Annotated in this window: 41 protein-coding genes, 1 tRNA gene, 1 pseudogene and 1 CRISPR repeat array; of the genes and pseudogenes, 34 read left to right on the forward strand and 9 right to left on the reverse strand. The window is 39.1% G+C overall.

Annotation, left to right across the window (positions count from 1 at the left end; genetic code table 11):
* Window positions 1–1299, forward strand: a 1299-nt coding sequence (locus CTN01_RS21190; protein WP_211317087.1) for an Lcl domain-containing protein, incomplete at its 5' end; no start/stop codon positions are given.
* A 1072-nt stretch (window positions 1300–2371) separates the two neighbouring features.
* Here the strand turns inward: CTN01_RS21190 and CTN01_RS21195 are convergent.
* The gene (locus CTN01_RS21195; protein ID WP_045150558.1) at window positions 2372–3280 is read right to left on the reverse strand and encodes a helix-turn-helix domain-containing protein; all 909 of its coding nucleotides are present in this window, start codon (window positions 3278–3280) and stop codon (window positions 2372–2374) included.
* A gap of 818 nt (window positions 3281–4098) precedes the next feature.
* On the opposite strand from CTN01_RS21195, the gene CTN01_RS21200 reads away from it, so the two are divergent.
* The 5 genes from CTN01_RS21200 to CTN01_RS21220 all read left to right on the forward strand — a co-directional run bounded on the left by CTN01_RS21200 (window position 4099) and on the right by CTN01_RS21220 (window position 9739).
* Window positions 4099–4632, forward strand: coding sequence for a hypothetical protein (locus CTN01_RS21200; protein ID WP_045130504.1), 534 nt, complete (start codon window positions 4099–4101; stop codon window positions 4630–4632).
* Between the two features lie 80 nt (window positions 4633–4712).
* Window positions 4713–5204 (forward strand): hypothetical protein, encoded by a 492-nt coding sequence (locus tag CTN01_RS21205; protein ID WP_146150438.1) that lies wholly within the window; start codon window positions 4713–4715, stop codon window positions 5202–5204.
* Window positions 5201–7924: a TcfC E-set like domain-containing protein gene (locus CTN01_RS21210; RefSeq protein WP_052666737.1), complete on the forward strand. Its 2724-nt coding sequence runs from the start codon at window positions 5201–5203 to the stop codon at window positions 7922–7924. Before CTN01_RS21205 ends, CTN01_RS21210 begins: the two co-directional genes overlap by 4 nt.
* A 3-nt stretch (window positions 7925–7927) precedes the next feature.
* Entirely contained in the window at window positions 7928–8665 is a 738-nt protein-coding gene (locus CTN01_RS21215) for a fimbrial biogenesis chaperone (protein WP_045083567.1), read from the forward strand.
* 9 nt (window positions 8666–8674) lie between these two features.
* Complete coding sequence (locus CTN01_RS21220; protein ID WP_045130502.1) at window positions 8675–9739, forward strand: hypothetical protein; 1065 nt, start codon at window positions 8675–8677, stop codon at window positions 9737–9739.
* Between the two features lie 875 nt (window positions 9740–10614).
* Here the strand turns inward: CTN01_RS21220 and CTN01_RS21225 are convergent.
* Window positions 10615–10866 (reverse strand): hypothetical protein, encoded by a 252-nt coding sequence (locus tag CTN01_RS21225; RefSeq protein ID WP_045130501.1) that lies wholly within the window; start codon window positions 10864–10866, stop codon window positions 10615–10617.
* Window positions 10867–11558: 692 nt separating this feature from the next.
* Here CTN01_RS21225 and CTN01_RS21230 point away from each other — a divergent pair.
* The 12 genes from CTN01_RS21230 (at window position 11559) to CTN01_RS21280 (ending at window position 27567) form a co-directional block, all read left to right on the forward strand.
* Window positions 11559–11789 carry a hypothetical protein gene (locus tag CTN01_RS21230; RefSeq protein ID WP_045130500.1) on the forward strand — a complete coding sequence of 77 codons (231 nt, stop codon included), beginning with the start codon at window positions 11559–11561 and terminating at the stop codon, window positions 11787–11789.
* Between the two features lie 598 nt (window positions 11790–12387).
* The gene (locus CTN01_RS23145; RefSeq protein WP_258179910.1) at window positions 12388–12513 is read left to right on the forward strand and encodes a hypothetical protein; all 126 of its coding nucleotides are present in this window, start codon (window positions 12388–12390) and stop codon (window positions 12511–12513) included.
* Between the two features lie 229 nt (window positions 12514–12742).
* Window positions 12743–13198 carry a hypothetical protein gene (locus CTN01_RS21235; protein WP_045130499.1) on the forward strand — a complete coding sequence of 152 codons (456 nt, stop codon included), beginning with the start codon at window positions 12743–12745 and terminating at the stop codon, window positions 13196–13198.
* Window positions 13199–13401: 203 nt separating this feature from the next.
* Complete coding sequence (locus tag CTN01_RS21240) at window positions 13402–16104, forward strand: CRISPR-associated helicase/endonuclease Cas3 (protein ID WP_045150557.1); 2703 nt, start codon at window positions 13402–13404, stop codon at window positions 16102–16104.
* A gap of 10 nt (window positions 16105–16114) precedes the next feature.
* Window positions 16115–17719 (forward strand): type I-E CRISPR-associated protein Cse1/CasA, encoded by a 1605-nt coding sequence (casA, locus tag CTN01_RS21245; RefSeq protein WP_045130498.1) that lies wholly within the window; start codon window positions 16115–16117, stop codon window positions 17717–17719.
* Window positions 17709–18260 carry a type I-E CRISPR-associated protein Cse2/CasB gene (gene casB / locus CTN01_RS21250; protein WP_045137455.1) on the forward strand — a complete coding sequence of 184 codons (552 nt, stop codon included), beginning with the start codon at window positions 17709–17711 and terminating at the stop codon, window positions 18258–18260. The genes casA and casB overlap by 11 nt, the downstream gene beginning before the upstream one ends.
* Window positions 18261–18293: 33 nt before the next feature.
* A complete protein-coding gene (gene cas7e, locus CTN01_RS21255) occupies window positions 18294–19328 on the forward strand; it encodes a type I-E CRISPR-associated protein Cas7/Cse4/CasC (RefSeq protein WP_045150556.1) in 1035 nt (344 codons plus the stop codon).
* Between the two features lie 9 nt (window positions 19329–19337).
* Window positions 19338–20096, forward strand: coding sequence for a type I-E CRISPR-associated protein Cas5/CasD (gene cas5e / locus CTN01_RS21260; RefSeq protein WP_045150555.1), 759 nt, complete (start codon window positions 19338–19340; stop codon window positions 20094–20096).
* A 4-nt stretch (window positions 20097–20100) separates the two neighbouring features.
* The gene (cas6e, locus tag CTN01_RS21265) at window positions 20101–20763 is read left to right on the forward strand and encodes a type I-E CRISPR-associated protein Cas6/Cse3/CasE (RefSeq protein ID WP_045150559.1); all 663 of its coding nucleotides are present in this window, start codon (window positions 20101–20103) and stop codon (window positions 20761–20763) included.
* Window positions 20763–21683 carry a type I-E CRISPR-associated endonuclease Cas1e gene (gene cas1e, locus CTN01_RS21270; protein ID WP_045150554.1) on the forward strand — a complete coding sequence of 307 codons (921 nt, stop codon included), beginning with the start codon at window positions 20763–20765 and terminating at the stop codon, window positions 21681–21683. The genes cas6e and cas1e overlap by 1 nt, the downstream gene beginning before the upstream one ends.
* A gap of 3 nt (window positions 21684–21686) precedes the next feature.
* Window positions 21687–21986 carry a type I-E CRISPR-associated endoribonuclease Cas2e gene (gene cas2e, locus CTN01_RS21275; RefSeq protein WP_045083576.1) on the forward strand — a complete coding sequence of 100 codons (300 nt, stop codon included), beginning with the start codon at window positions 21687–21689 and terminating at the stop codon, window positions 21984–21986.
* A 75-nt stretch (window positions 21987–22061) separates the two neighbouring features.
* Window positions 22062–26123: a CRISPR direct-repeat array (repeat unit 29 nt; unit sequence GTGTTCCCCGCACCCTCGGGGATAAACCG).
* A 628-nt stretch (window positions 26124–26751) separates the two neighbouring features.
* Window positions 26752–27567, forward strand: a complete 816-nt coding sequence (locus CTN01_RS21280) for a GIY-YIG nuclease family protein (protein ID WP_045149194.1) — start codon at window positions 26752–26754, stop codon at window positions 27565–27567.
* 708 nt (window positions 27568–28275) lie between these two features.
* On the opposite strand, the gene CTN01_RS21285 is transcribed toward CTN01_RS21280, so the two are convergent.
* Window positions 28276–28707, reverse strand: coding sequence for a hypothetical protein (locus CTN01_RS21285; protein ID WP_045083578.1), 432 nt, complete (start codon window positions 28705–28707; stop codon window positions 28276–28278).
* 317 nt (window positions 28708–29024) lie between these two features.
* Here CTN01_RS21285 and CTN01_RS21290 point away from each other — a divergent pair, with 317 nt between their 5' ends.
* From CTN01_RS21290 to CTN01_RS21315, 6 genes and pseudogenes are all read left to right on the forward strand, one after another.
* Window positions 29025–29738: a hypothetical protein gene (locus tag CTN01_RS21290; RefSeq protein ID WP_146150439.1), complete on the forward strand. Its 714-nt coding sequence runs from the start codon at window positions 29025–29027 to the stop codon at window positions 29736–29738.
* A gap of 24 nt (window positions 29739–29762) precedes the next feature.
* Entirely contained in the window at window positions 29763–30044 is a 282-nt protein-coding gene (locus CTN01_RS22930; RefSeq protein WP_208598941.1) for a hypothetical protein, read from the forward strand.
* 26 nt (window positions 30045–30070) lie between these two features.
* Window positions 30071–30340 (forward strand): hypothetical protein, encoded by a 270-nt coding sequence (locus CTN01_RS22935; protein WP_211317088.1) that lies wholly within the window; start codon window positions 30071–30073, stop codon window positions 30338–30340.
* Between the two features lie 146 nt (window positions 30341–30486).
* Window positions 30487–31029 carry a chorismate mutase gene (locus CTN01_RS21300; protein ID WP_052666647.1) on the forward strand — a complete coding sequence of 181 codons (543 nt, stop codon included), beginning with the start codon at window positions 30487–30489 and terminating at the stop codon, window positions 31027–31029.
* 1030 nt (window positions 31030–32059) lie between these two features.
* Window positions 32060–32968, forward strand: coding sequence for a helix-turn-helix transcriptional regulator (locus tag CTN01_RS21305; RefSeq protein WP_107342209.1), 909 nt, complete (start codon window positions 32060–32062; stop codon window positions 32966–32968).
* A 196-nt stretch (window positions 32969–33164) separates the two neighbouring features.
* Window positions 33165–33600: pseudogene (locus tag CTN01_RS21315) on the forward strand (DDE-type integrase/transposase/recombinase).
* Between the two features lie 847 nt (window positions 33601–34447).
* On the opposite strand, the gene CTN01_RS23275 reads toward CTN01_RS21315, so the two are convergent.
* Complete coding sequence (locus tag CTN01_RS23275) at window positions 34448–34621, reverse strand: DUF6444 domain-containing protein (protein WP_155395455.1); 174 nt, start codon at window positions 34619–34621, stop codon at window positions 34448–34450.
* Window positions 34622–34797: 176 nt separating this feature from the next.
* Between CTN01_RS23275 and CTN01_RS21325 the strand changes: the two genes are divergently transcribed.
* Both CTN01_RS21325 and CTN01_RS22845 read left to right on the forward strand, forming a co-directional pair.
* The gene (locus CTN01_RS21325; RefSeq protein WP_107342211.1) at window positions 34798–38415 is read left to right on the forward strand and encodes an Ig-like domain-containing protein; all 3618 of its coding nucleotides are present in this window, start codon (window positions 34798–34800) and stop codon (window positions 38413–38415) included.
* Between the two features lie 815 nt (window positions 38416–39230).
* Window positions 39231–39377, forward strand: coding sequence for a hypothetical protein (locus CTN01_RS22845; RefSeq protein ID WP_155395456.1), 147 nt, complete (start codon window positions 39231–39233; stop codon window positions 39375–39377).
* 218 nt (window positions 39378–39595) lie between these two features.
* Here CTN01_RS22845 and CTN01_RS21330 read toward each other — a convergent pair whose 3' ends face one another.
* The 4 genes from CTN01_RS21330 to CTN01_RS21345 all read right to left on the reverse strand — a co-directional run bounded on the left by CTN01_RS21330 (window position 39596) and on the right by CTN01_RS21345 (window position 43706).
* Window positions 39596–40252: an HNH endonuclease family protein gene (locus tag CTN01_RS21330; protein ID WP_045149200.1), complete on the reverse strand. Its 657-nt coding sequence runs from the start codon at window positions 40250–40252 to the stop codon at window positions 39596–39598.
* 2 nt (window positions 40253–40254) lie between these two features.
* Complete coding sequence (locus tag CTN01_RS21335) at window positions 40255–41499, reverse strand: AAA family ATPase (RefSeq protein WP_170096480.1); 1245 nt, start codon at window positions 41497–41499, stop codon at window positions 40255–40257.
* A 435-nt stretch (window positions 41500–41934) separates the two neighbouring features.
* Window positions 41935–42837: an S-4TM family putative pore-forming effector gene (locus CTN01_RS21340; protein WP_045149202.1), complete on the reverse strand. Its 903-nt coding sequence runs from the start codon at window positions 42835–42837 to the stop codon at window positions 41935–41937.
* A 2-nt stretch (window positions 42838–42839) separates the two neighbouring features.
* Window positions 42840–43706: an SMODS domain-containing nucleotidyltransferase gene (locus CTN01_RS21345; RefSeq protein WP_045149203.1), complete on the reverse strand. Its 867-nt coding sequence runs from the start codon at window positions 43704–43706 to the stop codon at window positions 42840–42842.
* A gap of 873 nt (window positions 43707–44579) precedes the next feature.
* Here CTN01_RS21345 and CTN01_RS21355 point away from each other — a divergent pair.
* Window positions 44580–44655: transfer RNA gene (locus CTN01_RS21355), tRNA-Asn, on the forward strand.
* Between the two features lie 155 nt (window positions 44656–44810).
* Here CTN01_RS21355 and CTN01_RS21360 read toward each other — a convergent pair.
* Window positions 44811–45026: a helix-turn-helix domain-containing protein gene (locus CTN01_RS21360; protein ID WP_045132339.1), complete on the reverse strand. Its 216-nt coding sequence runs from the start codon at window positions 45024–45026 to the stop codon at window positions 44811–44813.
* Window positions 45027–45159: 133 nt separating this feature from the next.
* On the opposite strand from CTN01_RS21360, the gene CTN01_RS21365 reads away from it, so the two are divergent.
* The 7 genes from CTN01_RS21365 to CTN01_RS21395 all read left to right on the forward strand — a co-directional run.
* On the forward strand, window positions 45160–45372 hold the full coding sequence (locus CTN01_RS21365) for a hypothetical protein (protein ID WP_045132338.1): 213 nt from the start codon (window positions 45160–45162) through the stop codon (window positions 45370–45372).
* Window positions 45373–45381: 9 nt separating this feature from the next.
* The gene (locus tag CTN01_RS21370) at window positions 45382–46557 is read left to right on the forward strand and encodes a site-specific integrase (RefSeq protein WP_045149204.1); all 1176 of its coding nucleotides are present in this window, start codon (window positions 45382–45384) and stop codon (window positions 46555–46557) included.
* A gap of 1 nt (window position 46558) precedes the next feature.
* Entirely contained in the window at window positions 46559–46882 is a 324-nt protein-coding gene (locus tag CTN01_RS21375) for a hypothetical protein (RefSeq protein ID WP_045149205.1), read from the forward strand.
* Between the two features lie 527 nt (window positions 46883–47409).
* The gene (dptF, locus tag CTN01_RS21380; RefSeq protein WP_045149206.1) at window positions 47410–49008 is read left to right on the forward strand and encodes a DNA phosphorothioation-dependent restriction protein DptF; all 1599 of its coding nucleotides are present in this window, start codon (window positions 47410–47412) and stop codon (window positions 49006–49008) included.
* Window positions 49008–50357, forward strand: coding sequence for a DNA phosphorothioation-dependent restriction protein DptG (gene dptG, locus CTN01_RS21385; RefSeq protein WP_045149207.1), 1350 nt, complete (start codon window positions 49008–49010; stop codon window positions 50355–50357). Before dptF ends, dptG begins: the two co-directional genes overlap by 1 nt.
* Window positions 50338–55413: a DNA phosphorothioation-dependent restriction protein DptH gene (gene dptH / locus CTN01_RS21390; protein WP_045149208.1), complete on the forward strand. Its 5076-nt coding sequence runs from the start codon at window positions 50338–50340 to the stop codon at window positions 55411–55413. The genes dptG and dptH overlap by 20 nt, the downstream gene beginning before the upstream one ends.
* A 67-nt stretch (window positions 55414–55480) precedes the next feature.
* A partial coding sequence (locus CTN01_RS21395; RefSeq protein ID WP_211317089.1) for a hypothetical protein occupies window positions 55481–55770 on the forward strand: 290 nt, incomplete at its 3' end.

A 55770-nucleotide genomic window follows, 5' to 3' on the forward strand; every position in this document is an offset into this window, starting at 1 on the left:
TACCTCATTAAAGATAATGCATCTTATTTTTCATATGACATTTCGTCAGGTCTAAAAGGAGAGAAAGTGACGGCTTCGAGTGGAGCTTATTATGTCACTTGTATTCAAAATGAAAATATTTCACTGACCCCAGTCGGCAATATCGTAATTAACCCTGATGATAAAGGCGAACGTGTACTACTTGGAACTATCACCAAGCACCCAGACATGAAAGTCGGAATAGTGAGAGTAGATGAAAGTAGTTCTTTAACAGCTAATGAGGTGGAGATACTTGTAAGTGGAAGTGGTTCCGAATTATCGATAACGACATTAAATAATAAAGTAGGCACTTATGTCCTTAAAATTTATGATCAAGCTAACCCAGATAACTATATAATCAGTCCGGCTATTGAATACATTGAACCCACCTTAGCTCATGCAGTAATTGATATCGTCAAAACAAGTAATGGTAAATTGTTTACCAATTCACCATCAGTGGCCTACCTAAAAAAAATTAATGGTCAAAGTATAGCAGACGCTATTCAGAAAGAAGGAGAAAAAGGGAAAGACGCTCAAGGCCCTGCCGGTGATTTTTACAAATTCAACTTTGAACACGCAGAGAACCTGTGCGATCACTACAATACCCTGAGTATAGGTGATCGAGATGACTGGCGCTTACCATCAAAAGATGAATTAAAAGATCAACTATACAAAGAGTTCGATAATATGTTTACAGCGCGCGGTTGGCCGACCGCTATCCGCTATTGGACGAAAACATCTACTGATCCTAATACATATAATACCGTGCGTCTTAGCAATGGTGCAGTCGGCAGTAATCCTAATGAAGAGAATAATAACTATTACGTATCCTGCGTCAGTGGTCCTGTAATACCGGATTTAGCTGGAGAGGAAATTGGATTTGTTTATGATAAAAATGGTAATTTGTTTACCAGTTCACCATCAGTGGCCTACCTAGACAACATTGGTGAGGTTGTTGAGGAAAATGGAACTCATGGCCCAAGTGGTTATTTCCACGCATTCACCTGGGATGATGCATGGCAATTATGTGCTCACTACAACGATGTACGTCTCGCCGGACGAGAAAACTGGTCTTTACCTAGTTTAAAAGAGTTACAAGGCCTATATCCCGTCTTTGGGAATATGTTTTTATCGGAAAATTGGCCGACCAGAAAACAATATTGGTCGGAGACTCATTATAATGGTGACATGTATTTCATGGCGGAACTCAAGGATGGCAATTGGGCCGCCACCAACAAGTCTGCTAGGAAATACGTATCCTGCCGCTCAGTAACTGAGTAACTGAGTAACTGAGTAACTGAAATTGAGCGTTGAGACTTTAACGCTTTAATTTTTAATTTTTGAAGTGCCAGAGTTGTATCTGGCACTTTCTTGATAAATATCAACGAATATTGAAACTAAATTAACATTGGTTGATTGCTGTCAACGTATTATTGGCATAAAGGTGTGAGTTTGAGTAAATAACCGACGAGCTTTCTTAGCTATTATCCAGTTACCACTTTCTGTGGGCTTTTATTTAATTACTTTAACCTAACCGAAGTCTCTGTTTTGCATGGGGTTCACGTATCTCTAATTATGGGGTGTCTTATGTACATTTCAAAACGGTTATTATTTGTCTAAACTCTCTAGCACCAAGAAATCTCCAATTTTCCCATTAGGTATGAATAAAAAACATTCAATTGAGCGTAGATTTATAGCTCGCCTAGAACATACTAAGTCCATATTCGGTTACATATCTTTGGAAACGATTGTTAATGGCCAATTAAAAAAACAATCTAATTTCAGATTATTAACTTTAAAAAAGGTAGATAAAATAGTGAATGCTCAAAGGAAGCCATCATCGATTCCAGAGTGCTTCAAAGAGCATAATAGGAACAAATCAACTCAAATTAAAAACCACTGAGACCGATGATATTATTTAATAGCGGCGTACAGTGTTGAACCAAAACATCACAACTTGAACAGTTATTCTAATCCAATGCTATTTAATGCCATAATAACGATATGTGCTTTGTAATTTGCGATATAAGCTTTTGAGCTCTAGGCTACGAAAACGCTAAGAGTTCGTCACACTCATGCCATGTTAACGAACATGCCCAGTTTGATAACAAAATAGAAAATTAAATTGAATGGCAGCGATAAGAAATTTTTTTGTTGAAGAGCTATCATTATAACTTTAATGACTACAGATTAGGTACTTTATAATAGGGAAACGAAACCTGAATTCTGCAGATTATTTCATCGAAAATCCCCCTCTTAACTTCCTTATAAATGAGGCCGAGTAAGGCCTCACTACTTAATTGTTTGGAAACGTATTAGCTCATTACCATATGACCCTTAAAACAAAGCTGTCTTAATTATTTTTTATATGTTCATGAGTAAATGGTACCAAAGAAGAAACTACTTTATATGCTAGAACGCTTTCTGCGCTAAGTTTTAGCCGAATATAGCGATAGTTATTTCCAAACACTTTGATACCACCAAACGCAGTAGATGGACCCTTAAATAAGAATTCGCACTCTGGGTTTCGTTCATGAATAGAATATGCTTCTTGATTATGGCAGTTAGTTTCTAAAAACTTTATTTTTTTGTTTTGTCTTATAATATCTAAAGTCTTTGAAATAATAGCTTTCCTGGGTGAAGATAACAGACTAAATCCTGAGATAACATATAAAGTTAAACTTTTATCATTATGTGTTTGAGGCTGAATAAATTCACAATTAGATAGTTTTTTGGATGCATGTCCTGAAGTGAGTGTTGACGTATCTAAAAAACCGTAAAGAAGGTGACCAATCATTTCTCCATGCTTATCAAAAAAAATATCCAGTTTTAGGTTAGCTTTTTGAAAATCAGACAAACTTGTATCAAGCCCTAAATAATCATTGTGGAATGCCATCAAGTTATGACAAAGATCTAGTTGGTTAGTCAAAGAATTATAGTGCTTTGTTGTAAAATCAGTTTTTTGGTAATTATACGGGTTGTGGTTTCTTTGAATAGATAATTCAAAATCCTTTTTCTCCTTTGAAGGTACTTTTGTTTTTTGATCTATCAAGGATGCGACATCTTGTCCTAAAGCTCGAGCAATGACTATCTGTTTTGATAGTATAGGCTTCGTAGTTCCACGCTCCCAGCGACTATATGTCGTTAAATCGAGTCTTGATAGCTTGCTCTCTGAATTTATAAGTATATTAACAGCTTCCTGCTGTGTTATTTGTAGTTTGCTTCTTGTGTTTTTTAAAAAAAGTGAAAATTCTTTTTTCATAAAAAGTTTTATCTGCTTTAAAAATGTTAATAATACTTAATAAGTTTATATTTTGTTAAGTATGAACTGTTGTATTCCATATGGGAATTTAATGCTTAACAGTATTGATTGCAAGTATTTTTTCGCTCCTTGGTGTGATTAAGATGATTAATTATTTCAATTATACCCAATTGAATAGTCACATCAAAAAATTGTCCTATTACTATATTGAAATTCAAATTTAATAGAGTAATAGAGTAATAGAGTAATAGAGTAATAGAGTAATAGGGCTATATAGATGCGTTAAATTTAACTTGATAAGTTTTTATTGAATAATGAATGTAGCTTGTGGGCATTGGTTGGTATCTTTATCTTTGTATGCCTATTTTATTGGTTGGGAGTTAATGTAAAATTGTTTGCAGAAATAAGCCAGTTACTAAATAAAATAAATTATCGGGGTCATATCAATATGGATAGGCATATACGGAACTTGCAGTGTTTTTCTTTAACCCAAAAGGTTGAAGGTCACGTCGCATATTGGTCTGATGATGTTATTGAAATACTTTTAATTAATAAGCATAAGTCATCAGTTATTTATCATAATACATTGAAAATAAATCGCTGAATCTCTTTTTATGACTAAAAAAGAGCCTAAATATAAGCTCTTAGATATTATGGTTTCATTGGTTTTATCTCTTTTATTTTAAAAGTATTGCCACATTATATTTAGCGTGGTTATTAAAGTGTTCATATTTATATGAGGGCTTTCATAACTTTGCTGGATGCGTAGTTAATCATCATAAATATGGATATAAATAATATATTAAAGGTTATATATAATGAAAAAAACAATTCTTTCTTTAGTTGCTCTTTCTGTTCTAGGTATGTCATCTACAGTAACGGCAGGAGATTACGAAACTGGTCAAGCGTCATTTCAATGGATTGGTACAGTTCCAGCTAAAACCGAAGCTTCAACTGGATACCAGATTGTTCAATCAGGTAGTGTTGGTTTTAATGAAGGTGTTATGACATTCGTTAACGATACTAGTGGTGTAAAGCTTACTAATGCTAACACGATTGGATTTAAAGTCATGGACGATGATACTGGTACGAACGCGCTAAAATATAAAGCAGAACTAACAAGTATCAAAGTAGGTGCTAATGATTTTGCAACTGAGCAAGAAGACGATGGATACTTTGCGGTACTGGCTGACGGTGAAAAACTTGAAATAGGTGCGGAAATTACTAAAGAAGCTAATGCTAATGTAACAATGCTTACGATAGCTGCAAAATCTGAAGATGCGACTGCTGACCTTGAAGCAAATGAAAGTGTTGTTGTTCAAGCGTTGCTTGCTGTTACACCAGAAGCCTAATCTCAACTAACTGAAAAATTATTAACTCCCTCTATATTGAGGGAGTTTATAAGGCAGATAAAATGCAATGGTACATGGTCATGGCTTGCTTAATTTTCGTATTTAGCTCTTTTTCTAAGGCCAGTAGCTTACAATATACGTTTATTCCCAAAGTCACTATTTTTAAGAAATCGCATTCAGATGCTATCGAGATTGACGCAAAAAAAGTCAATTTTTCTATACCTTATAATTCTGAGAAAGAAGCATTTCATCCTCTTGATATTCCTTTTGTGGTACGGGCGGTAGAAGGAAAACCGATTGATTATAATCTGTCACTGCAAGTTTCTGAACACTACTGTATTGATAATGGCAATAATAAATCTTTAAATCACTCAGTTTCTACCTTATTAGATGGAAAATCGTTCCCTCATGTTAATTCCGGTGAAGATGGAAGTAATGGCCTTCTTCTTGAAAATAAGGTGGAACAATCTCACAAGTTATCGCTGATATTTGATAATGGTAGTCTGCCTCAGTTGTCCAAAGAGCAAAACTGTTATGGCTTATTAGGTATCACCGCAGGAATAGAATTGTGAAGAACTTATTTATCCTATTGTTTTTTTCAGTTATGCCAGGAAAGGCTTTACTTGCTTCTAATCAGTACCCACTTGAGTTTGCAGACTTTTTCGAAGAGAGAAGGGAAACTGTTGAAGTTATAATTGCTGGCGAAGGGCTCAGTCAAAAAATTACTGCTGATGTCAGCTATGAGTCCTTTCGACTTAATGGTGAAGTGGACAATGCGATTTTCTTGTTGAGTCGTTATTTAGATGAGAGAAAAGTTACAGCAAGTGCGATTGAGAAAATCATTAAACAGCTATCGTCAGGTATTAAAGCTAATCCTGGGTGTGAAGGTATATTGCCTCGTTGTGTGCCTGAAAGTATTCCAGGGGAGGCTGGTTATGTTTATGATTTTGATAATAAATTATTGAAAATATTTATCTCACCTGAAATGTTGGATTCAAGCGGCACGAGTAAAGAATATTATTCATCGTTACGAACGAATAATGCGTTAATTAACTGGTCAGATCTGTATGCTTATTTCGGTGATGATGGAGATGCCCAGTTTAATTGGAGAAATAATACACTGTTGGGCTTACCCGCAGGTGTCCTTTCTCTTGATACGCAATATTATGACTCTAAGAATGAGCTCAACGTTTATAGAGCATTATATGATGTTGAAATAGGCGCACATCGAGGGTGGATAGGCTATCAAGACCGAGATAGTGAATCGTTGAATACTACTGATTTCTTAAGTTTTGGTGCGAATTACTCAGGTCTCGGACTTTCTCTTGGTTCATCATCGAATCTATTAAAAGGTAACAAACAAGCCCAACAGCGGATTTATTTTTATGCGGCTCAAACGGCTCAATTGGAAGTTTATAAAGGTGAGCGTTTATTGTTGAGTAGAGTTGTTCCCGCTGGACAACAATCAATTGGTTACGACGAGCTGCCACCGGGCGTTTACACGTTACGATTAGTATTAAAGCAAGGCTCAAGTGAAATATTTAATGATTTACGCCAAGTTGTTAATACAAAACAGTTTTCCCTCGCATTGAATGATTGGGACTATCGTATTGATTCTGGATATTTAAAAAATATTAATTACAGCGATGATAAATTAGATGAAATTTCTAACGCCGAGCGTATATATGCTCGAGGGGCTTTCTCTTATCGGCCTATTGAAGTATTACTAGGGGCGGGCAGTTTTACCCAAGGTGGAGACGACAGCTTAATACAACTTGGTGGTTTTTGGATGTTAGACGATAAGTTTAATATGCAATATACCGCAGGACTTTTTACCTCTGGGGACTCCTACCAGTACGGGAAATTGACTTATTCTTCTTTTTCTGCGTCTGTTCGACATGTTAAAGCGAATGAATACTCAAGCGCTCTTGTACGGTTATTGTATGGTGATGTGGATACAAAAGAGATTGGTGTAGGTTTTTTCGGGAATTTTTTCGGGGGGACTTCTTACCTAAGTTACTTTAATTATCAAACAGACGATGGTAATAGCAATGACAAAAGTGACAATATTTCTTTAACGTGGTCACGAGATCTGTTTGGTGGGCAATTTAGTTTTAACACGACGTACAACCATTATGGTCGTACTAAAGACACTTTAAACAGCAGCCTTACTTGGTCATATAACTTTGGTAACTCGCTAACTGGTCGTATCGGAATATATGCTGATAATGATGGTTTCTCTAATAATTTAAATAATTTAACGTATCAATATTCCGGTGATGATTATTTGGCATCTACCACAGCTGGCATAAAGTTAGGACGAGAGGGTAACGATGAATCCGAATGGTCTGGCAGTGTAAGTGGACATAACAGGTATCTTCAGCATAGTACAAACGCTTACGTTAACAGTAATGGCCAACGCTCGCTATCAACTACACTATCGGGCTCACAAATTCTTTCTAGTGATGGCGGTGCGCTAACTTATCAAAAAGGCAGTGCTTTTGTAGCGATAGAACCTGAATTTACCGAGCCATCAAAGCAAAAAGAGATCAAGTTAAAATATGACATTATTCGTGACGGTCAGTATTGGTATCGCGATTCCGTATCGGCATTACAAGGACAAATGATAGATTTATCACCTTATACTGAAGTGGCTTTCGAGCTAAATGCTGAGGCCGATAATGTTGATATCGAAAATAATAATTATCGACATTTTGTTCATCCTGGTACGTATTATCAGTTAGACAGCAAGGTAACACCATTAGAGAGTCAAACGTTCATTCTTAATGATATGTTTGGCAAGCCTATACCAGCTGTCCGTTGTATTGGTGAAGGATGTAAAAGTGTTGAGCCATTATCGGATGATGGTGTATATCGCGTTAACTTCCGTAAGAATTCGCCATTTAAATTGATATCTGAAAAAAGATTGTGTGTTTATGACTCTGATTTAATGGGTGAGCAGTATATTTACGCATATTGTCTTCCTGGATTGGATGATATTAATGACCAAATTGTATGGTCAGACATCCCTAATCTTATTAAGGATAATGATGTTGAACGAGCATTACTCTATATCGGTAAGTATGAATCGACAGAACAAGCTAAACACTTTTTAACTTTATTAAAAGAAGTGGGCTTGGAGTCAAAAGCGATTGAAGTCGCTAATGCGCAGTATGTATATGTGCGTTACTTAGAGCAATATACGACGGCTCAGCGTTCGTTATTAGAAAGTTTAGATGCTTATGTAATTTTAGATACCATCAGCATCGATCAATTATTTAGTGTGAGATAAAGAATGAATGAATTTTTAAAGTGTGGCCTTTTTCTATCTTTACTAGCCCCTACGGTTTCGCAGGCGATTGGCATTAATTCTATGATTGAGTTTGCTGAGCGAGGGGAAGGTAAATTTACCATTAACAATAACGATGGTTATCGTCAATTCATCCATGTTGCGATATCCTCTTTGGATGTTGAAAACGGTAAAATATTAAAAAAGCCGTATACCCGAGATAATATTGATCAATGGGATTTAACTTTGCGCCCCGCTAAAACCGTCATTGATTCCGGTTTACAAAAAGACTTTAAAGTGCAGTATGAGCCTAAGAATACGGATAATAAAGAAAGTGATAAATATTACCAACTGACGTTTGCGCCAACGCCGTATTTTTCTGGAAAAGAAAAGGTTAAACAAGTGATGCAGGTTGCTGTTGGGTTTGCTTCTATATTTGTTGTTCCTGCTGAAAAAGACCAACCTCTCAACTATAACGTTACTTATAATCAAGATCATATTCAGCTTAAGAATAATGGTGACAGTTATGTTCGTGCGTACTTTAACGCCTGTGAAGATACTGTAAAAGGTGAAGAGCGAAAGCAGTGCTCCAAAGTTGTATACGCCCTAGCTGGACGTGACTTACGGGTCTCTTTACCACCAGAAATGACTAAGCAAGGTAAGATAAACGCAGAGTTTTCAACGCATTATTCTACCTACGAAAAAACGGTTACGTTGACAAAAGGTCAAACTATCCGAAGCTAGGAGTAGGTGATGAAACGTTTGTTATTGATGTGGTTAGCCATTGGGGCTATGTATGCTTTCAGTCCGTTAAGTGCAAATGCAGCTGAAATCGAGGGCAGAATTAAAGGAGAAAATTTGGAGTGGATAAATGCATCCACGATATCTTCAAATCTCGCGCCGAGCATTTGGTATACCCCAATAAATTTACCCTATGCTGATCAATTCGTGCCTGGCGGTCCAAATACTATTACCGAGCAGATAATCACGTTGCAAAGTGGAGGAGGTATGCAGATAAATCTCCCAATTGAATTAGCAGGGATGCAATATGAAGTCTCAGGTAATACTAATGTGGAAGATATAAGTGGCGGGTCGTCAACATCAGACGCACAGACGGGAAATAAACGAGTCACAGTCATAGGTGAAGGGGTAGCTAATAAGCGTATAACTCTAAATCAATTCGAAATACCATTTACTCATTATCGTCCACTGATTAAAAACATTGATAAACGTATATGGTTAAATGCATTTCAGGAGGCAAATGCACCTACAGGAAGATATATGGGTACTCTTAACGTGAGAGTACCTTATGACTATTACCGAAATAGTACCCGTATCCGTAATACATTGGATTTTCGAATTGATGTGGTTTTGGAGTATTCCCCTGCGTTACTAACTAGTGTAGATGTATTTGGAGCGGATGTTATTGAACCTCGTTACTACGGTTATCCAGAAACTTTAGTGAGTGGCAGTACTGAATACACTATTACAGCAAAAGGAATATTCCCCAATGGGGTACTCGTTGGGTTAAGACCAATATCAGAATTTTATCAATTAAAGCCGATGAAAGACAGCGAAGTCGATATTGGTATTCCTTATAGCGTTAAATGCACTTCAGGGTGTGATAAAAATGATTTTATTACTGATGGGTTTCCGGATATAGACAATATCAATAATAGAGCTCGCATAACAACAAACAGTGGGGGTACCAAGGCTGAAGCTCGCTTAAATGTGAGCTTTAAAGATAAAAAGTTATCAGAGCTCAATAACGATACCTATGTAGGGCGATTTGTACTGATTTTTGAAGCTGGTATTTAGATTTGAATTAAATTACACATCTACGAAAGTTATTGTAGTTCTTATAGGCGGACCTTTGCGGCAGTGCAGAGGGCACTGCTTTAGGGTTGGGAAAGGGCTTTAACCTACGTTTAAATATATGAGCGTTCAGTATTTAATATTTTTTAGTTTCGATATGCCAGAGTTGTATCTGGCACTTTTTAGGGGAAGATCAGCGAATATCGAAACTAAATTAGCGTTGATTGAAAGCTGTTAACGTATTGTTGGCATATTAATGAGAGCGGAATTTTTCGTTTTTATGAACAATCGCCTTTAATGGTATTGAGTATCTCATTACGAGAGCTGTCTGGTGAGCTGTTTGGGGCCTTACCTGGCAGCTTTTTTTATTGACGTGATTTTCAATTTTCTGACTTTCCATCATCAATATTTACAAGCTCCTTGCGTGTTCTTATTGAATGCTGCTTAATCTAATTAGATTTTGTTCCAATATTTTCTTCCTCTTGAGAGTCGACTCTTTCCGAAAAAGTAAAAACACCAATGTGAAATACTAGTTGACTATTGTATTTCGAATCGTTCAACTCAGCTTGGGATATCCAATCGTTTCTACTACGTCTTATCGTATAAAATATGTAGCTTTAGTGTTGCAACAAAGCCGCTACGAATTAAACAAGCTAGGCATTGGTGATAACTATATAATCGCTAAAATTTTGAGCCGTACAGTGATTTGGATGGCTAAGAAGTTAGCAAATAGATATTTAGCGGGATAGAAAGCTTAGAATATTCTTCGTTCTATCGGGTTGTATTTTATGCCGTTGATAACAAATATAAATGTGAGTTGGAGAAGATAACGAACGAATAAATTTTCGGCTATCTAGTTCCCGCTTTAAATATGTATTTTATATGTTATTTATTTCAACTATTTTAACTTGACCGAAATTATTACTGTATTTTATAGAGAGTGCATTGTTTTCTTTTAGCCATGGTTTTTTTCGTAGTTCACTATCGATATCATCGACTCCTAATGAAATAGGGATATTAATCTGAGCCGATATATTAGGAACGGTACCTTTCCACGAAAAAGATGATTCGGTATCAGACCATACAGGACAACTAAATAATACAGAACATAACATTAATAAATATCGCATAAATCAATCCTTAATTTGTGATATCTAGTCTTAATATAAACAAAAAAATAGAAATATGAATTATTATTTTAAAAAAATAGTGGTTATTATTAGACTGGTTTGCTGAGAAAGTGGTTTTTATTGGTGTTATATGCTGCTCTGATGGTATTGTTTAGTTGGCATTATTGCCTTGTGGGGTTGAAATTAGTTTTTTATAGTAAATTATACATACGCCTGTTAACAATATTCTCAAGTTTTGTTCTATTATTTTTATTTAGTGATCGAAAACTTACATATTACGCTTAAAAGCGTATGTTTTTATTAATGCATGCTAAACATCGATAAGTTCCGTTTTCCAATAATGGCGCTGGGTTTGAATATCAATTAGTTAAAGTCTAATTACTTCAATCAATTGATTTAAAATAGAGAAATGGTCATGTGCGACTAGCGAAGAATCTTAAATAGAACGGATGGTAAATTGAGGCGAATTTTTTTTATTACAGCATGATGAAAGTGAAAATAGGAATAAGAAAACTCCACCGTAATAAATAGCATCTTTAATATTAACATTAAAATCTATTAATAATGTTAAACATTTTTTATTTTTCACACTCTAAGGTTGGGCAATTTTGTTTTGTCTTTTTTGTCTATGCCTATTACTTTCTCTGTCTGTATTTGGGATTATTAAATGACTTTCTATCTGGGTGAGTATTATGAACAACAGAGAGTTACTAATTTTAAAGGCTGAGCTAGAGCAGTGCTTAAAAAAGACCAGAGAAGCGATTTTATTAAGAGATGTTGATAAGCTCAGTATTATTTTGTATGAATTAGAAGTGGCTCAAAAAAAATTTGAGATTTCATATGCGAAGATATATAGCAACCGCTTTTCTAAAAATGATGCTCTTTGTTCTCTGACTCCCGAGGGTAGTTATGTATCAGTATGACGTGCATAAATACGTCTACGAACCCCAAAAGCTCACAGTATAATTATTGCAATTAACGAAACATGCCAGAATGCGTTTGTTGCTATAATATTACTCTATAGTATATTTTTAGCAAAATATCAGAAATACACTAGTGTTGGAAAGTATTAATTGGAATAATGACATAGCATATGAATATCCAGGTGGCATCATAAGAATGAAAAATCTAATCAAGATTTTAGCCTACTCGACCTTCCGAACATGTTGAAGAAATACAGCAAGGTTTAGTTGTCGAGAATAAATGTTTCGATAAATTTGAAGTTCACTATGTAACAGTAATGATGTTTAAAGAAAATGTTTTAAATTGTATTTGTTAAGACGGTAGGGATACATTGAAACGCTCTTAAGACAGTGGATTTTAACTCGATAGAAGAAAGGATGATTGAATAATTTGAATTTCATTCCTAACTTAATGGATTATCCGGTATTTGTAAAGCTGTATAACGATATTCGATTTAATATTTGTGTGAATAAAAACACGTACTGCTACTTTGCCGCATTACTTCTGTAATAATCATCGCTATATTTTTAATATTATATTTTAAAAGAGGGTTAATTTATGGCTTCAAAAAAAACTTTTTTATTAAATAATGAGCAGAGACAACGTACATTAGCTTTAAAAGCATCAAATAAGACAAAAAATAAATTTATTATAGAGTATCGTAAGAAAAATGGCATCGCATAAGATTATTAATATATTATCTTTATTCATTGGAGTGTACGAGTATCAGATGGATGTAGATATATGCTTCTTGAAATGTTGTTATCTAAACTTTTATTGTCGCATTAATGAGTTAAATTCTATATTTCATAGGCATATTTAAGGTTATACACAACCTTTATTAAATGAGTATTTAATACTTGCGATAATATTAAAAATAAAAGTTATATATTAATACTGCGTGGAATTCCAAATGTCAAAGTCAACACTAAAATTAATACACTTTTTTTCTGCAATAACAAGCTTTATATTAGTTTTATCTTTTTTTATGAGTTCAATTATGATCGAACTGTTTGGGGACATATCAAGTGTAGTTATAGTTAAAACGGCTATCTTGTTTGGTGCTTTTTTACTCATTCCTTTAATGGCCATAACAGGGATTACAGGTGCAAAAATGGCAGGGAATGTAAATAAAGGCCCTATAGGTAGAAAGAAAAAACGTATGCCATTGATCGCTTTTAACGGGGTGTTTGTTTTATTACCCTGTGCTTTATATCTTTATTACTTATCTAGCAATCATCAGTTTTCCTATACTTTTTATATTGTCCAAATCATTGAGTTCATTGCTGGAGTAACTAACCTTTCCTTGATGGCTTTAAATATTTTCGATACTAAAAAATTGCGCAGTAATAAAGCTCAATCTGCATAGTTGTATAAATTTATTGAGTTATCTTCTTTTTTATTTCAGGTAACTCGTTGTTCTTTATTTAAAATAATACTTTTCTGCTAGTTAGAGAAATAAATTATTACTGATACCATGATTTATAAGTATATAAATATTTTTTATATACTTATCATTCTTTCATTATGATTCTGTGGCTAGATTATCTGACTAACTTGATAGGTATTTTCATGAGCTATTTCGATTATTGGGGAAAAACTAATAAATCAGATCCATCTAATTATCATTTATTACCTTATCACTGTTTAGATGTTGCAGCTATTGGACAACAACTGCTTTCGACTGATGCGATTTTGATACGTGAATTATCTCAATTACTTGATATTGATGAAAAACAGCTTTCTAACTTAGTTGTGTTTTTTATCGCTCTGCATGATTTAGGGAAATTTGCATCTGCTTTTCAAGCTATTTCTTCAAACAATGTAGGTTTTTCGGCTAAACAATATGATGCATCAAAAGCTAAGCATGATCGTTTAGGTGTGTATTTTTGGGACCAAATTTGTGATGAAGTTATTTTATTTTTAGCTGCTGATTGCGATGAAGATGAAGAGGATATTCTTGATAATCTCAATATATTAATGAATGTAGTCCTAGGGCACCATGGTGCGCCTGTTGAAATGGTTAAGCCTCGAGAGTTAAAGCCATTTACGGAGTCAAGAAATATCGATGATGTTCGTAATTATGTTCATGCGCTATATGACTTATTGCAGCCTTGCTTACCAAAATTAATTGATAATCAGCGTTTAGAACAATCAAGTTGGCATTTAGCGGGTATCACTGTTTTGGCTGATTGGCTTGGCTCAAACACAGATTATTTTCCGTATAACTCAACAAAGATGCCTTTATCTGACTATTGGAAACAAGCTCAGAAACAAGCGTCTATTGCTTTAATAAAAACAGGTTTTTCTTTACGTGCTAAGCCGTCTGAGTTTGTTTCCATCCAACACCACTTTGGTTTTGAACCGACGCCACTACAACAATGGGCTCAAACTGTTCAGCTTTCTGACTCTCCTCAATTATTTATATTAGAAGATGTCACAGGAGCAGGTAAAACGGAAGCTGCTCTTGCATTAACTCATAGACTAATGGCTCTGGGTGTGGCTGATGGGTTTTATTTTGGTTTACCGACAATGGCAACGTCAAATGCCATGTTTAATCGTGTAACCGAACACTATTCTAATATGTTTGAGAATGAACGTGATCGAATTATGCCCAGTATTGTACTGGCTCAAAGTAGCAGTGCTCTTAATGATCGTTTTCAAACGGTCAAATTGACATCAGGTAAGTTAGATGATGATTATTATCAACACGATCAAACCGCAACTGCATTATGCAATGCTTGGTTAGCTGATTCACGCAAGAAAGCCTTGCTTGCCACCGTTGGTGTAGGGACTATCGATCAAGCATTGTTAGCGGTGTTACCAAGAAAACATCAATCTCTTCGATTATTAGGGCTACATCGTAAGGTACTGATTTTTGATGAGGTTCATGCGGCTGATGAGTATATGTTTACGCTATTAGAATCCTTATTAGAACAACATCTACGCCATGGTGGCTCAGCTATTTTATTAACGGCGACACTCTCAATAGAGCAACGCCAAAAACTCGCGAATATTTGGTTAAAAGCTGGGCACTTACCACTTAAAAGTCTGACTTGTACCACTGCTAATGATTTTCCTCTGGCAACACAGGTATGTTTGGATCCTTTTAATTCTTTAATTGAAACGCCGCTTAAAAGTCGGGCTGATGTGTGTCGCGAAGTAACCGTTACCCAACTTCATACCGAAACAGCTTGTATCGAGAAGATTGTTCAGGCCGTTCTTGCGGGGCAGTGTGTCGCTTGGATTCGAAACTCAGTAGATGATGCACGTGCTGCATATGATCTTGTCACTCAAGCGTTAGCAGCGGCAGAGTGTGATTTATCATCTAATAAAGTCATGCTTTTTCATAGTCGATTTACGTTAGTTGATAGAAAACGTATTGAGCAACAAGTCTTAAATTGCCTCAGCAAAAAAACAGCTGATGGTGAGCTTATTACAGGTGAACAACGTCAGGGTACTGTACTAATTGCAACCCAAGTTTTCCAAGAAAGCTTAGATGCTGATGTCGATGTAATGATTTCTGATATTTGTCCAATAGATGACTTGATCCAACGTGCCGGTCGATTGCACCGTCATACGCGAGATATTAATGGGCAATATTATAATGGTGTTGATCAACGTTCGGCGCCTGTTTTGTATCTCCATGCGCCGAAGTGGGAAGAAGAACCGCAGGTTGATTGGCTCAGTCAAGATTTCCGTAATACCGAATATGTGTATCGCTCTCCCGGTCGATTATGGCTTGCTCAACGTAAACTCATTGAGCTCGGTGCTATTCGTATGCCAAGCGAAGCCCGTACTCTTATTGAGGCCGTTTATAGTGAAAAATCGCAAGCTCAGATCCCTACTGCATTAATTACGAAAGAAGATGAATTAATTGCAGAACAAAGCTTAAAAACAGCCTCCGCAAAATCACAACTGATTGATTTCCAATATGGGTATTGTTATAGCAGTCAAAAACACTGGTCAGAAGATCAGTATGACATTAGTACTCGTTTTTGTGATAGAGAAACGGCTCAAATTTTAGTACTTAAATGCAATGAGAACGGGGAGTTAGTACCTTGGCAAGAAGATCTTTGTCATGCGATTACCCTTAGTACTTTGTCAGTAGCAAAACTTAAATATGCCGATCATTTGCAACCATTAACAGAACAGCAAACATTATTGTTAGCAAAGCGTTATCCCAACATCAAATACATACAACCTTGGTACCCCGAACAAGACCCTATGTCTGGTTATAGTGCGACGAGTGGTTTTTATCAGCGTAATCAATAAGAGGAAAACAATGAATTTACTTCATGCGTCATGGTTACCCTTTCGACTTCGTAATGGTGATCAAGAATGGCGATCATTAATGGCGATTACAGATCCGGATATTGTTGATTTTGCGTTACCTCGAGCTGATTTTCAGGGGGCAGCTTATCAATTGGTGATAGGGATATTACAAACGGCTTTTGCACCTAAAGATAAAAAGCAATGGCGCCAGTATTACGCACAACCACCAACAATAAATGAGCTAAAAACCGCTTTTGATACGATTGAACATGCGTTTGAGTTAACAGGTGATGGTCCCTTGTTTATGCAAGATCATGATCCATTATCTCAGCAAGAAATGAGCCCAATAAGCGGCTTATTAATTGATGCGCCGGGCGCGAATGGTATTAAAAACAATACCGATTTTTTTGTTAAACGTGGCATAGGTGAAGTGATGTCACCAGCAATGGCGGCACTGGCATTGTTTACGTTACAAATTAATGCACCTGCTGGCGGTTCTGGCCATCGTGTCGGTTTACGTGGCGGTGGTCCATTAACTACCTTGATTATGCCGAGTGATAAACAAAGTTCTTTATGGAATAAGTTGTGGCTCAATGTCATTAACCGCAACACATGGCGTTATGACGATCCTAACTTCCATGACGGAAGTGTTTTTCCTTGGCTAGCACCGACAATTGAAAGCATAAAAAAAAGCGGCGAAATTTACCCATCAACAGAAGGGGTCCATCCTTTACAGGTTTATTGGGCGATGCCACGACGAATTCGCCTAGTGATTGCTGATGAGCCTCTGCAATGTTTGATAAGTGGTAAAAATAATAAGCAATGTGTACGCCATTATCGCACTAAGAATTACGGTAATAATTATGTTGGTAATTGGGATCCGCATCCGTTTACACCCTATAAATGGAATCCCAAAAAGCCGAATGAAGATCATCTCTCCCAAAAAGGGCAACCCGGTGGTATTAGCTATAAAAACTGGGATCTAATGGCATTATCTTGTGACGGTAATGGTCATATTTGTGCGCGTGTTGTTGATCATTATAGCGATGTTGCTAAACGAAACTGGCATGAACAACCCCAATTATGGGTATTTGGCTATGACATGGACAACATGAAACCACGTGGATGGTATAGCACCATGATGCCTTTATTTAATGTGGAAGCAGAAAGTCATGATGACATTATTAATGCGACGAAAGAATTACAAGAATTGGCTAATAACGCACTCTATCAAACCCGTAGCCAGATAAAAGCGGCATGGTTTGAAAAGCCGAGTGATGCCAAAGGTGATACCAGTTTTATTGATCTGGATTTTTGGCAAAAAACAGAAGAAGCGTTTTATTTAACGGTTTCTCATATCGCTCATAATATCAACCAACAGCAAACTGCTTTGAGTTCAGAACAAGCAAAATACTGGCGCAATACTATTCAATCCGTAAGTGAGCAGTTATTTGATAATTATGCCTTAGATGACTTAGGCGATGTACGTTCAATGGCAAAACGTATGGATGCGAGAGGAAAATTAATGGGGTGGCTATATGGCAGTAAAAATATAAAAGCATTTAACGATAATCATAACCTTATAGCAGCTAAGGATACTAAACATGCTAAGTAACACAGAAGAAAAAGTACTTAGGGGGTGGTGGCAAAGTTTAGTGCTTTCTGATGCCGAATTAAAAGAAAAGCATCTACTGTCTGCGCCAAGTGGTCATAAAGCAAAGTTAAAGCGGGCTGAATCAGTCGATGCGGTATTAATGCAAGATGCTTTTTGCACATTATGGCTAAGTCTTCAAGAGCAAGAGAATTATTCTGCTAATGATATGGAGTGTTGGGCTGTCATCGCTGCATCCTTAATTCACGTATCTCCAGGTTATCAAGATGGGATAGCTATCGCTGCCGGTAAAAAAATTAAAAAAAGTGATAAATCATTAGTCAGTGAAATGCGATTTTCTCAGCTTCAAGCAGCAAAAACGCCTGATGAATTATTGCGTACTTCGCGCCGTTTGCTGAAGTTAATGAAAGGGAAGGTAGATCCACTGACTTTAGCGGAAGATATCAAACAATGGTTTAGTGAACACCATCATTCAGAGTTTGTTCGAGCTAAAAATCGTATTTGCGTGAAATGGGCAATGGACTATTACCGCGCAGCAAAATAAGAATTTCATTTTATTTATATGAGAACATCAATAATGAGCCAATTTATTCAGCTTCATACACTGACCTCTTACGCACCATCTAACTTAAACCGTGATGATTTAGGTCGTCCAAAAACTGCAAAAATGGGTGGCTTTGATCGTTTACGAGTCAGCTCACAAAGTCAAAAACGTCACTGGCGCACTTCTGACTTATTTGAACAATCGATAGCTGGCAATCTAGGTATTCGTACTAAACGTTTTGGACAAACTGTATTTGATGCATTGATAACTCTAAATGTTAAAGAGAATAGTGCGACAGAATGGGCGAGATTAATTGCAGGTCAGTTTGGAAAATTGAAAAAAGATAGCTTAGACATTGAGCAATTAGCACATATTAGCCCTGTAGAGAAAGATTTAGCGTTATCGTTAGTTGCTGTTATTGCAAAAGAAGATAGGGTACCAACTAAGGATGAATTAAAAGCATTAAAATCACAACAAACCGCCGTTGATATTGCTTTATTTGGTCGAATGTTGGCCTCTGAACCAGAGTTTAATGTTGATGCTGCTTGTCAGGTGGCACATGCTCTCAGTGTCCATCAAGTGACTATTGAGGATGATTATTTTACTGCTGTTGATGATCTTAACGACGGTAAAACAGATTCAGGCTCGGCGCATATTGGCGAAGCAGGGTTTGCATCTGCATTGTTTTATAACTATATCTGCATCAATAAAACTCAGTTAGTTGAAAACCTTAGTGGTGATGAAGCTCTTGCTAACGCTGCGATTGCCGCTCTAACTGAAGCGGTAGTGAAAGTTTCACCAACGGGTAAGCAAAATAGTTTTGCGTCACGCGCTTATGCTAGTTACGTCATGGCAGAAAAAGGTCAGCAACAACCACGTTCATTATCAGTAGCATTTTTAAAACCAATTAATGATCAAGATATGGCAACGGCAGCGATTGATGCTATTTCAAAGCAAGCTATTAATTTTGATAAAGTTTATGGTGCTTGTGCTGAGAGTCGTTATGAAGTTAATGCAATGATTGGTAAAGGATCATTTGCTGAGCTTTGTCAGTTTGTAACTGAGTAAGGAGCAAATATGCAACCTTATTTAGTCTTTCGACTTTATGGTGCAATGGCGAGTTGGGGCCAACCGGCTGTTGGCGGTGATCGTCATACCGGAGTTATTCCATCGCGCTCAGCATTATTAGGGTTATTAGGTGCTGCGCTTGGTATTAAACGTGATGATCAATCATCACTGACGATGCTGCAAAAAAGTGTACAGTTTTCGATCAAACAATGGGTATCAAGTTCATTATTACGAGATTACCACACGACGCAAGTAGCTGCGAACAATAATAAAGTACACTATCACACTCGTAAGCAAGAGCTTGATATGGGCAAATTAGCGACAGTGTTATCAAATCGTGATTATCGCTGTGATGGTATTTGGGTTGTTGCTGTATCACTGACAAATGATGCTATGTTTTCATTTAAACAACTACAGCAAGCGTTATTAACGCCAACTTACCCGTTGTGCCTTGGTCGTAAATCGTGTCCGCCAGCGGTACCGTTAATGCCAACTATTTTAGAACCATGTTCATTAAAACAAGCGTTAGATGCGCCATTTCCTGCTATTACGGGAAGTGGAAAAAGCGATCGTTATTGGTTTGGCTGTGTTAGTCAACATCGTGTTGCGACTTACTATTGGTCGGGTGATAAAGCAGCAATGGGTGACATTGACGATAATGTAGTGATCACAACTCAACCATGGGATGAGCCTATCAATCGTCAGCGGTGGCAGTTTACCCAGCGTACTATGCATCAAGTAACGCTGCCGGTTTTAGAGGATGAATAACAGCATGTATTTATCAAAAATAACACTTGCACCGTCGGCAACGTTAGCAGAAACATTGCTAATGCTACAACGTAATGATGCCTATGCAGCACACCAGTTATTATGGCAATTATTTCATCAACAGTCAGAACGCCAATTTATTTATCGACAAGAGCTAATGCCAAATGGATTACCAGTTTTTTGGGTATTATCGCGAGTTGCTCCTGATGAAACGAATGCGCAATGGCAAAAACATACTAAACGGTTTACTCCACAATTAAAAGTAGGGCAACGCTTAGCGTTTAAATTACGTGCAAATCCAACCGTTTGGAATAATACGACTAAAAAGCGTCATGATGTGATGATGCATGCTAAGTATCAAGCTAAACAACAAGACGTTGGTGCAGAAATGTTATCGCATTATATGCAGCAAGCAGCTCAACAATGGCTTTGTGATCCGAAACGTTCAGAGCGATGGGGGATTAGCTTTGATACTGTACCTGATATTGAAGCGTATACCCAGCATCAAAGTGAAAAAAAATCGAAGCAGCGTATTCAATTTTCTAGTGTGGATTATCAAGGGATTTTGACGATACAGAGCCCTGAAAAATTCCTTACTCAATATCAACAAGGTTTTGGGCGAGCAAAAGCACTAGGTTGCGGTTTGATGTTAATTCGAGGTATTTGATGGCATTTATCCCACTGAAACCGATTCCTATTAAAGATCGTAATTCAATGATCTTTGTCGGAATGGGGCGTATTGATGTTAGAGATGGCGCTTTTGTTGTTATTGATGATGTAAATGGCGAGCGTATGCATATACCTGTGGGATCTATTTCTTGTTTATTGTTAGAGCCTGGAACACGCATTAGTCATGCTGCGATAAAATTAGCTGCAACCACTGGTACATTATTAATTTGGGTCGGTGAGGCTGGCGTTCGAGTCTATTCCGTTGGTCAACCTGGAGGTGCTCGTTCAGATAAGCTACTTTATCAAGCTAAATTAGCGCTAGACCCTGATTTGCGCTTAAAAGTTGTTCGTAAAATGTTTGAATTACGTTTTGGCGATGTCGCTCCAGCTCGGCGTAGTGTTGACCAATTACGAGGAATTGAAGGGGCACGAGTTCGTAAAACATACCAAAAAATGGCTCTGCAATATGATGTGAAATGGAAAGGTCGTCGTTATGAACCAAAAGACTGGGATAAAGGTGATGTAATCAATCAATGTATTAGTGCGGCGACAGCTTGCTTATATGGTGTCACAGAAGCTGCTATTCTAGCTGCGGGTTATGCTCCGGCTATTGGATTTTTACATACAGGTAAGCCGCTTTCCTTTGTCTATGATATTGCAGACATCATTAAATTTGAAACTGTCGTACCAGTTGCATTTAAAGTTGCCTCATATCAGCCATTATCTCCTGATAGACAAGTGAGGATGGCCTGTAGAGAAGAATTCCGTAAACACCAGACGCTGAAAAAACTGATACCACTTATCGATGAAGTACTCAGTGCGGGAGATATTACAGCTCCTGAACCTTATATAGATGCGCAGCCTCCTGCTATACCAGAGCCAATTACGATTGGTGATAGTGGCCATAGGAGTAAATAGTTTATGAGTATGCTTGTTGTGGTTACTGAAGTGGTACCGCCTCGATTACGAGGACGTCTTGCAGTTTGGTTATTAGAAGTTAGGGCAGGTGTATATATAGGGAACGTTTCTCGAAAAATCAGAGAAATGATCTGGGAACACATTGAATGCCTTGCTGAAGATGGCAATGTTGTAATGGCGTGGGGAACCAATACCGAATCAGGTTTTGACTTCCAAACTTATGGCAAAAACCGTCGAGAGCCCGTTGATTTAGGCGGGTTACGTTTAGTGAAATTTTTACCTGCAGACATGATTACTGAATGAAAAAATGTTCTTTAAAAAGTTGGTAGATCTCCAATGGTAGTAATTTACCCTTAAAATCAATAGATTGTATTTAGAGTGTTCCCCGCACCCTCGGGGATAAACCGTACGGATGACATTGCAGTAATTAAACTTACACGTGTTCCCCGCACCCTCGGGGATAAACCGGGGATAAATTGCCGCCAAGAGGGAAGGCTCAGCGTGTTCCCCGCACCCTCGGGGATAAACCGTGAGGAACCAATACACCAGCGATGTTATCTACCGTGTTCCCCGCACCCTCGGGGATAAACCGCAAATGAATGAATGCAAAAGTGAAATTGATAAGTGTTCCCCGCACCCTCGGGGATAAACCGTTTTCAGTAAAATTATAATAATTCATTATAATGTGTTCCCCGCACCCTCGGGGATAAACCGTAATTAATTGCACTAAAAACATCATCGAAACCGTGTTCCCCGCACCCTCGGGGATAAACCGTGCGTGAATTGCCAAAAAATTTGGATTCTATCGTGTTCCCCGCACCCTCGGGGATAAACCGGTACTTGGCCTAACGCTGTATCAACAGGAACCGTGTTCCCCGCACCCTCGGGGATAAACCGTATGTTCCTTGGTGTCGTGTTGGCGAAGGAAAGTGTTCCCCGCACCCTCGGGGATAAACCGCATTAATAATTATTATAATAAAAAGGATGCTGGTGTTCCCCGCACCCTCGGGGATAAACCGATGGCAGCTGCAACAGTTGCTGAATATCCAGAGTGTTCCCCGCACCCTCGGGGATAAACCGGTCTATTCGACCACGCTTTTAACACGTCCTGTGTGTTCCCCGCACCCTCGGGGATAAACCGTCTGTCATTTACTCACCTATTATTCATTAAGAGTGTTCCCCGCACCCTCGGGGATAAACCGCCTCATCTATGCAGTACCAGATGCGTGAAATGGTGTTCCCCGCACCCTCGGGGATAAACCGCGTAAACATATTGAGGACGAATACCTTGATATGTGTTCCCCGCACCCTCGGGGATAAACCGCTTGGTGAGACAATTGAAGGCGCAGAGCTTCAGTGTTCCCCGCACCCTCGGGGATAAACCGACCTTTCACTCCATCATATTTTAATGATGTATGTGTTCCCCGCACCCTCGGGGATAAACCGCCAGTAGAGCCAACCGATACTGCAAACTTGAAGTGTTCCCCGCACCCTCGGGGATAAACCGCGAGAAAACAACGGCCTATTTACAGGGTTGTCGTGTTCCCCGCACCCTCGGGGATAAACCGTAATACCAAAATTGTCCGATCGCGTGGCTGGTGTGTTCCCCGCACCCTCGGGGATAAACCGGTCCCGCTCGTACTGGTAAGACAGCGGCCTTAAGTGTTCCCCGCACCCTCGGGGATAAACCGGTCAGACGGACAGCCAAGAACTGATAAGGTGAGTGTTCCCCGCACCCTCGGGGATAAACCGCATGTCGTAATTTAAATTCATCTATGACTAAAGTGTTCCCCGCACCCTCGGGGATAAACCGAACATTAATGTTCATGGATGATTGTTTTGAATGTGTTCCCCGCACCCTCGGGGATAAACCGGACTCATCACCATTAGAACAGGCTAGTGATGTGTGTTCCCCGCACCCTCGGGGATAAACCGTTCTTTAGTCGTTTTATTACTCAGTTCCATGAGTGTTCCCCGCACCCTCGGGGATAAACCGCACGTTGACGTACCGATATTCTGATCGCTAAAGTGTTCCCCGCACCCTCGGGGATAAACCGTTTTTAGGCATTTTCCATATGCAATTACCGTCGTGTTCCCCGCACCCTCGGGGATAAACCGGGAGTGCGGCAATACCGGGACCACCAAATTGAGTGTTCCCCGCACCCTCGGGGATAAACCGTTTTCAGGTGTAGTCCGGCTTTCTTCGATGTAGTGTTCCCCGCACCCTCGGGGATAAACCGGTTGATAAAGTTAAAATGACGACAAATGATCGGTGTTCCCCGCACCCTCGGGGATAAACCGATTTAAAATAATTGAATTTAGTTGTTGCAATAGTGTTCCCCGCACCCTCGGGGATAAACCGTCGGAAAGAACAAAGCTAATTGAGGCTATGAAGTGTTCCCCGCACCCTCGGGGATAAACCGATGTACGGAATAGAAAACAGAACGGGCGAAGAGTGTTCCCCGCACCCTCGGGGATAAACCGCTCCCCATCCTCGTCAGTAGCAAGGCTGCTATGTGTTCCCCGCACCCTCGGGGATAAACCGTAGTTACGGGCATACAACATAGCCAGAGTCATGTGTTCCCCGCACCCTCGGGGATAAACCGTGTAGTATTCAAGACGCGTACAGCGCTGTACTGTGTTCCCCGCACCCTCGGGGATAAACCGCCGTAACCGTCGGTACGTGCTGGCGTTGCTGTGTGTTCCCCGCACCCTCGGGGATAAACCGCTATCAAAATAAAAATCGCTAATTTATAATAAGTGTTCCCCGCACCCTCGGGGATAAACCGTAACGCCACATTAGTCAAATAGCTGACTGGAAGTGTTCCCCGCACCCTCGGGGATAAACCGCAGGTAACTCTTGAAGAGCATTGTTTGCGTTATGTGTTCCCCGCACCCTCGGGGATAAACCGGTTTACTGCATAAGTACAAAAGCATCCCACGAGTGTTCCCCGCACCCTCGGGGATAAACCGAACCTGCAAGAGTTGACGACTCAAATAGCTAGGTGTTCCCCGCACCCTCGGGGATAAACCGTCAATTGCCGTGGGTGATATTGGCTTATTAGAGTGTTCCCCGCACCCTCGGGGATAAACCGTCGGTGACACGATTGAATCTATTGCTGCAAAAGTGTTCCCCGCACCCTCGGGGATAAACCGGGGTTAAAGGTTCAAAATTCACTGTTGAAAACGTGTTCCCCGCACCCTCGGGGATAAACCGATGTTTTTATCACGGATTATGAGACTATGCTGGTGTTCCCCGCACCCTCGGGGATAAACCGCTTTACAGAGTGATAAAGAGTTACGAGGATAAGTGTTCCCCGCACCCTCGGGGATAAACCGGTCATGCGGTGATAATCGAATAGAATGCAGTGCGTGTTCCCCGCACCCTCGGGGATAAACCGGATTTGCTGGCGAGCAAAACACAGCTTATAAAGTGTTCCCCGCACCCTCGGGGATAAACCGCATTGGCAGCATCACCTTGCCCGTTTGTATGTGTGTTCCCCGCACCCTCGGGGATAAACCGTTATTCATGACATTTGCATCAGAGAAAATGATGTGTTCCCCGCACCCTCGGGGATAAACCGCTATGTAGTTAAACGCCCACTCATTCATAAGTGTGTTCCCCGCACCCTCGGGGATAAACCGGCATTAAAAACGCCAGGTATCGCCCACTATATGTGTTCCCCGCACCCTCGGGGATAAACCGTAATAGGCCACACTCCATTGATGTGCGACCCAGTGTTCCCCGCACCCTCGGGGATAAACCGTACCAGTAAACCATCAATCTGATATTTATCGTGTGTTCCCCGCACCCTCGGGGATAAACCGCCGTTACGATACAACGGTCGCGATTATAAAACGTGTTCCCCGCACCCTCGGGGATAAACCGCTCCGTGCTATTGCTGGTTATAACACCCCTAAGTGTTCCCCGCACCCTCGGGGATAAACCGGTTTCAATTGTGGATAATCAACCATTCGTTGAGTGTTCCCCGCACCCTCGGGGATAAACCACGCGCGCAACAGAAGAACTTGGCGAGCTTGAAGTGTTCCCCGCACCCTCGGGGATAAACCGAATAGACGGTATAACGCTTACCCTGGCGTATAGTGTTCCCCGCACCCTCGGGGATAAACCGTGCGAACATAACCTGTTTGAACTGCAGGAAATACGTGTTCCCCGCACCCTCGGGGATAAACCGCAAATCGTTCCATGAACTCTTTTTCTTCAAGCGTGTTCCCCGCACCCTCGGGGATAAACCGTGGATTGCCAGATGATATTTGCAATTTCCTAAGTGTTCCCCGCACCCTCGGGGATAAACCTTAAATAATTGTGATAATTTGATATCATCAAACGTGTTCCCCGCACCCTCGGGGATAAACCGTGTCTTATGTTATGCCAAAAATATGGCATTCGGTGTTCCCCGCACCCTCGGGGATAAACCGGGATTTTATACTCTTCTATGATTCCGATTTATGTGTTCCCCGTATTTTCGGGGATGAACCCTTACCAGGAATCAGCTTGATTGAGGCTTCAGTGTGTTCCCCGTGCCTACGGGGATGAACCTATGCAAATAAAACTTCTATCCAAATCGGCTGGGTGTTCCCCGTATCCTCGGGGATAAACCTCATGACTTTATAAACAGGATAAAATTCATCATGTGTTCCCTGTCTTCACGGGGATGAACCGCAAAAAGCGTAACAAATAAAAGCGAGGCGGAAGCGTTCCCTTTATCCACGGGGATAAACTAACTAAATTTACCCATTAAATATCGGGGTTTTGATTAGATGTTTTAGGTTGAAGTCTTATAATTTTTTGTGTGTAAAAAGCACTCATAAAGTGTTGAACAAAATAAGAAGATAAATGGCTTTAAAGCTCAAATTTTATGAGAGCTTATACAAAATTAACATTCATAAATAACTAATATTAAATAACTTAATTTTGTTCTATTTCTTTTCTAATTCAATAGCGTGTTGGTTTAAGCCTTAAGTGTATTCTTTTACGTGAAAGTTAGAATACTTATTTGCAAGGTTGTTAAGTGCCCATTGAGCTGTAGGACTATGACGAATAAATATGAAATTATTTGAGACTATTTCTCTGAAACTCCCAGAGATAAACGATGTAAATTGCAAAATTCACTTGGCTGTATGGAACGGAAAAGATAATCCACTTGATGTTTTCTTAGCTGGAAAATTTGAAGAATGGCAACGCTGGCAATCTAAGCGTAACTTCGAAAGAGAGTTCATTGTTTCACTGATTCAACTATCTGGAACAGATAGATGGCTTTTTGCTGGCTGTTATCGTTCTTCAAGTTGTAAGTACCTAGACAAAGAGCAGTATAATTACTATACAACTGAAGAAGTTGAAGAAACAATGGACCTATCTGGTAGATTAATTGTGAATTTTAAGCGCTCTGGTAGACAGTCTTATCTTTTAGCTGAAAATTGGGCGGAAAATATATCAGTGTCGGAGATTCGGCCAAAGAAAATGGTGGTCAATGAATTTTCAGGCTATCAGCACGCATTAGTTAGTAAAGAACACCTTGATATTATCGTTGCCCAACAAGTTGAATCTTGGAAGTTTGCATTAGCCTCTGTTTCAGGCATTTACCTCATTACCGATAGATTTACAGGAAAACTGTATGTAGGGAGTGCTATAGGAGAAGGTGGCATTTGGCAGCGTTGGAGTGAATACGCAGTAAATGGTCATGGTGGAAATACAGAGCTTATTGCTCTGCTTGGCAAAAAGGGCAGCGACTACTCAAATAATTTTCAATACTCCGTGTTGGAAATCGCAGACAACCATGCAGATAAAAACTCGATCATTGCTCGTGAGCAATATTGGAAAGCAGTTCTGTGTAGTAAAGAACATGGCTATAACGGCAATTAGCGGCTCTCAATAAATGCTTCAAGGCGGTGTTATCCTTTCTATTTTTAGTACCTATCACTCTAAACAAAGTATGTTTGAGTTAGCTTTATTGCTAGCACATAATTACCCTAAGGCTGTTTAGAACAAATATTCATTCTTATCGTATTAACGTGATTTTGGATTCTTTTTATTTGCTATATATAAATATAATAATCCTTATAATCATGATACTGAATACTTTAGATTATAAAAATTAGGAAGTGATAACCGATATTGGTATTTCCTAACTGATAAATCTAATAATTTTTACAGGGAGTACGTTTAAGATATTAATTAATCATAGAATTAATATCTATTTATTGACCTTTTTAGGATTCTCGTTCGCTTACAATCTCAACCTGGACGTTCCGTGGTATCTGTGCGTTAGTTCCCATAAATGACCGCCACGATGGACGGTCATTTTAGATACCCACTTTTCTGAGGAGAGCTCGATGTTTACGAAAGAGCATTGCCCAACTTCTTTCTCGTTGCTTTCTGGCCTAAATGTATTAACGTTGATAGTTTCTAATCATTGGGATTTCTGAAATGCTCATTATCTTAACTCTATATCACTTACTCAATTTGTGGTTCTCAGAAGGAAGATCTTCTACGATTTACTTTCTACCAAGTAGCTGCTTTACTGTTCGCTACTTTATTCAGAACATAGGTTTATCTGGTGAAACTGTGTGATTATCTACGCGATATAATGTTATATTTAGTAGTGTTCTGCCTTAGTTTTTCCTCATGTTCACCTGGTAATTGAGTAAAAACAGCTATTCCTGAATCGTTGGTCATACACTTAAATAGTATCGTATGACTAGGCTTTTCAACTGGTAACTCTTCTATACCAGTAAATAAGCCTGTTCCATCATTTATTTCACCAATTCGCTTATAATGATATTTACCAACGTAATCAGGTTCATTTGAATTCAATACTTTAGCGGTATAAGTTTCTTCAGTATAAGTGATTTCATACATATCTCCGGAGTTTGGGTTTATTGTGCTATAGAGTGGATCTACAACACTAATGATGGTTAATCCATTCAAGCTATCTGGCACATAACAATCAGCATAAGCGGGAGATGCCAATGATAAGAGTGGTATGAATAAATTTTTAAACATTTATTAACCTCTGTAAACGTAAGTTAAAAAGTGATGTCTTGTGGTTGAACGCTTCATTTTTGAGTAAATCTATCTTTTTAATTTTTATTGTATTAAAAAGAGTTACACCAAATAAACATAGAATGGGCGGGGTATCAATTGGCATTTTATTCTTTTATTAAAAAGGAATGCCATCTTTATAAGCTTGGCTTTTTTGATTATTATCATGATATTAATTTTATATTAATGTTTTTTAACCTCCTTTAATAAGCTAGGTATATAATGGAATCGAGATTTGAAATTTTTAAAAAATATGATTTTAAAACATTATGGTTATTATGAAGTTTTTCTTTATCTATTTTACAGCTGCATTTTTATTTTTTATCTCATCAGTTTCTTTCGCTAAGGACGGCATTAATATCGTAATGTTACATCCTGATTTATCATTTTCTATAAAAATAAAACATAAAACTTCAGATGACTATTATCTTCAAATATTATATACAGAGAGAAGTAAAAGTGATGTATTAGATAATATTAAATTAATACAAAAATCTATCCAGTATCCAATGGCTATGCAACCATATAGAGAAGGGTATAGAGTCTATGTGGGGCCTCTCAAAGGAAGTAATATTTCTTCTGTCCGAAAATTATTGCTTTCTATTGGTTATGATGAATTCTTGCTTAGACATATTAATAATAAATCGGATTTCTTTATTCCTGAAGCTATACTATTTAAAAAAACAGGTCGTATCGAAGATAATGATATTATTATTCCTTTTAATGAGAACGGTTCTTTAGCTAGGTTTTCTTCATTAGATATTGACACAATATGTCAGTCGATTAATGTTAATTCAACGGTTGCTCTATTTTCACAATATAGAGGTATTTTATCATCATTATCTTTCATATCTGATATAGGTGCTCAAAATCGATTTTGGTTAGGTTCAAAAAAAACAATAACCAGAGTATCAGATAAGTTAGTTATAAAAGATGTTGATGATCATGCTAGATATCCAGTTATATGCCTAATTAATAGAAGTTTTTCATAAATAGAGCCGAAAAAGGCAGGACTAATGAAAGAACAATTTAAATATATTGGTGATGAAATTAAGCAGCGATATATGAAAATTTTATCAAACTACTATCCAGCTCATAGTAGTACAGGTTTTACAGAAAGAAAACTTACAAATAATTTAGTTCTAGCTTTTGAACGCGTTCTCGGTGAGTCTTGTATTTCATGGTTTGAAGCACCTATTTGTTTAAATAACGGAAAACATATTGACGCCGTTATATTTTTCGAATCAATAACAATATTAATTGAATCTAAACGGTTAACATCCGTAAATCTAAACTAGTAAGCATAGCCAATGATGTAGAGCGAATGTTTTCTCAAAAAACGATTGAATTAGTAGAGAAAAACTTAACATGTAAATCATCCATTCGAACTCGATATTCAATAGTACTTTGTGATCTATGGACTGAAAGTAATGAAAAATTTCAAGCATATGATTTATGGCCTAATCAATTACCTCAAAAGTATGTAAGCCATTTGACGTATTTTCAGAAAATATCTTTTGAAGATTTAAAGGTAGAAGGTCAGTGGAAAAATCACTACAAAATTCTATTAGCTATATCTGAAATTAAAATATAACGACCTTAGTGGTATCTGGGATTATCGTATATTGAGGCGTTTTAGATGTTTATTGTTCAAACGATTAAATTCTAGAAAGATTATTTTTTATTACGTTTTTATTTACAATTATTCAAACTCAATAAAATTTTATATTAGAGATTTAAATGAAAAAAATAATTTTGAGATTTTTACTTGCCGCTTTTGTTTTGCCTTCTCATGCAGATGAATTACCTCATGATATTTTTAAGAAAATCAATGATCGTATGAGTTTTATGTCTGACGTAGCTATATACAAAGCTAACCATCATCTTCCCATTGAGGATCTGGAAAGAGAAGATTTAGTATTAAAAAAATCAGCTTCTACAAGTGAGAAGTTTGGTCTGGAAGTTAAAAGCTCTCAAATGTTTTTAAGCTCCCTGATTTCATCAGCAAAAGCAATTCAGTATCGAGTAAGAGCTGACTTACTAAGCAGATCTAACAGTCAGAATGCGTTCATTGCTAGAGACCTTAAGGCGGTAGTTCGTCCTGAGTTATTAAGACTTGGAGATGAAATTAATGAAAATATTTATGAATATTTAAGTTCTGGTCGAACTTTTTCTGATCGCCAATACGAATCTTTTCAAAAGATAGTGACAAATCCACACCTAAAAGAAAGTGATAAGCTATTGATATTTAATGCATTAAAACAGGTTAAGTTAAAGATCTAGTAAATTTAACGTAACCATACTTAGTTCGTTCATATAAATAGCTTTACTGTTAAATGACCGCCAATAGAGGCGGTCTTTTTATATCTGGACGTTACAGCGTATCTATATCGGATCGCTTTATATTTAACATGTTAAAAAATCGTCATTTTTACTGAATCTGATTCAATGTGTTTATCTAACCATGCAGAAGGGCTAATTATATCGTTTAGAGTATTGCAATTATGACATTAAGATTTACTTCTTATATCTACTGGTGCTTCGCACCAAGTTTTGAAAATTAAATTACAATTCTCACATGTGACTTTATTATTACTATACATTATTAATTCTATTAAAATAATATTCTATTAATTTAAATATAAGAAAATAGGTGACGGTATAGTCAACTATTTTTAATTCAGGAATTACTTTAAGAGATGAATTATTTGGTCTTTAAAACGAAAGTTGATATTAGAAGATCGCCTATCGGGGCGTCTTTTTGTATCTAGACGCTCACTTGTATCGGATCGTCTCATTTTGAATATGTTAAATATGGATTTTATGGCTGTTTGGGCATCATTTTTAATGGATCTGATAAATATAAGATAGTAATAAAATAAGGATAAAAAAATGCTAATTTATATCGTTCTGAAATTTGGTGAAATTCCGCGCAGCTCTCAAGGTGTGAGGCTGGTATTTTATATAGACCGAATCGCGGTTTTTTTGATATAAGCTAAGGCTGCCAATTGGCAGCCTTTTCCTTAGCTATATGTATCGGTTTTTTGTTTGGACGTTACCATGTATCAGTTCGTTTTAGATTCTATATATTAAATATATTCTATTCTTGATTGATTAATATCGCCTTTTTACATGATAGAGTGGCATTATTGCCAATGCTATTTCAATATGGTGCATATCAATTTGGTATGATTAAAATAAATAATCATTTAAATTACGCCAAGTGGAAGCGTAATTTAATTTGCAAGTCAGGATGTTAAATATTATATTTATTTAGTATATATTGTTCACATTTAAAACAGAAAAGCTTTTTATGACAAAAGAATTTTCAATTTTTTTAAAAAACACAAGAAGCAAGCTTCAAATAACACAGCAGGAAGCTGTAAATATACTTATAAATTCAGAGAGCAAGTTATCAAGACTCGATTTAACGACATATAGCCGCTGGGAGCGTGGAACTACCAAACCTATACTATCAAAACAGATACTCATTGCTCGGGCTTTAGGACAAGATATCGCATCCTTGATAGATCTAAAAACAAAAGTACCATCAAAGGAAAAAAAAGATTTTGAATTATCTATTCAAAGAAACCACAACCCGTATAATTACCAAAAGACTGAGTTTACAATAAAGCACTATGATTCACTGACTAACGAACCAGTTATTTGTCATAACTTGATGGTATTCCACAATGATTATTTAGGGCTTGATACATGTTTGTCTGATTTTCAAATGCCTAATCTAAAACTGGATATTTTTTTTGATAAGTATGGAGAAATGATTGGCCACCTTCTTTACGGTTTCTTAGATACGTCAACACTCACTTCAGGACATGCGCCCAGAAAATTATCTAATTGTGAATTTATTCAACCTCAAAAAAATAATGATAAAAGCTTAACTTTATATATTATTTCAGGTTTTAGTCTGTTATCTGCACCAAGAAAAGCTATAGTCTCAAAGGCTTTAGATATTATAAGACAAAACAAAAAAATAAAATTGTTAGAAACTAACTGCCATAATCAAGAAGCATATTCTATTCATGAACGAAATCCAGAGTGCGAATTCATATTTAAGGGTCCATCTACTGCGTTTGGTGGTATAAAAATGTTTGGAAAAAACTATCGTTATATTCGGCTAAAAATTAGTACAGAAAGCGTTCTAGCATATAAGGTAGTTTCTTCTTTGGTACCATTTACCCATGAACATATAAAAGATAATTAAGACGGGCTTGTTGCAAAATGTCTTGATGCAGTGCTTCATTCACACGCCGACCGCGATACTTACCTTTTGCTTTCGCAATGCCTTGCCTTTGACGTTTATGGCGAGTTTCATAATCATCACGGGCCATCTTAGGGGCTTGTTGCAAAAAATTCGTAGTGACCTCATATATTCATATGATCCTTAAGGATGGTAGACAATGGTCAATCAAGAATTTAAATGGAAACATTTTGCCCCTGAAATCATCCTTTGGTGTCTTCGTTGGTATGGTTCGACACCGATGAGCTATGCAAATATTAGCGACATGTTGGAGAAACGAGGAATTTCTGTGGATCGCTCTATTGAAAAAACGAGGATTGCTGCAAAAGGATGTTAAGTATCGTCAAGTGAAGTTTCTCAACAATAGCATTGAATCAGATCATGCACCTATTAAGAAACTCATTGTCGCCACCGGTGGATTTAAAACACAAAAACTTGCATGGCCAACAATTCAGGGATTTGAATTATTACGGATGTTGAACAAAGGCCAATCTGATTTTTGGTTACGTCATGATTAACGTCAAACTCTTGTGCGGGAGAGATCCTCCTTCATGAATCGTCTTTTCAATGAAGTAATCTTTAAGTCCATTTACTAGATAGTAAATGCCATCTCTAATTATTTGCAACAAGTCGGTTTTTACAGCGTTACTTTACCCGTTTAGACAGTGCTGTAACTGAAAGCTCACCAAACCTGCCAGTAAGCTGTATACCTTGTTGCAAATGACGGCATCATCTAAACCTGTCAGCCAAGAGGGGGCTGGATGATTTATTTAGACTTAGAGCAATGTAATAAATTATCAGCAACGAAGTATAAGACCGTCATCCAGTTTGCGAATAATTTTAAGTTGGCCACTGAGCTGACCAAGAAAAACGAATTTGATGTAATTCACTTTAAAGATAAAGTGACTAAAGTGAAGAAAAAATATATTCAGCTAAACATAGTGTTTTCTAAAAATCCGCCGGTGATTTAGAGCAAAAAGAGATGAAGAAGATCACCCATAAATGACTACCACCACGACCAAGGGTAACGGTAGGCTCGGATGCAGAAGGCGCATGGGCGAGAAAGTGTATTGAGATTTTAGAAGACTATGAGAAATAGCTGAAAACGATAAAAAGAAAATTAATCAAAGCCGATAGAGAGCGCCTAGTAAGTTATAGAAAAATTATTGATGCTTGATCTGAGAGAATATTTAATTCTTTGACGTAAGCGAACAGAAACAAACCTGCTCAATATCCAACCAAACCCTACAAATTATGTGAGATCTTGCCCTGAGGCTCAACATGAACATCAATATCAGACTGATCACAACAAGGGCATGCTTCAGGAAAACAATCGATAACAACATCTTTTTCTTTCAGTGGTGAGAGTTTTCGGTGATGCCCTGTATGGCATTTTTTAGCTCCTCTCGAATTGCGACCACCAGAGATCTCATCTTTTTTCGCTCATGGCGTTTTTTTAGGGCTGTCTGATAAGGGCGATTTTGAATAGTTTTTGGAGCTAGTGGTTAGCTTATCTTCATTATGTTGGAGCTGTTCCCAAAGTTCATAAATAAGCACCTTAGCTTCTGAGGCTTTAGGTGGTGCTTCTTTATATTTAGGTGTTTTTTTTCTAATCATGAAACCATGGTGACTTCCTAAAAGGATCACTTAATAGCAAAAGTGGGATCAAGTGAGCAAGGGCACACTTCTTGTGTCAATAGGCTTATTGAACACTTACGAATAGACGAATGCCCTGCAAGCCAATGAAATATAATGATATAAATGCCTCATTTAAATTCCTTTTTGATAAAATTATGAATAAAAATATACTAAACTTCATGCCAAGTGCTCTAGCGCTCGTAATCGGAATGGGACTGCCCGCTGCACAAGCTGGAGTCGTAACCGATGCCGCTATTGTTGGCGCTGAAAGCCAATGGTGGAACACGTACAAAGTAACCCTGAAAAACGATGGTTATCAGCCAATAGAATTGCGTGATGCCAAGATTTTGTTTGATTCAAATCTAACTATGTCTACGCCTTCTTGGGCTGCTACAAGCGTTAGCTACCCAGGCATGGCATTCACAAGCAATGCGAAAGGGAGCCTATTCGAAAACACTCTTGCCCTTTCCTTTGATAGCGGTAATTGGGTTAAGTCACAACTTCCAGCTGGTGAAAGCATCGAGTTAACATTTGGTGTGAGTGACGTATTGGAGCTAGCTTTACTGCAAAACACAATCCGTTTGATTGCTGATGATGGTGAAGTGGGTGAGCCGGAGATTTCTCTTCAGTTAGCGTCACCAGTAAGCGGTGCTGAGTTTGAAGAAGGCCAAGCGGTTGCTATGCTAGCAAACGCAATAGCGACAAATACCAGCGTTAAAGCGGTGACTTTCTTTGTCGATAACGTTCAAGTTGCTCGTGCAACACTGGCACCTTTCCAAGCAAACTGGATATCAGTTGGCGTGGGTGCACACACGATTAAAGCGATTGTGGAAGACACTTCAGGTCTAACACAAGAGCAAGCTGTGGGCATCACAGTTAAAGAGAAGCAAGTTGAGCCGCCACTGGAACCTGAAGTACATGAACTGACGTTTGTTGCACCAACACAAGGTCAAAAACTGACTATTGAACAAGCGACGACAATTACTGCACGCGTTGATGGTGAGTTGATCTCGACCCTAGAATTTTGGGCAAACGATCGCAAGCTAGGCCAGCGTAGTGTCACAGCTAATCAAAATTTTTATTCGCAATCTTGGACACCAAGCGAAGTTGGCAACGCAACGCTAAAAGTGGTGGTACTAGATCAAAACGGTCAAACGGTTGAGCAGAACAGCATCGCAGTGACAGTAGAAGCTGCACCAAGCTTTGTTAGCCCTGAAGTGAGCTTCTCTTCTCCTGCAAACGGTTCTAAGTTTGAAAAAGACGAGTTGGTATCGATCTCTGTTCGTGCAACGGATAAAGATGATGATTTGTCTCGTGTTATTGTGAAAGCAAACAACCAGCAAATTTGTGAGTTTAACGCGTCTACGGCAAGTCAGTACTCTTGTAACTGGACGGCATCTCAAGTAGGTGATGTTACGTTAGAAGCGGTAGCGACCGATGCTCAAAATCTAACGGCGACTGCACGTGTGAAAATCACAGTGGAAGAAGTTGATACCTCAACGCCTCCGAGTGGCATGTGTGCTGACTTCAATGTTTACCCAGATTGGACTCGTGGTACCCACGCAACTGGTGGCGACATTATGGTTCACAATAACGTTGCTTACTCAGCGGTTTACTGGACGCAAACTGTTCCGGGTAGCGACGCCTCATGGGCACTGCACTTGAACTGTGATGGCACAGAGCCGGGTACGGCACCAGCGCTATCATTACGCAACCCAATGGACCCAGTTCGCCTTGAAGTTGCTGGTTGGCCAAATACATTTGTTGTAGCGAGCCCATCAACTCAAACACCAAGCACATTGACGATCGAGACAAGCAGCGCTGATGCGTTAGCAGACTTAGAACAGCTAACACGTGCGTTTGTTTCTGTCCTAGAGCAGGCAGAGAACGCAGGCTCAGCATCTATCGTTATTCAATCGGATGTTCTGGATCTTGCAACACAAGACAAAGGTGCATCATTGGGTGCGGTAGCGGTCAAGCAAGCACTGACAAACGCTATCGATATTACAGGTAGTAATATCGATATCGATGCGATCAACGCACTGAATGATGATGTAAAAGGTTGGGCACAGGCTCACAACTTGATCTTCACCACACTTGCACCTCAAGCGACATTTGGTTGGTCATTAAGCATTGGTGAATTCGCTTACGATACGCATTCTGGTCGTCAATCAGTATGGGATGAAGCGTCTCTCTTCTCTGCTGATTTGCTTAATAGCTTCGAACTATACAAAGCGGATTCTGCAAATAAAGCGGACTTTGTTGCCTTCACTAAATCGAGCGAGACGGCTGCGCTAACTAGCGAGCAGTGGCACAACGCACTTGAATACGTAAAACAGGTAACAGATTACGTTGAAGCACCTGCAATTCTGGCAAACATGTCGACTACGCAAGCGGCGAATTACTTCATGGGCAATACGCAAAGCGAGCAGCAAATTCGCAAAGCGGCTTACAGTAACGTGTTTGCATTGATGTTTGATCAAGACTCTAAAGCATTAACCAGCAAGATTGAAGTGTACCAAACGGCGAAAGTACCACTTTACTACGTGGGTGAAGAGCTAGAGAAAGGTTCGTTGACTCGTATTGAGGCGCTAAACCAAGATTTAGCTAACGCTGAAAGCGTTATGGATAATGAAGCCTTCCTATACGAAACGCCGCAATCTCAGTGGGTTCCGTCAACGGTTTACAAGTGGAATGACTTCCTCGATGGCTTGAACGCTATGCACAACATTGGTGTGGCGGGTAACAAGTTCTGGTTGATGGATGACGAAGTCGATGACGCTACCAACATCAAATACGCGAAAGTCGCGATTGCTGCATTCCTTGCACAAAGTATGCAAGAGACTGTTCGTTACAACGCTTGTGATGAAAACAACTGGTCACAAGCGAAATATGGCGCGCCAACGGATTACCCAATGACGGCAAGTTGTGGTCAACTTGGTCAGAAATACGCAGATTATGGTGTAAACCCAGTGTCTGATCTGGATCACGCGTACTCGTGTCCACGTGATAACAAGATGGAAGTAAGCGCGCTGACGCATGCGAAATGGTACGGTGCACCAGCTCCAGTATTTGCTGCTCCGGATGCTGTGCTTGAAGAGCGTGGTCTACTGGTAAATGGTGCTGTTGGTCGTTGGACGCACAGCGCTCCTCACTGTAACGAAGTACCTGAAAGCGTCGATACGTCTAAGCAAGTATGGGAGCGTGACGAGTGTAGAACTTACGTTGGCCAAAAAGCGGGTAAATTTGTTTGGGACGGTAGCAGCCAAGAAAGTGTTGAAGGTTGTGGCTGGTGGGGCCGTGGTGTTATCCAAACCACAGGTCGTCAGAACTTCGGTACGCTTAACCACTACCTGGGTCGTTCACACGTTGATCCATCGACGATCGGTAAGACGATTGATGGCGTAACGGTTGAAGCGCCACCAGAGAATCCGCTATACGCAGAGTTGGACTTCTGTTCGAACCCTGGTCTGATTTGTAGCTCGGAAGAAAACAGAGAGATCAAATGGATTGCCGGTCTATTCTACTGGGTATCATCAGTGCAGGCGTATAACGATGAAGGCGGCCAATACGCAGACTGGAACTACTACAACGAGCTGAAGAAGTACGTTGATAGCGGTTTACAAGGCTCTCAATTTATTGATAACGTTTCAGGCATCGTTAACCGTGGTTGTCCTGATTTGACGTGTTCGACTGGTGACGTTCATAACGTGGAAGAGCGCCGTGATAACTTCAAACTGGTACTACAAAAGCTAGGACTTGATCCTCGTTAATTTGGATAGAACAACATCGATGAGTCAAAGCCACCACTGAAAAGTAGTGGCTTTTTTTGTACGCCGAGCATGGTGTCAACCTAGGAGGTGAAAGTCCTCTACGCGCCTTGAAGGTAAGGAATTATTGAGATTCCTTACCTTGAACCGTGATATGATAGGATATGCGGATGATAGTCTATGTGCTTCCCGTATCCACGGGGATGAACCACAATATTCATGGTAAATTTTATTGTAATATAAGTTCAAACTGTCAAGGCTTTTAGGTTTGAAATTGTTAACATAATTTATGAAAAACAGTGATTAGTTAAATACTAAATAAGCTTTCACTCACAATACTTTTTCTAATTCATCCACATACCTCTATAAAGGTGAGCAACGCTACCATAAACTTAACTATACCACCGTAAACAACCCCACGATGGAATGAACAAGCTATCCATTGTGAATTACTCTTAAATGTTTTTATATCAATGTTTTGAAAAAGAAAACGTAACTATTTCTTTTAATGTGGCTTTGCATCTTTCTGTGAGTTCTACTTTACCACCAATAATTATATATATGACAATATAAAACTTAGTGCTTATTTGATTGTTCAAATTGAGTGAGGTAAAGATAATTTATAAAATGTAAGTTGGCTCAATATTTTATGTGAAAACATGATGAGTATTATTCTCAAATTCATTTGTTGCTCACAGACGATAACTCTTTTTTAGTCATCTAATATACTTTTATCTTTACGGTAATTTGAAATGTAAGACCTGTCTTTTTGCGGACATAACTAATGTTATGTAATTTTATAGGGAAGTTTGTTGGTATTGATGAAGTGGGTTGTGATGGAGTTGCTTGGTAATTACGATACGACAGAATCGCTTGGTGATCACAAACGAGTTAGCAAAGTATCTAACTCATTTGTGGACAGAAATGAGTTAGTAAAAGGTAATACTTCAACTAATTTAGCATAATATTCTTTATGATGAGGTTGTCGAAAATTTAGCGAAAATATCAAAGGCAACAAGCACTCTCCCTGCGCCGTTGATTAGATTAGTCTACTGATTCACTTTAATTTTGCATAAAATTCTATGTAAATTTCCTAAACCTATTTTTTACCAGCATAGCCCTGAGCCTTTTAATTTTCTGAACCGTCCCATGTTTTTATTTCAGCCAGTTAAGCATTAAATCTTTAAAAATTTAAAGCATGTTCCAGCTTTTCTCGCAACTTCCGATCTTCCATTACACACCATCGCCAGAAAGCCGAAAACTCATAAGTATCTCGCAGCATAATTTCAATACGTTCCACTGCATCTTGAATATCTCGGTCTGTTGACTCCCTGTTGACGATGACGAGTCTGTGGCTTAGAAGCTTGGTGTAGTGCTTAAAGAGATTTTCAGAAAGGTTAGAACGAGTAATACCGCGCAAAGCTGTATTGTCTTCGTTAAAGCACCTTTCTAGTAGTTCAACTGTATTTTGAACTCGCGGCTCTTCAATAACGGCAGTAATTTCCATGTCACTATCGGGCATTGTGGGCGGTTTACGTTTAATAGCCCGCACAACATTTATTTCACTCGAGCAACAATCAAGTAAGTTGCGGTGTCGGGTGCCTTTTATACTGTTGCAACGAGCGCACGAGTAATACAAGTTCTCCCAATTATACTTTAACGTATCGTCCCCCATATGCGGCTCGAAATGTTCGATCTCAGGAGCATCCAAATCGGCTTGTTCACACAGATAACACTTACCATGAAATATATCATAGAGGCGTTCAACTACTTCGGGGTTGTTATACTCATTGTTTGCAAGGCACACAGGAGCGTCACCAGTTCTTTCTACCTTGAACATCTTTACTGCTCCTTATCCAAGAGAGCATTTTCTCCCATGAGGTAGAATGCTTTAGACTGACTGTCTAGAGTATTTTCAACGCTTCGTAATTTACGTACAAGTACTTCTAGGCGTTCATAATTAACATTATCCGTGTTAACGATAGTTGCGATCTCGTTAACGTACTCTTCAAGACGAGCGGAAGTTGTTTTCGTACCTAAAAGCCCTTTAATCACCGAAGTATGTGAATATAGAGAAATGTCTTCATCAATCTGTTCATTTTTGGTCAGGTCGAAGATGATTGTATCTTGGGCAGACATCAAAACGAACGGAGAGTGCGTTGTAACGATAAACTGAATATTCGGAAAAGACTTAGTGAAGAATGGAAAAATCAAACGCTGCAAAGAGACATGCAAATGCGCGTCAATCTCATCAATGAAGACGATACCGGTTAGCTCTTTTGGTGTTATATCGAAGTACTCGGTACGCATCAACAGGTCTGCATAAATATCGAAGATCGCTTTGTAGCCAGAGGAGAGCGACTGAAAAGTATATTCAGGTTTACTGTCTTGAAAAATGGTAAATTTCAGAGTATCGGAGTTAAAATTCAATTTAGCGGTATTATCTTCTAATAATTGTCTAAGGTCTTCCTCAAATTCTGCAAACCAATGGTCGATTTTATCAGCTAGACTATAATTTTTATCTTCTGTAATAGCCAAAGAACGACGGTTACGTAGATTAACAAGGTGTTGCTCAAGGTTATTACCAAGTTGCTGATTTTTTTGCTGATTTTTTTTCTGATTTTGTACTAGAGCTTTCTCTGTTTCAAGCCCCCTAGCTGTATTTGCGGAAGAAATCTCGGATTTCCGCTGTGCTTCAAATAAACGTAGTACAGCTCTACGATCATCTAGTTTAGATGAAAAACTGAGATAGTCTGTGAAGGCAATAGTTAAACCAAAATTGATTTCATCTATTTGTTTCTTATATCTTTCAAGGTTATTTTGATCTCTCTCATATTGAGATGTTCCCTTTTGACTAGTTTTCAAAGATTTTTCGTAATACTGAATGCTTGTTTCAATGCTTTCTCGATCTGCAATTTTCTTCTGGGCAATCAGTAAGTCTGTTTTACGATTAAACTCACGCAACAAGCAAGTCTTACCAGAACCGTTGCTTCCCGTGATAATGAGGTTTCGTCCATTAAGCTTAATGTCGATTTCTTTATTGGTGTTTGGTACTACACCATAGATCTTCTCGACGTATTTATTCATTCTATTTCCTTGTATACATTTTTTAACTATCAATACTGGATTTGAGTACTTTCGTTGCATAATAGGCATTAATACTTTTACACAAAAGAATGTCCACAAAATCAGACAACTATAATCAATTTAACTCATAAATATAATGAGTCAAATTGTATTATTTTGTTTCAAAGTGCTTTATACACAGTAAATAAAACTAATCCAAAATCACGTTAATACGATATGAATGAGTAAAAGGTCTAACGCATAAAGGGGCAGAAACGAGTTAGACCGTTTTCTTTATTAAGCCTTTAGATATTAGGAAAAGTATGGGTGACACTCGGTATTACCCTTAGATGATTTTTTTATTATTTACTGATATATGTGCGTTTAAGCTTGTCCAACACTTCGGATAGGTATCGGCTACGCGACACATATCCTTTCTGTTAGAGCGCAACTGTATCACTTGTTGTGCTGATAGAAGTCATTAACTAATGTTTCAGCACCTTTATTCATTAGTAACTCATTCCCGTCCCTGAACCACACAAATAAAAAATCAAAGATAGGAGGATTCTTTTTCCTATGTTCAAATATCTGATCTTGCAACATCCTAGACTCCAACTTCAGGTTGGCGAGCTCTTTACCAGCTAAAGCATCAGACCAAATTTTTTCAGTTAATTCTTTAAGAGTATCTAGCCTATCAGCAGCTTCACCATGTTCTATCATTTGGCGGTAGCCAAAAATATAAGTTGATGCAATAGGTGCGACTATAAAAGCTAAAAATTCAAACATATCTTTCTTTTCATATAGCCCATAACCAATTAGCCCAAGTGCAATAGAAACAAGAATGATACGAATAGCCAAAGTGTATTTCCTTCTCATTCTGGCATCCCACCAAACATTAGATCTCTGACTTATGATTATTCCGAATATTTCTGGAACCCTTTCTATGGCTCCAGGGTACCAGTTTCTTAAACCTATAATATTTGTTTCGTTTATACCGAGCTTGCTTGCCTCTTCATGAACTAATTCAGGGGCTGGTCGTTTACCGACAGAAATTTCGTTCCACTCCATCCCATATACATTTGTATCAAATAGCTCCTGAACTCTTGCAGCACTGTCCTGTAATTTCTTCACCCAAGGAGTAAAAACAAAAAGGTCAAAAACAACAACCAATATTCCCCAAAGAGTCATATACCCGCTAAGCTCTGGCTTTACTATCGCGGTAATAACCGCACAAATAGCAACAGGGACACTGAGTAGCATTTGCAACCCTATGATGTTTTTTGCTCTTGAATAGATGTTCTTTTGTGCTGCCAGTAGCTCAATGTTTTCAGGTAATTCTTGCTTTTCAATTATACTCATAGCTAGTAGTTCGGAAAATTGTTGTTATAAAGTAGATTCCACCAATAAAACGCGGTTTCAGTGTCATCATTCGACTCTGCAATTCTAGCTTTATCAGCACGAATAGTGGCTGTGCTCAACTTTGAAAGAGCATCACGCTTTAAAATCTCAGTCTTACATGGGGATATATAGCCTGATACACCTGTAGGATCTTGCATTCTAGATAGTTCATCACTCATCAGCATTTTCAATATCAGCTTTACATCAATGTCGTAGACTATGCTTGACTCACTGTTTGCATATTTGGCGACTTTCATTTCCAAGTAAAAGGAACTTATTGGGACATTCGCATAATATTTCCAAGCTTTTATAAAGCGAATCAATGGTTTTACTTTGCCATCGTGCTTTTTATCAACTTTTGCGACATAATCATTATGTGCATCTGGACTCACTTCCATCCAGCCATCATTACAGTCTGAAATCTCATAGACCTTAAAACCGTTTTTTTCCTTTATGTAATCAGCAACTACTATCTCTGTGTCTTCTGACTTACGTGTTCCAAAAGGGCAAACCACGGCTGGAGTACTTATTTTTACGTTAGTACTTGAAAATCGAATATTTAACGCATTCCTTACTTTCGTAAGAGATGTCGTTGATGTGTTTGTTAATACGTTTCTTGGAAGACACGCTAAATAATCAACATCACTATAACCGCTAATATTAGTTCCGTTACCAAATGAACCTATTCGTGTAAATCTATTTAGACCAAAGTTACGTTTTAAACAGCTTTCTATCGAGGCTCTATGTGACTTAGCTGCTAAAGTTTCAACTGCTGAAGTTCTAATCTTATTATGGAAATCATCAAACCCTTTATTAATATTTCTTGGCATAACAATACTCCTAGTGATGAAATAGACGCTAATCGAGTTATACACTCTGTGCGCTCTTACTCTTACTTTCACGCAATTAGTGCCCATGAATCCAGGCGATCATAATCAATTTAAATCATAAATATAATGAGCTTGATTGAATTATTTTGTTTCAAAGTGCTTATCGTTAACACGAGATGAATGAGTTTTTGATCATTCGTTTTGGGGCAAAAATTAGTTACATACATTGATATTTAATTTTTGATGTTATTTTGGTACACCCTAACGAAACTAACTGAAATTAAGACAGTTTAGGGGAAACCATGCTGATCCGTGCTTATCTTTGTACCTCAACTACCGAGCAAGATGCCCAACGGGCAAAAGAAGAACTCAAAGTCTTTTGATAGTCGTATTGCTGGCTATTACATCGAAAACTAATCCGGTACCAAGTTAGAAGAGCCAGAACTCAAAAAGTTGAGAGGTGACAGCGAAGCCGTTGCTCCCCGCTTTTACGTATGTGTTAAGTGTAATCATGGTTAAAGGTGTTGTGTATATTTACAGTTTTTTTGGGAGTTTTGGGTGGGTTGTAAGGCGGTAAAAGAAGTATTTGATTATGTATGGAGATTAGATTTTTAGGTTAAAACTCTATTGATTGTTTTATTTTTAGTGATATTTATGTGTAAAAAGTACACATAGATAGGTGACCAAAAGACATGCATAAGTGGTCTAATAACTTAAATACAGATTAAATGTTATACAAATTTTTATTTATAACCTATTGAAGCTAAATTTATTTATTTTGAGTGACCCATTTTTTGTAATTAAATTACGGGTGGGTTTAAGTCTTCCAAGCTGATGATGCGGGTTCGATTCCCGCTGCCTGCTCCAAACAATTCCTCCTTAGTTCAGTCGGTAGAACGGCGGACTGTTAATCCGTATGTCGCTGGTTCAAGTCCAGCAGGAGGAGCCAAATAGAAAAGCCCGCAAGCAATTGCGGGCTTTTTTACGTCTGTAAAAAATCACTTAAAAATGATCGGTGACCAAACGGTGACCAAATCAGTGACCACCATTTTTCGTAGACTTTAATCATTATCTCATCGGTTAGCACTTTCGTTATTAGATAATCTAATCAGTTTCGCTGTCTTTCTGGATTTCAAACAACTCACCTACCGTAATATCTAAGTAATCGCAAAGCTGCTCAATTACCTCAAGATCAACTCGTGTTGCTGTTTCGTTATATAAACGTGTGATTGTGCCTCTATTTATTCCCGTATCTCTTGATATATCAGAAATTTTTAATCTTTTTTCGCCCATTAGCTTAGATAAATGGCACTTCAGCATGCTCTTCTCCTGATAAAAATAGTCTCCTGTAGGTTAAAAATGGTTGCAATAGGTCAATATTGTGTTACATTTTGTTCTGTAGGAGAGCATTTAAACTTTTTGTAAATCAAATCGAGTTATAGGAGATTGTACGATGGACAATACCTATCTTACAACAACAGAGCTAGCAGCTCGTATCAAATATGATGAGCGTGTTATTCGTGAACGATTAAAAGATTCCGTTTTATTTGAAGGCGTGCACTATATTCGCCCATTTGGAGGGCGAAAGATTTTATTTATTTGGGAACGTGTAGAAGAAGAAATGTTGATTGGCGTTTCTATTGAATCATTATTAACGGGTAAATAGGGTGAGCTTATGGCATCAATAAACACTCGTAATGGTAAATTAGTTGTTGATTTTAGATATCGAGGCCAGCGCTGCCGAGAGCAAACCCAGTTAGCGGATACCCCACACAATAGAAAGCGACTTACTTTACTCGCTAACAAAATAGAAGCTGAGATCACTCTTGGTTGTTTTGAGTATCAAAAGTATTTTTCTCAAAGTAAGTTGTGCGAAAAATTTAGAGCAATGGAGCATCGAGAGAGAGCATCCTCTCAATATCATAACGCACCGTATAGTCCTAGCTTGGCTGAGTTTGCTGATATTTGGTTAGCTGAAAAAAAGATTGAATGGTCAAAGGGGCATTATATTGATGTCTCTGGCGTTATTGAAAAATACTTACTCCCCGCCTTTGGTAATCAAAAGATTAGCTCTATCACCAAACAGAAGATTCTGCAGTTTCGCTCTATTTTATCTCAAGTTCCAGGACGAAAAGGGGAATACCTAAGCTCTTCAAGAATCAATCACATTATGACGCCATTGCGTCAGCTATTGAATGAAGCAGCAGATAGGTATGACTTTAATTCACCATGGAAAAATATTAAGGCGTTAAAAGTTGGTCGGACGGTCATTGATCCTTTTCATCTTGATGAAGTTGAGAGCTTTTTAAATGCCGTTCCTGATACTTATAAAGCTTACTATATTACCCGTTTTTTTACGGGGATGAGAACTGGGGAAGTTGATGGATTACATTGGAAAGATATCGATTTCGTAAATAAAACGATTAAAGTAAAACAAGCACTTTCTCGTAATGAACTAAAAGAGCTGAAGACTGAAAGCTCATATCGAGATATTGATTTAATTGATCGTGTTGTTGATGTTTTACAAGAGCATAAGAGGAGTAAACACACAACTTCTACTTTTGTATTTGTAAACAGCAAAGGCAAACCATTTTGTTATCCTGTTGTGTCTCGAACTATTTGGTATCCCACGCTTGATGCTGCAGGTCTTCGTCACCGTAATCCTTATCAAACCAGACACACTTATGCGACGTTATTACTTGCATCAGGCGAATCTCCAGAGTGGATAGCAAAGCAGATGGGGCACAGTACAACTACCATGTTATTTCGTGTTTATTCTCGCTTTGTGCCCAACCTTACACGCCGTGATGGTAGTGCTTTTGAACAATTTATCAATAATGGGGGACGTTAGTATGAAAATCTCATCTTTAACCGTTCATTGTGCGAGTTTATGTTTAGATGTTGTTAATGGAGATAGTTTTGAAAAACTGACTATTGCGGATATTCAGAGCTGGCAAGACGAGCTGTATTCGTACATTGAAAATCGAGTAGCACTTTTAAAGCTCAGTAATGAAACACAACACTTGTTTATTACTTCTGTACGTGATGAAGTGTTAATGATTTTAATGCTATGTAAAGATAATTTATTTGCGAGAGAGCCGTATTGGATTATTGAAAAGATGCAGCGGAAAATAACATTAAGTACTCATCTTTATATTAATAACGGCGATCTTTGACCCTCCTTACATAGTGCGTAATAACGTTAGTTGTAGTGTGCGCACAGCCTTTTCCTATCTTTATCATGGTGTGCGCCCATGGATAAATATCTCATCATATTGAAAAGTAATACGAACATTTAATCGAAAAAATATATCTGTTTAAAATGTGGATTTATAATTAACGTATTAGAGGTTTACTTTAAATATTTTAAAGTTAAAAATTAAATAAAAATGGAATATGATTTTGAAATTCACTTGGTTTCCTTATATTAGTATTAATAATTCTTTTTAGACGATAATTGATATTAATTGAGCGAATTTTTATAGATAAGGTTAATTAAGTCGCAATTTTTAATGAAACCAATGAATATGTAATTTTTTTTTACAAACATAACTATGACTAACCTGATGTTTTTACATTTTTTTTAGTGAAAAAACCTTATTAAAAGAGTAGATTAACTTCAGTTATATGCATTTGATTTATCATTAAGGTATTTAAAAGTTTTATTTATCTTGATGAATTTATACCTTAAGGCTTGTATTAAATGACGTTAATTGAAGTATTATCTATTCTATCGAAGTCGTCCCCCTATGCAGTGAGTACTGAAAGAGAACAAAACCAAGATCTTTTTGCTGGATATAAAAGTCATATATACATTAAAACCGACATAGAGGCGGACTTTAAAAAGGCTCTTCTCTCGGCCAAACCGAATCAAATCATTTTCCTTTGTGGAAGTAGTGGCGACGGTAAGTCTGAGATATTGACGCAATACAGTAAAAAGCACAAAGCGACGCATGATTTTCATCTTGATGCAACGCACAGCTTCAATCCAACTCAGACTGCCATTCAAGCGTTAGACAACCGCTTCTCCGAGTTTAAACAAAGTGATAAACCACTCGTTGTTGGTATTAATGTGGGTATGCTTGGTAACTACGCAGAAGAAGGCTCAGAAGAGCATGGCGATATCAAGAAAGTTGTCAGGGATTATCTCTCTCGTAAACGCTCTGCAATCCCAGAGCACTATGTATTCTTGAATTTTGAAGACTATCCGAAGTTCACGCTTAATGCGGAAAGCAGTGCTTCTGACTTTGCTGATCAGTTCCTGAAAAAGCTGACTGCTCAGACATTAGAGAATCCGTTCTATGCATTGTACGACAGAGAGCTAAAGTCTCAGGGACATACACAACTAACGACAAATTTTGCATTGTTGAGTCGTCCAGCTGTTCAGAAGTCGTTGATCGATTTACTGCTGAAAGCTCGTCTAATTAAAGACCAATTTCTGACGGCTCGTGCCTTACTTGACTTTATTTTCCAGCTTCTAGCGGCCGATGGTTACTTGTTTGATAACTTGTTTGCGGGCAGTGATAACGAGCTGTTATCTCGTATTCAGAGCTTTGATCCTAGTAACTTGCATACCCGTACAGTCGATGAGTTTGTGCTTCAGCATAGCTTAGGCATTGAACACGAAGACTTTTCGGCATTTAAAGCCAAGATCAACACACTGGGCATTTTTGAGGTCACTGAAGCTACATCATTCCTTCGCCTTTTCTATGTGCTCAATGGAGATGATGAACTCTGTAATGAGTTTGTTTCAAATATCCAAAACGAGTTTACGAACAATTTGGTAGAAGCTTATGCATCGGCTTGGATTCTTCACAGAGATTTCGATGGCTCTGGAAAAATGCGAAAAGCACTCAGCAGCTTCTACAAGGAAACACTGATTGCCGCACTCCATCGTTACTGTAACCGCCATGCCCCAACACTTGATAAAGACGAGTATTTGGTCTCAGAGCTCAACGGCTACAAAACGTCAGTGTCTCTTGAAATCAAAGCAGATTTATCAGAAATACAAAATAACGCCTTAGAAAAAATTAGTACATTCAACGCTTACTTAAAAATTGATGAACAATCGCTTAAGCCAATGCCAATTAGCGTTAAGTTGCTAGAGCTTTTGGTGAAGATCGGGCAGGGATATCGCCCCAACAAGCATGACAAAAATGCTGTTCTCTTACTTGATGAAGCATTGGAGCAGATGCTGGCCGTCGCGAATCAAAAAGACACCTTATTTATCCTTAAAGGCGACAAACGCTACAAAGTTGTAAAAGAAGAAAGTGACTATTTCGAAGTGAGTGGGATGCACTAATGACAACAGATAACTTCGCATTACCTATAAAAGCCGGGTTGCCGCAAACGGCTGTTGATAAGTTTCAAAACAAGAACACTCTTAACAGTTATATTCCTATTCGTACCAAGGGCAATGACTTTGACTGGTCATCAGTGGTTGGCCTAGTGCTGCGTGGCTTACTTCGTAAAAAAATCGAAAAGTATAACTACCAAGATTTTACCGCGGATTGTAAAGCCAACGTACAAAACAAGTTGGGCGAAGAAGATTTTTGGGATGTACTCGAAGACATGTACTTCACTAATCAAGATATCTTCTCAGTGAGCCCTGAGTTTCTATTGTTCAAGAGCCAGAAAAGCGAATGCAAAGCTGGTGATTTGCGCGTAGCGTCTCTTTTTATCAACCTATTGAACGGACGCCAGATTGAGCAGTTTGATGCCAATTTGAACTTCATTGAACAAGAACTTTTAGAAACGCTGCGTTCAAAAACCAAGCCGGACACAGACAAATCGCTGCGTGCTACTGAAGCACCGTATTTGCCTTACATGACTGAGGCGTTTAAACGAGACCTTGAATTTCTGACCACGTACCCGAAATACCTGCTGGATGAGTTCGAGCAATTTCTAGCATTTTATGGTTTTGCTTATACTGCTCAGCTGAGCTTATCGCTGTCGGATTGGAAGACGGGCGAAGCCCCAACCGCGAAGCCGCTCTACTTCATCATGGATCATGAACGAGCTAGCAGCGAACGTATTCATATCCAAAAGCACGGCTATAAGCTTTTTAGCGAATCGTCTTTCAAGTTGTTTCCTTTTCTTTCTATGTTGGAGAATCTTCAACCCAACCCAGAGGAATTAAAAAAGCCGTTGTGGCAATTAGCGAGAGATATCGAAAGCTCCAGTAGAGAAGATCTGGCAGAGCAAATTAAAAATTATGCGCTGATGTTCAGAGTCAATCGCAAGTTGGACACCGCTCTGCCTGATAATGCAACCACAGCCATTGAATGGCTGGAATATGTACTGAAGCTCGCTGAAGAGCAGTTCAGAGACCCTAAAACCGACCGCCCAGCCATCATTAAAAAGTACATGACAGAGGTCGAGAAAAATATGGCGACAGATTTTGTTCAGGTTCGTGGTCGCTCTGGTCGGGTGCTGGTACTCACTCAGGACCACATTATTTTGCTGACTAACCTAGTGGTGGGTAATGAAGAGAAACTTCGCTTTCATGAGCTAATAATCGGCTTTCAGGAAAGGGGTATTTTTGTTGATAAGCAAACAGAGCAAGAGCTTATCAAGTTCTATGAGCGAATTGGTAACGTTGAACGTATGAGTGATAGTGGAGATGCAGTGTATGTGCGCAAAACAATTTGAATCGTTTCTGGTTGAGCAGTTTTTACTGCACGCGAAAGGAAACATCCGCGTAGGCTATCGCTACCAGTTCAATTCTCCCGATCATGGCAATAGCCAGCGCTTGTTTGATGCGTTAGTGGCGCGCAAAGAGGGTGAGATCCAAGCTCGCAATGATGTGATGCTGAACTATTTGAGCGTAGAAGACTGCAAAGTGGTACCAGTGCTTCATTGTGAGGAAGATGGAGAAACTGGGTTTACTGAAAACTACATTTCTCACTTGCGTGATGAAATTGCAAGCCAAGAAGGCCCGTTGAAGGGCTGTGCGCTGGTGGTGATTCATAACAGTCGTCTCGATACCCTTATCAACTCAGCGGAAGATCTAGGCCAGCCCGGTCAGGTATGGAGTCCAGAGAAAATCAAAGTCTCACTTAGCGGTTTTATTGAGCAAACCGATAAGTCTCGAGATGTTTCGCTTTGCCTTTTGGATGACCAGTTTGACGCGATTTTGGAAGATGGTGCCACCATGTTTGGTTTTGAGTCGCTATACAAGGCGGTTGAAGATGGCGAGCTGTGTTTCAGTGAGCTAGGCATGTTCGATGATCCTTTTGTCGCAGAGTTATCTGGGAATAAAAAGCAGATCAAACAGCGCTTGGAAGAAAACCGCGCGCTTTACCAAGAGCTGTCGTTTGAAGTAGAGCATTTTGGTCAACAACTCGAAGAAAGGCTTAAAGGCTTCAGCACCAAATTTATCAAAGAGCATTTTTCTGATGACGGTTGGAAAGATGTGGAGTTTGAAACCTACCGAGAAGAAATCAAAAAGAACAAAATTCAGTACCTAAAGCATGAAGGTGAAGAAGAGCTCAACGGTGCAGAGGTGATTGGTCGCTATCCCAAAGAAACCAAAGCAGGGCTTCGAGACCGTCACCTGATTATTGAGTTAGAGAAAGACCAAAGCGAGTTTGAACTTAAATTGAGTTTCTCTGGCACGAGTGATCTAAGCAAAGCACAATTTAAGGTCACTCCGGCAAATACCTTTGGCAAGCAGGAAGTGATCACCACGCGTCTTACCAACAAAGGTGCAAACGCAACACTTGCTGCCAGCTATGCCAATGAGCCCTTGTTTTTTAACCTTGCGTTGAAACGAGATAATAGTTCCGAAAACCATAACTTTCGTTGCTTAGTAGTTCGAAAGGGCGAGTTTTCTCTCGGTGAATTAAAAAAAATCTTCGTCGTTGAACCTACGAAAAAGCGTCTTACCTTGAAGACGGAAGACAACCGTCTCGTGATTAACCCTTCTCTTTCTGATGTGCGCAGCCTAGACGATGTTGGCGAAGTGGTGGATCGCGCTGAGATTGGCGTAGTTGATTTTGAATCTCTGGCCAATGAGTCAGAAGATATTGGCTTTGTGGTGAAATCTGGTGATAACTCACTGGTATTTCGCGTTGAAGGTGATCAAGTAGAAAGCAGCATGTCTTTTCCGTTGCTGCTCAATCAATCACGCTTTCACAAGCTTTTTGATGAAGAAGTCTACGGTGAACTTTACCCAAGCAAAGATGTTGTAGCTATTGATAATAGCGAATTCCGAGTGATGGAACCGCGTATCAGCTTGCTTCGTTGGGAAGAGCGTTTCGTGCAGCAGAAGTTGGTTTACTTCGCGGAAAGCAACAGCATGGCACTGGAGCAGCTAAGGGCGATTGATGACGGCCTTCATACTGCTTATCAGGCGTTATTTGACTACCTAGCTTCACGCCGAACTACGATTTCTTTGGTTTCTTGGGGAACACAATTTGCTTCGCTGGCAAAAGCAACCGTTGATGCGTTTTTATCCTACTTTGAGGCGATTCCAACCGGTGGCATGCTGACCAAAGAACAAAAGCTGGTGATGCAAATCGGTGTGGTTCGCGAGAATGGCGAAGAATACTACTCGCCATTCCACCCACTCGTACTGGCTTACTATCTGAACCTTTGCAATGAAATGCAAAAAGACGACAGTTTTGCTGACTTGCCAACAGTCACACTTAATCGCTTAGGGCCGAGCGGTTTGCTTCCTTATGTTTATCACCCAAAACATGAATTTGCTTACAACCAGCAAGTCACTGAAAATGGATTCTGGGTTAAAAGCGTTCCGCATCAGAAAAGCTGTCTGAAGTTCGTTCGCAAGCTGGTTAAAGAGAAGATCAATGAGTTCCAAAAAGCTTTTAGCCACTTGTTCACTGGCTCAGAAAAGAGTGTGCTGGTGAATGCAGTCAATCAAGACAAAGCAGAAGAGTTATTCCTTGGTTTGGTTGACTATGTAAAAGACAATCTGGACAAAGCTGCATCGATTCACGTCAATCTTTACGATGATGCATTGGTGTTCAATGCTTTTGATACATTTGCAGAAATGTCCAACTACGAAGATTTGAAAGCGTGGTTGGAGTTAGATCGCGGAAAAGTGCGCGAAAATGCCGATACCATCATCGATATCCTTCGTACTCGACTGACTTACAGCAAATTTACCAATGCCCATAGCGAGCGTGAAGGGCAAGCTTACTCGCATCTGTCATTCTTCAGAAACAATGACAATGTGAAGCTGACGACCTTGAGCGTTGATGATATGCCAAGTGGTATCGCGTGTGACGGTCTGTTAACCGGCGACGCATCTAAGAGCGATGAAGGTTCGTACTTTACCGCGTTTGGTCTGCAGAATGTGCAATACGATAGGTTGCCTCATTTAAAAATGGCGAAATATGTTGGCTCGCTGATGGAGCCCGCACTGAAACCTAGCACGCAATACACAGGCGCCAATGCGCCGGCCCTTGCGGTGAGTGAAGACTTTAAATCACTGCTTGAGCGCTCATATGACAGCTCTATTTGGACCACCATCATCGACCCTAAAGTGACGCTGGACTTTTTCCATGCCAATCAAGATGTAGTACTTATTCATTACTCCGATCAGTACACCAGCTCAGCCAGTTACGATGCCATTACCGTAACGGCACAGCGTGGATTGTTCGAACGCGTGGTTGCACAAAGTGGTGGAGGGCAAATCAATGAGTTCAACGCCTTTAATGGTGATTGGCTGCTGAAGATGATGACCTGCAACGACACCATCCGCAAAGAGCGCACAGGCATTATTGGTGCCTATAAGTTTGTGACGTGTCTTGTGCATAAATCCGATATCACCTGGGTGCCACTGTCTGTCGGTGAGATGATCCGTGTGTCTGGAAACATTGGCCTGAAAATGACCGACAGTGATTTTTCACGCAATGTTCAGGGCTACAAGAAAGGCGCGATTTCTGATGATGTACTGCTGGTGGGCTTTAAAGAAGATAACTTGTACCTGCTGCCTGTCGAAGTGAAGGCTGGCTCCACACCTGATTACAAAAAAGCTATACAGCAAGCCAACGAGCTTCGTCGCTACCTCACAGAGCTACTAAGTGACTCAACACTCGCAGCGAAGATTTATCGTGGTTTGTTCATCCGTCAGGTGTTGATGCAAATCGACAAATATCGTCTCTACAACGTATTTAGCAGTGACTACTTTGAGTCTTTCCTTGCAGAGAAAGAAGATTGGCTGCGAGGCAGTTACAGCATTGCAGAGATCGAAAACTATCCAGCAGGAGTAGTCGTTAGCCACCTTGAGAGCGGAAGCTGTTTTGAGCCTGGCTATAACATGCAAGAAGGCGTATTGAAGGTAGACCTTCCGATGTCTTTGTTACCTTCACTGGTGCAAACTCCGCTTCAAGTGCTGATGAATGAAAAGGATATTGCTCAGATCTGCCATGTGCCAAGCGAATATATGCTGATGGGAGAAACGCAAGCATCTATCCCAGCAAAATCCGAAACTTTGCCAGTATCACCAGCAGACGATAGCTCAGAAAGTCAAGACGAAGAGCTAGATGAACCTTCCATTGAGCTAGAGCCAGAGGTTAAGCCTGAACCAGCGCCTCAGAATCAAGTTAGCAGCAATAATCTTCATGTGCTTTTTGGGCACAATGCGACAACAAATGCGCCGTTAAATTGGGAACCAACCAACACCGCCAAGTTTATGAATACCAACACCGGTATCATAGGCACTATGGGTACGGGGAAAACCCAATTTACGAAATCAGTGATCACTCAGCTTTACTGCAATCAAGCAGACAACGTAAACAGTGTACCCATTGGCATGCTTATCTTCGACTACAAGTCAGACTATGTGGACGACAAGTTTTTAGATGCCACCAATGCCAAAAAATACAAATTGTTTAAGCTGCCATACAACCCGCTGAGCTTGTATGGTGATACGCCAATGCTACCAATTCACACTGCGGCAGGGTTTTCTGAAACCATGTCCCGTGCATACGGGTTAGGTAAAAAGCAGCAGCTTCGCTTAGAGAATCTAATTCTGGAGTCTTACTCTGCGTCAGGTATCCATCCTGAGGACCCTTCGACGTGGAGCAGACCAGCACCAACGATTGAGGACGTTTGGGCTCTATTCCTCGAGCAAGAAAAGGTCGAAGAAGACTCACTCTACGCCGCGCTCTCTAAGCTTGCTCGCTTTAAAATCTTTGAGTCTGAGCCTGAGAAAATGACCAGCCTCTATGAGTTGGTGGATGGCATCACGGTGGTTGAGTTGGCAGGTTACCCGTCAGAAATTCAAAACCTGGTGGTGGCACTGACGTTGGATCTTTTCTACTCGCAAATGCAGAAGAAAGGAAAGCCAGAAGTAGTGGGTGATTTCCGTCAAATCACCAAGATGATTTTGGTGGACGAGGCGGATAACTTCATGTCTCAAAACTTCCCTAGTCTTCGCAAAATTCTCAAGGAAGGTCGCGAATACGGTGTGGGTGTGATTCTCTCAACACAGGACATTACGCATTTCCAAACTGGGGAAAACGACTATTCAAGTTATGTGCTGACGTGGGTGATCCACCGCGTGGCAAAGATCCGCGCGCAAGAGCTCAAAGCCATGTTTGGCGTCAATGACAAAAATGAGCAGGAGAAGTTGATGGAAACCATCAACAAACTCGATAAGCATTACAGCTTATATATCGATGGAGCGAAGCAAATCCAGAAAATGCGGGATAAAGCATTCTGGGAGCTGTTGGCATAAGCATAAAGAAAGGCAGTTTCGGCTGTCTTTTTTCTATTTATAGAATAGTTTTTTGAGGTTGTTATCGATGGATAATTATTATCTTTTGCTATTTCTTTTATTTCCAATTATTTATTCTTTAATTAAGAAAAAGCAGAATAATAGTGGCAGTATTAGTCAGAAAAATACGGATAAACAGGAAGAGCATTTTTTCATAAAAAATGAGCGTATGCCTATTGACACCGTAGATAGAAAAGAAACACTTCTTGCCGAAGCTGCCGAAGCTGCCGAAGCTGCCGAAGCTGCCGAAGCTGCCGAAGCTGCCGAAGCTGCCGAAGCTGCCGAAGCTGCCGAAGCTGCCGAAGCTGCCGAAGCTGC

The organism is Photobacterium angustum (assembly GCF_003026365.1).
In the GTDB taxonomy this organism is placed as follows: domain Bacteria; phylum Pseudomonadota; class Gammaproteobacteria; order Enterobacterales; family Vibrionaceae; genus Photobacterium; species Photobacterium angustum.

Bases quoted from the DNA above. Each gene is read 5' to 3' on its own strand.
- CTN01_RS21375 (WP_045149205.1), top strand. From the start codon at position 46,559: ATGAAAATCTCATCTTTAACCGTTCATTGTGCGAGTTTATGTTTAGAT.
- cas6e (WP_045150559.1), top strand. From the start codon at position 20,101: ATGTATTTATCAAAAATAACACTTGCACCGTCGGCAACGTTAGCAGAA.
- CTN01_RS21200 (WP_045130504.1), top strand. From the start codon at position 4,099: ATGAAAAAAACAATTCTTTCTTTAGTTGCTCTTTCTGTTCTAGGTATG.
- CTN01_RS21240 (WP_045150557.1), top strand. From the start codon at position 13,402: ATGAGCTATTTCGATTATTGGGGAAAAACTAATAAATCAGATCCATCT.
- CTN01_RS21235 (WP_045130499.1), top strand. From the start codon at position 12,743: ATGTCAAAGTCAACACTAAAATTAATACACTTTTTTTCTGCAATAACA.
- CTN01_RS21325 (WP_107342211.1), top strand. From the start codon at position 34,798: ATGAATAAAAATATACTAAACTTCATGCCAAGTGCTCTAGCGCTCGTA.
- CTN01_RS21205 (WP_146150438.1), top strand. From the start codon at position 4,713: ATGGCTTGCTTAATTTTCGTATTTAGCTCTTTTTCTAAGGCCAGTAGC.
- CTN01_RS21360 (WP_045132339.1), bottom strand. From the start codon at position 45,026: ATGCTGAAGTGCCATTTATCTAAGCTAATGGGCGAAAAAAGATTAAAA.
- CTN01_RS21345 (WP_045149203.1), bottom strand. From the start codon at position 43,706: ATGCCAAGAAATATTAATAAAGGGTTTGATGATTTCCATAATAAGATT.
- CTN01_RS21220 (WP_045130502.1), top strand. From the start codon at position 8,675: ATGAAACGTTTGTTATTGATGTGGTTAGCCATTGGGGCTATGTATGCT.
- CTN01_RS22935 (WP_211317088.1), top strand. From the start codon at position 30,071: ATGTTTTCTCAAAAAACGATTGAATTAGTAGAGAAAAACTTAACATGT.
- dptH (WP_045149208.1), top strand. From the start codon at position 50,338: ATGTGCGCAAAACAATTTGAATCGTTTCTGGTTGAGCAGTTTTTACTG.
- CTN01_RS21370 (WP_045149204.1), top strand. From the start codon at position 45,382: ATGGCATCAATAAACACTCGTAATGGTAAATTAGTTGTTGATTTTAGA.
- cas7e (WP_045150556.1), top strand. From the start codon at position 18,294: ATGAGCCAATTTATTCAGCTTCATACACTGACCTCTTACGCACCATCT.
- CTN01_RS21330 (WP_045149200.1), bottom strand. From the start codon at position 40,252: ATGTTCAAGGTAGAAAGAACTGGTGACGCTCCTGTGTGCCTTGCAAAC.
- CTN01_RS21225 (WP_045130501.1), bottom strand. From the start codon at position 10,866: ATGCGATATTTATTAATGTTATGTTCTGTATTATTTAGTTGTCCTGTA.
- CTN01_RS21280 (WP_045149194.1), top strand. From the start codon at position 26,752: ATGAAATTATTTGAGACTATTTCTCTGAAACTCCCAGAGATAAACGAT.
- casB (WP_045137455.1), top strand. From the start codon at position 17,709: ATGCTAAGTAACACAGAAGAAAAAGTACTTAGGGGGTGGTGGCAAAGT.
- CTN01_RS22930 (WP_208598941.1), top strand. From the start codon at position 29,763: ATGAAAGAACAATTTAAATATATTGGTGATGAAATTAAGCAGCGATAT.
- cas5e (WP_045150555.1), top strand. From the start codon at position 19,338: ATGCAACCTTATTTAGTCTTTCGACTTTATGGTGCAATGGCGAGTTGG.
- dptF (WP_045149206.1), top strand. From the start codon at position 47,410: ATGACGTTAATTGAAGTATTATCTATTCTATCGAAGTCGTCCCCCTAT.
- dptG (WP_045149207.1), top strand. From the start codon at position 49,008: ATGACAACAGATAACTTCGCATTACCTATAAAAGCCGGGTTGCCGCAA.
- CTN01_RS21215 (WP_045083567.1), top strand. From the start codon at position 7,928: ATGAATGAATTTTTAAAGTGTGGCCTTTTTCTATCTTTACTAGCCCCT.
- CTN01_RS21305 (WP_107342209.1), top strand. From the start codon at position 32,060: ATGACAAAAGAATTTTCAATTTTTTTAAAAAACACAAGAAGCAAGCTT.
- CTN01_RS21365 (WP_045132338.1), top strand. From the start codon at position 45,160: ATGGACAATACCTATCTTACAACAACAGAGCTAGCAGCTCGTATCAAA.
- CTN01_RS23275 (WP_155395455.1), bottom strand. From the start codon at position 34,621: ATGATTAGAAAAAAAACACCTAAATATAAAGAAGCACCACCTAAAGCC.
- CTN01_RS21300 (WP_052666647.1), top strand. From the start codon at position 30,487: ATGAAAAAAATAATTTTGAGATTTTTACTTGCCGCTTTTGTTTTGCCT.
- CTN01_RS21335 (WP_170096480.1), bottom strand. From the start codon at position 41,499: ATGAATAAATACGTCGAGAAGATCTATGGTGTAGTACCAAACACCAAT.
- CTN01_RS21290 (WP_146150439.1), top strand. From the start codon at position 29,025: ATGAAGTTTTTCTTTATCTATTTTACAGCTGCATTTTTATTTTTTATC.
- CTN01_RS21340 (WP_045149202.1), bottom strand. From the start codon at position 42,837: ATGAGTATAATTGAAAAGCAAGAATTACCTGAAAACATTGAGCTACTG.
- CTN01_RS21230 (WP_045130500.1), top strand. From the start codon at position 11,559: ATGAACAACAGAGAGTTACTAATTTTAAAGGCTGAGCTAGAGCAGTGC.
- CTN01_RS21195 (WP_045150558.1), bottom strand. From the start codon at position 3,280: ATGAAAAAAGAATTTTCACTTTTTTTAAAAAACACAAGAAGCAAACTA.
- CTN01_RS23145 (WP_258179910.1), top strand. From the start codon at position 12,388: ATGGCTTCAAAAAAAACTTTTTTATTAAATAATGAGCAGAGACAACGT.
- CTN01_RS21285 (WP_045083578.1), bottom strand. From the start codon at position 28,707: ATGTTTAAAAATTTATTCATACCACTCTTATCATTGGCATCTCCCGCT.
- cas2e (WP_045083576.1), top strand. From the start codon at position 21,687: ATGAGTATGCTTGTTGTGGTTACTGAAGTGGTACCGCCTCGATTACGA.
- cas1e (WP_045150554.1), top strand. From the start codon at position 20,763: ATGGCATTTATCCCACTGAAACCGATTCCTATTAAAGATCGTAATTCA.
- casA (WP_045130498.1), top strand. From the start codon at position 16,115: ATGAATTTACTTCATGCGTCATGGTTACCCTTTCGACTTCGTAATGGT.